The organism is Pseudomonas putida group bacterium ESBL64, from assembly GCF_045277175.1.
GTDB lineage: Bacteria > Pseudomonadota > Gammaproteobacteria > Pseudomonadales > Pseudomonadaceae > Aquipseudomonas > Aquipseudomonas alloputida.
The window spans coordinates 2,597,501-2,654,027 of record NZ_CP145799.1 but is presented as its reverse complement, the minus strand read 5'-3'; the positions used below and the strand labels follow the sequence as shown (position 1 = coordinate 2,654,027).

The 56,527-nt window shown below is 62.1% G+C and carries 50 protein-coding genes and 1 rRNA gene (2 of these 51 cut by a window edge); 25 read left to right on the top strand and 26 right to left on the bottom strand.

All coding sequences use genetic code 11. From position 1 onward, the window contains the following. The 7 genes from pdeM to V6093_RS12090 all read right to left on the bottom strand — a co-directional run. Window positions 1–247, bottom strand: partial view of a ligase-associated DNA damage response endonuclease PdeM gene (pdeM, locus tag V6093_RS12120; RefSeq protein ID WP_047605037.1) — the 5' end (the start) only. 404 nt of this gene lie to the left of the window's left edge; the window shows 247 of its 651 coding nt (coding positions 1–247); its start codon is at window positions 245–247; the stop codon falls past the left edge of the window. Next, on the bottom strand, window positions 244–2,694 hold the full coding sequence (locus V6093_RS12115) for a ligase-associated DNA damage response DEXH box helicase (RefSeq protein WP_265979778.1): 2,451 nt from the start codon (window positions 2,692–2,694) through the stop codon (window positions 244–246). The genes pdeM and V6093_RS12115 overlap by 4 nt, the downstream gene beginning before the upstream one ends. 67 nt (window positions 2,695–2,761) lie before the next feature. Beyond that, window positions 2,762–3,877 (bottom strand): succinylglutamate desuccinylase/aspartoacylase family protein, encoded by a 1,116-nt coding sequence (locus tag V6093_RS12110; RefSeq protein ID WP_003254913.1) that lies wholly within the window; start codon window positions 3,875–3,877, stop codon window positions 2,762–2,764. 113 nt (window positions 3,878–3,990) lie between these two features. Beyond that, the gene (locus V6093_RS12105) at window positions 3,991–5,649 is read right to left on the bottom strand and encodes an ATP-dependent DNA ligase (RefSeq protein ID WP_014860067.1); all 1,659 of its coding nucleotides are present in this window, start codon (window positions 5,647–5,649) and stop codon (window positions 3,991–3,993) included. Then, window positions 5,646–6,662, bottom strand: a complete 1,017-nt coding sequence (locus V6093_RS12100) for a ligase-associated DNA damage response exonuclease (protein WP_012051409.1) — start codon at window positions 6,660–6,662, stop codon at window positions 5,646–5,648. Before V6093_RS12100 ends, V6093_RS12105 begins: the two co-directional genes overlap by 4 nt. A gap of 126 nt (window positions 6,663–6,788) precedes the next feature. Continuing rightward, entirely contained in the window at window positions 6,789–9,230 is a 2,442-nt protein-coding gene (locus tag V6093_RS12095; protein ID WP_014860068.1) for a penicillin acylase family protein, read from the bottom strand. 103 nt (window positions 9,231–9,333) lie between these two features. Continuing rightward, window positions 9,334–10,674 carry a PLP-dependent aminotransferase family protein gene (locus tag V6093_RS12090; protein ID WP_012051411.1) on the bottom strand — a complete coding sequence of 447 codons (1,341 nt, stop codon included), beginning with the start codon at window positions 10,672–10,674 and terminating at the stop codon, window positions 9,334–9,336. Between the two features lie 172 nt (window positions 10,675–10,846). Here V6093_RS12090 and V6093_RS12085 point away from each other — a divergent pair, with 172 nt between their 5' ends. Genes V6093_RS12085 through V6093_RS12070 form a run of 4 tightly spaced genes read left to right on the top strand, consistent with a single transcriptional unit; the run spans window position 10,847 to window position 14,452 of the window. After that, window positions 10,847–11,560: a serine O-acetyltransferase gene (locus tag V6093_RS12085; RefSeq protein ID WP_003254905.1), complete on the top strand. Its 714-nt coding sequence runs from the start codon at window positions 10,847–10,849 to the stop codon at window positions 11,558–11,560. After that, entirely contained in the window at window positions 11,557–12,345 is a 789-nt protein-coding gene (locus V6093_RS12080; RefSeq protein ID WP_004576216.1) for an alanyl-tRNA editing protein, read from the top strand. Before V6093_RS12085 ends, V6093_RS12080 begins: the two co-directional genes overlap by 4 nt. After that, complete coding sequence (locus tag V6093_RS12075) at window positions 12,342–13,553, top strand: MFS transporter (RefSeq protein ID WP_019750615.1); 1,212 nt, start codon at window positions 12,342–12,344, stop codon at window positions 13,551–13,553. Before V6093_RS12080 ends, V6093_RS12075 begins: the two co-directional genes overlap by 4 nt. Beyond that, window positions 13,550–14,452, top strand: a complete 903-nt coding sequence (locus V6093_RS12070) for a pyridoxal-phosphate dependent enzyme (RefSeq protein WP_003254902.1) — start codon at window positions 13,550–13,552, stop codon at window positions 14,450–14,452. The genes V6093_RS12075 and V6093_RS12070 overlap by 4 nt, the downstream gene beginning before the upstream one ends. Window positions 14,453–14,618: 166 nt before the next feature. On the opposite strand, the gene V6093_RS12065 is transcribed toward V6093_RS12070, so the two are convergent. The 4 genes from V6093_RS12065 to V6093_RS12050 are packed head-to-tail and all read right to left on the bottom strand — an operon-like array spanning window position 14,619 to window position 16,273. After that, window positions 14,619–14,816, bottom strand: coding sequence for an SEC-C metal-binding domain-containing protein (locus V6093_RS12065; protein WP_003254900.1), 198 nt, complete (start codon window positions 14,814–14,816; stop codon window positions 14,619–14,621). Window positions 14,817–14,823: 7 nt separating this feature from the next. After that, complete coding sequence (locus V6093_RS12060; RefSeq protein WP_047605041.1) at window positions 14,824–15,297, bottom strand: LEA type 2 family protein; 474 nt, start codon at window positions 15,295–15,297, stop codon at window positions 14,824–14,826. 2 nt (window positions 15,298–15,299) lie between these two features. Then, entirely contained in the window at window positions 15,300–15,776 is a 477-nt protein-coding gene (locus V6093_RS12055) for a YchJ family protein (protein ID WP_265979785.1), read from the bottom strand. Window positions 15,777–15,778: 2 nt separating this feature from the next. Beyond that, the gene (locus V6093_RS12050) at window positions 15,779–16,273 is read right to left on the bottom strand and encodes a DUF6231 family protein (protein WP_004576211.1); all 495 of its coding nucleotides are present in this window, start codon (window positions 16,271–16,273) and stop codon (window positions 15,779–15,781) included. A gap of 159 nt (window positions 16,274–16,432) precedes the next feature. Between V6093_RS12050 and V6093_RS12045 the strand changes: the two genes are divergently transcribed. The 3 genes from V6093_RS12045 to V6093_RS12035 all read left to right on the top strand — a co-directional run bounded on the left by V6093_RS12045 (window position 16,433) and on the right by V6093_RS12035 (window position 18,308). Continuing rightward, window positions 16,433–17,125: an OmpA family protein gene (locus V6093_RS12045; protein WP_010952284.1), complete on the top strand. Its 693-nt coding sequence runs from the start codon at window positions 16,433–16,435 to the stop codon at window positions 17,123–17,125. An 89-nt stretch (window positions 17,126–17,214) separates the two neighbouring features. Beyond that, entirely contained in the window at window positions 17,215–17,934 is a 720-nt protein-coding gene (locus V6093_RS12040) for an OmpA family protein (protein WP_047605042.1), read from the top strand. 98 nt (window positions 17,935–18,032) lie between these two features. Next, on the top strand, window positions 18,033–18,308 hold the full coding sequence (locus tag V6093_RS12035) for a DUF1145 domain-containing protein (protein ID WP_003254892.1): 276 nt from the start codon (window positions 18,033–18,035) through the stop codon (window positions 18,306–18,308). A gap of 122 nt (window positions 18,309–18,430) precedes the next feature. On the opposite strand, the gene V6093_RS12030 is transcribed toward V6093_RS12035, so the two are convergent. Continuing rightward, window positions 18,431–18,895: a CopD family protein gene (locus tag V6093_RS12030; protein WP_010952286.1), complete on the bottom strand. Its 465-nt coding sequence runs from the start codon at window positions 18,893–18,895 to the stop codon at window positions 18,431–18,433. Window positions 18,896–18,993: 98 nt separating this feature from the next. On the opposite strand from V6093_RS12030, the gene dinG reads away from it, so the two are divergent. The 5 genes from dinG (at window position 18,994) to pdxH (ending at window position 26,476) form a co-directional block, all read left to right on the top strand. Further along, complete coding sequence (gene dinG / locus V6093_RS12025; protein WP_003254889.1) at window positions 18,994–21,138, top strand: ATP-dependent DNA helicase DinG; 2,145 nt, start codon at window positions 18,994–18,996, stop codon at window positions 21,136–21,138. Between the two features lie 79 nt (window positions 21,139–21,217). Then, window positions 21,218–23,452 (top strand): beta-galactosidase, encoded by a 2,235-nt coding sequence (locus V6093_RS12020; RefSeq protein WP_047605043.1) that lies wholly within the window; start codon window positions 21,218–21,220, stop codon window positions 23,450–23,452. A gap of 134 nt (window positions 23,453–23,586) precedes the next feature. After that, entirely contained in the window at window positions 23,587–24,732 is a 1,146-nt protein-coding gene (locus V6093_RS12015) for a serine hydrolase domain-containing protein (protein ID WP_406669805.1), read from the top strand. A 99-nt stretch (window positions 24,733–24,831) separates the two neighbouring features. Then, complete coding sequence (locus V6093_RS12010; RefSeq protein WP_003254886.1) at window positions 24,832–25,809, top strand: OmpA family protein; 978 nt, start codon at window positions 24,832–24,834, stop codon at window positions 25,807–25,809. A 19-nt stretch (window positions 25,810–25,828) separates the two neighbouring features. Further along, window positions 25,829–26,476 carry a pyridoxamine 5'-phosphate oxidase gene (gene pdxH / locus V6093_RS12005; RefSeq protein ID WP_003254885.1) on the top strand — a complete coding sequence of 216 codons (648 nt, stop codon included), beginning with the start codon at window positions 25,829–25,831 and terminating at the stop codon, window positions 26,474–26,476. Window positions 26,477–26,515: 39 nt separating this feature from the next. On the opposite strand, the gene V6093_RS12000 is transcribed toward pdxH, so the two are convergent. Then, entirely contained in the window at window positions 26,516–26,749 is a 234-nt protein-coding gene (locus V6093_RS12000; protein ID WP_003254884.1) for a hypothetical protein, read from the bottom strand. Between the two features lie 148 nt (window positions 26,750–26,897). On the opposite strand from V6093_RS12000, the gene V6093_RS11995 reads away from it, so the two are divergent. Next, window positions 26,898–27,362 (top strand): glycine zipper 2TM domain-containing protein, encoded by a 465-nt coding sequence (locus V6093_RS11995; RefSeq protein ID WP_003254883.1) that lies wholly within the window; start codon window positions 26,898–26,900, stop codon window positions 27,360–27,362. A 69-nt stretch (window positions 27,363–27,431) separates the two neighbouring features. On the opposite strand, the gene nhaA is transcribed toward V6093_RS11995, so the two are convergent. The 3 genes from nhaA to V6093_RS11980 all read right to left on the bottom strand — a co-directional run bounded on the left by nhaA (window position 27,432) and on the right by V6093_RS11980 (window position 31,305). Then, the gene (gene nhaA / locus V6093_RS11990) at window positions 27,432–28,625 is read right to left on the bottom strand and encodes a Na+/H+ antiporter NhaA (protein ID WP_179052744.1); all 1,194 of its coding nucleotides are present in this window, start codon (window positions 28,623–28,625) and stop codon (window positions 27,432–27,434) included. A gap of 294 nt (window positions 28,626–28,919) precedes the next feature. Beyond that, complete coding sequence (locus tag V6093_RS11985; protein WP_003254881.1) at window positions 28,920–30,527, bottom strand: NAD(P)/FAD-dependent oxidoreductase; 1,608 nt, start codon at window positions 30,525–30,527, stop codon at window positions 28,920–28,922. Between the two features lie 103 nt (window positions 30,528–30,630). Next, entirely contained in the window at window positions 30,631–31,305 is a 675-nt protein-coding gene (locus V6093_RS11980; protein WP_267828476.1) for a COG3650 family protein, read from the bottom strand. Between the two features lie 296 nt (window positions 31,306–31,601). On the opposite strand from V6093_RS11980, the gene V6093_RS11975 reads away from it, so the two are divergent. Continuing rightward, window positions 31,602–32,903 (top strand): hypothetical protein, encoded by a 1,302-nt coding sequence (locus tag V6093_RS11975; protein ID WP_047605046.1) that lies wholly within the window; start codon window positions 31,602–31,604, stop codon window positions 32,901–32,903. A 121-nt stretch (window positions 32,904–33,024) separates the two neighbouring features. Here V6093_RS11975 and V6093_RS11970 read toward each other — a convergent pair whose 3' ends face one another. From V6093_RS11970 to V6093_RS11950, 5 genes are all read right to left on the bottom strand, one after another. Further along, window positions 33,025–33,726 (bottom strand): ABC transporter ATP-binding protein, encoded by a 702-nt coding sequence (locus V6093_RS11970; protein WP_047605047.1) that lies wholly within the window; start codon window positions 33,724–33,726, stop codon window positions 33,025–33,027. Beyond that, window positions 33,727–34,494, bottom strand: coding sequence for a high-affinity branched-chain amino acid ABC transporter ATP-binding protein LivG (livG, locus tag V6093_RS11965; RefSeq protein WP_047605048.1), 768 nt, complete (start codon window positions 34,492–34,494; stop codon window positions 33,727–33,729). Then, window positions 34,491–35,747: a high-affinity branched-chain amino acid ABC transporter permease LivM gene (locus V6093_RS11960; RefSeq protein ID WP_003254877.1), complete on the bottom strand. Its 1,257-nt coding sequence runs from the start codon at window positions 35,745–35,747 to the stop codon at window positions 34,491–34,493. The genes livG and V6093_RS11960 overlap by 4 nt, the downstream gene beginning before the upstream one ends. Beyond that, window positions 35,744–36,667, bottom strand: a complete 924-nt coding sequence (gene livH, locus V6093_RS11955) for a high-affinity branched-chain amino acid ABC transporter permease LivH (RefSeq protein ID WP_008097482.1) — start codon at window positions 36,665–36,667, stop codon at window positions 35,744–35,746. Before livH ends, V6093_RS11960 begins: the two co-directional genes overlap by 4 nt. Before the next feature lie 185 nt (window positions 36,668–36,852). Beyond that, on the bottom strand, window positions 36,853–37,968 hold the full coding sequence (locus tag V6093_RS11950; RefSeq protein ID WP_012051426.1) for a branched-chain amino acid ABC transporter substrate-binding protein: 1,116 nt from the start codon (window positions 37,966–37,968) through the stop codon (window positions 36,853–36,855). Window positions 37,969–38,328: 360 nt separating this feature from the next. On the opposite strand from V6093_RS11950, the gene V6093_RS11945 reads away from it, so the two are divergent. Further along, the gene (locus V6093_RS11945; RefSeq protein ID WP_004576203.1) at window positions 38,329–38,640 is read left to right on the top strand and encodes a DUF2288 domain-containing protein; all 312 of its coding nucleotides are present in this window, start codon (window positions 38,329–38,331) and stop codon (window positions 38,638–38,640) included. A gap of 192 nt (window positions 38,641–38,832) precedes the next feature. Then, window positions 38,833–39,720: an NAD(P)-dependent oxidoreductase gene (locus tag V6093_RS11940; RefSeq protein WP_003254870.1), complete on the top strand. Its 888-nt coding sequence runs from the start codon at window positions 38,833–38,835 to the stop codon at window positions 39,718–39,720. Here the strand turns inward: V6093_RS11940 and V6093_RS11935 are convergent. Then, window positions 39,620–41,884: a bifunctional diguanylate cyclase/phosphodiesterase gene (locus V6093_RS11935; RefSeq protein WP_108079281.1), complete on the bottom strand. Its 2,265-nt coding sequence runs from the start codon at window positions 41,882–41,884 to the stop codon at window positions 39,620–39,622. The two genes, V6093_RS11940 and V6093_RS11935, sit on opposite strands and share 101 nt — an antisense overlap. Before the next feature lie 276 nt (window positions 41,885–42,160). Further along, window positions 42,161–45,007 (bottom strand): RNA polymerase-associated protein RapA, encoded by a 2,847-nt coding sequence (gene rapA, locus V6093_RS11930; protein ID WP_047605050.1) that lies wholly within the window; start codon window positions 45,005–45,007, stop codon window positions 42,161–42,163. A 150-nt stretch (window positions 45,008–45,157) separates the two neighbouring features. On the opposite strand from rapA, the gene V6093_RS11925 reads away from it, so the two are divergent. The 8 genes from V6093_RS11925 to V6093_RS11890 all read left to right on the top strand — a co-directional run bounded on the left by V6093_RS11925 (window position 45,158) and on the right by V6093_RS11890 (window position 50,556). Continuing rightward, window positions 45,158–45,853, top strand: coding sequence for a M949_RS01915 family surface polysaccharide biosynthesis protein (locus tag V6093_RS11925; RefSeq protein WP_267828466.1), 696 nt, complete (start codon window positions 45,158–45,160; stop codon window positions 45,851–45,853). A 63-nt stretch (window positions 45,854–45,916) separates the two neighbouring features. After that, entirely contained in the window at window positions 45,917–46,246 is a 330-nt protein-coding gene (locus V6093_RS11920) for a hypothetical protein (protein WP_003254865.1), read from the top strand. A 67-nt stretch (window positions 46,247–46,313) separates the two neighbouring features. Continuing rightward, the gene (locus V6093_RS11915) at window positions 46,314–46,475 is read left to right on the top strand and encodes a hypothetical protein (protein WP_003254864.1); all 162 of its coding nucleotides are present in this window, start codon (window positions 46,314–46,316) and stop codon (window positions 46,473–46,475) included. Window positions 46,476–46,610: 135 nt separating this feature from the next. Continuing rightward, window positions 46,611–46,727: a cytochrome c oxidase subunit CcoM gene (gene ccoM / locus V6093_RS11910; protein ID WP_003254862.1), complete on the top strand. Its 117-nt coding sequence runs from the start codon at window positions 46,611–46,613 to the stop codon at window positions 46,725–46,727. A gap of 204 nt (window positions 46,728–46,931) precedes the next feature. Then, entirely contained in the window at window positions 46,932–48,920 is a 1,989-nt protein-coding gene (locus V6093_RS11905) for an FUSC family protein (RefSeq protein ID WP_004576200.1), read from the top strand. Next, a complete protein-coding gene (locus V6093_RS11900) occupies window positions 48,907–49,113 on the top strand; it encodes a DUF1656 domain-containing protein (protein ID WP_003254859.1) in 207 nt (68 codons plus the stop codon). The genes V6093_RS11905 and V6093_RS11900 overlap by 14 nt, the downstream gene beginning before the upstream one ends. Window positions 49,114–49,125: 12 nt before the next feature. Further along, window positions 49,126–49,995 carry an HlyD family secretion protein gene (locus V6093_RS11895; RefSeq protein ID WP_003254857.1) on the top strand — a complete coding sequence of 290 codons (870 nt, stop codon included), beginning with the start codon at window positions 49,126–49,128 and terminating at the stop codon, window positions 49,993–49,995. A gap of 222 nt (window positions 49,996–50,217) precedes the next feature. After that, entirely contained in the window at window positions 50,218–50,556 is a 339-nt protein-coding gene (locus V6093_RS11890) for a DUF2025 family protein (protein ID WP_406669804.1), read from the top strand. A gap of 14 nt (window positions 50,557–50,570) precedes the next feature. Here the strand turns inward: V6093_RS11890 and V6093_RS11885 are convergent, their stop codons facing one another. From V6093_RS11885 to V6093_RS11875, 3 genes are all read right to left on the bottom strand, one after another. Next, a complete protein-coding gene (locus tag V6093_RS11885) occupies window positions 50,571–53,156 on the bottom strand; it encodes an EAL domain-containing protein (protein ID WP_047605052.1) in 2,586 nt (861 codons plus the stop codon). A 51-nt stretch (window positions 53,157–53,207) separates the two neighbouring features. Then, window positions 53,208–54,281 (bottom strand): diguanylate cyclase, encoded by a 1,074-nt coding sequence (locus tag V6093_RS11880; protein WP_121782955.1) that lies wholly within the window; start codon window positions 54,279–54,281, stop codon window positions 53,208–53,210. Between the two features lie 281 nt (window positions 54,282–54,562). Beyond that, the gene (locus V6093_RS11875; protein ID WP_014860086.1) at window positions 54,563–55,459 is read right to left on the bottom strand and encodes a formate/nitrite transporter family protein; all 897 of its coding nucleotides are present in this window, start codon (window positions 55,457–55,459) and stop codon (window positions 54,563–54,565) included. A 457-nt stretch (window positions 55,460–55,916) separates the two neighbouring features. Here V6093_RS11875 and V6093_RS11870 point away from each other — a divergent pair. Then, a 16S ribosomal RNA gene (locus V6093_RS11870) occupies window positions 55,917–56,527 on the top strand (it continues 926 nt past the right edge of the window).

The window sequence follows — 56,527 nt, the reverse complement described above, 5'->3', positions numbered from 1 at the left end:
GGGCATGCAGAAAGTCGCCCAGGATGATCAGTTGCTCACAGTCCTGTGCGGCCAGCAGGCGATCGAGCCTGGCGAGTGTCGCCTCAGTCGTTCCACGTGGCACCGGTTGATGCAGGGCGCGGTAGCTGGCGGCCTTTCCGATGTGCACGTCAGCCACCAGCAAGGCGCGGCGGGCGGGCCAGTAGATGGCTTTGTCGGCAAGCAGCCAGAGCGCCTGCCCCCGGTGTTCGATGGGTTGGTAATTCATCCCGCGTTCGCCGCTTGTTCCAGTTCCGCCACCATCCGCGCAATGCGGTCTGCCAGCTTCTCGGTGCTCAATGTCTCGCGCATGCCTTCCACCAACAAGGCAAACGCCAGTGGCCCTGGCCGCTTCAACGCCCGCAGGTCCAGTTGCAACTCACTCATTTTTAGCAGTTGCCGATGCAGCCGTTCGATTTCCAGCTCTTCGCTCAATACTTCATCCCGCGCCTGGCCAAGCAGCAAATTCCCCGCGTCGTGCTTGCGAAACACCTCATAGAACAGCCCGCTGGAGGCCTGGATTTGCCGCGTGCTCTTCTGCGCGGCGGGATAACCACCAAACACCAGGCCGGCAATCTGGGCAATTTCACGAAAACGCCGCAGTGCCATTTCCCCGGCATTCAGGCTGGCCAGCACATCTTCCAGCAGGTCCGTGGTGCCGAGCGCTTGTGGCAAGTGCCTGGCCCAGTCCACCTGGGCAGGGCTGAGGAGTTCGAATCCGTAGTCATTGACAGCAATCGACACCGACAGCGGTTGTGCGCGGCTAACCCGCCAGGCAATCAGATTGGCCAAGCCCAGGTTGGCCATGCGCCCGGCAAAGGGATACAGGAGCAGGTGCCAGCCCTGGCGTGACTTGAAGGTTTCGGCCAGCAGCGTGCCTGTGGTGGGTAAGGCTGACCACTGTGCCTGGAGCGCAAGCAGCGGGCGTACTGCGCGCATTTCCGGCCCGTCAAAGCGTTCATGGGCGGCAGCGTCGAGCTGCTCGACCAGCGCCTCGGCCAGTTCGCTCGAGAGCGGCATGCGCCCGCCGTTCCAGCGCGCTACCGCAGCCTTTCGCGCCGTGCTGCGACGCACATAGGCCGTCATGTTTTCCACGCGTACCAGCTCCAGTACCCGCCCGGCAAATACCAGCGTATCGCCGGGGCGCAGGCGGGCGATGAACGCTTCTTCAACACTGCCCAGCGTTTTCCCGCCGCCGCCCTTGCTCCAGTATTTCAGTTGCAGGTTGGCATCGCTGACGATGGTCCCGATGCCCATGCGGTGGCGCCGCGCCAGGCGTTCGCTGGTAACCCGGTAAACACCGTCGGCCTGGCGCTCGACGCGCTGGTAGTCCGGGTAGGCGGTCAGTGAGCTGCCGCCGTGGCAGACGAAGTCCAGCGCCCATTGCCATTGGCTGTCGGGCAACTGGCGAAAGGCCCAGGTGCTGCGCACTTCGGCGAGCAGTTGCTCCGGGCGAAAGCCGCTGCCCAAGGCCATGCTGACCAGATGCTGTACCAGCACGTCCATGCACAGGCGCGGTGAAAAGCGGGCTTCGATGTGGCCGGCTATCAGCGCCTGCCGGGCCGCCGCCGCTTCCACCAGTTCCAGGCTATGGGTGGGCACCAGGGTGACCCTGGAGCGTCGCCCAGGCGCGTGTCCTGAGCGACCCGCCCGCTGCATCAGGCGGGCGATGCCCTTGGCCGAGCCGATTTGCAGCACCCGTTCCACGGGCAGAAAGTCCACGCCCAGGTCCAGGCTGGAGGTGCAGATCACCGCCTTGAGGCTGCCTTGCTTGAGGCTGCGCTCGACCCAATCGCGGGTATCGCGGGCCAGCGAGGCGTGGTGCAGGGCGATCAGCCCGGCCCAGTCCGGGCGGGCCTCAAGCAGGGCCTGATACCAGATTTCTGCCTGGGCGCGGGTGTTAGTGAACACCAGGCTACTGGCACTGGCATCGATCTCGTGACAGACCTGGTCGAGCATCTTCAGGCCCATGTGTCCAGCCCAAGGGAAGCGCTCGATCGCTGTTGGCAGCAGGGTGTCGACTTGCAGTGCCTTGTCTTGCCGGCCTTGCACCAGCAGGCCGCCCTGGGGCAGCAAGACATCCCGTGCGTGTTGCAGATTGCCGAGCGTTGCCGACAAGCCCCAGGTCGGTAGGCCTGGGTGCCAATGCCGCAGGCGCGCCAAGGCCAGCTGCAGTTGTACCCCGCGCTTGTTGCCAAGCAGCTCGTGCCATTCATCCACTACCACCAGTTGCAGCGTGGCGAAATCCTCATGTGCCTGTGCCCGGGTCAGCAGCAGGGTCAGGCTTTCGGGGGTGGTGATCAGCACACTGGGTAGCCGCCGGGCCTGTCGGGCGCGCTCGGCACTGTTGGTGTCGCCGCTGCGCACCCCTACGCTCCAAGGCAGCTGGAGCTCATCAAGCGGCGCTTGCAACGCACGTGCGGTGTCGGCGGCCAGGGCACGCATGGGCGTCACCCACACCACCTGTATGGGGGCCAACTGGCGGCTTTGGGGCCTGGGCTTGAACGCACGTAGTGCAGCGAGCCAGACCGCATAGGTCTTGCCGGCACCGGTACTGGCATGCAGCAAACCGGACTCGCCCCGTTCGACGGCAGCCCATACGCGCCGTTGGAAAGCGAAGGGCTTCCAGCCGCGCTTGGCAAACCAGGCATTGGCGAGGTCGGTAGCAGCAGGCATGAGGCAGGTGGCCCTCCGAAGGCTGTGCTTCTACAGACCACTTGCCGGCTGCAATGGTTTTACCGGATCAATTGGCCAACAGGTAGCCGCTGCGGCATACCTGTTCGCCGGCCACATGGGCGATGACCATGCCAGCCGTGGCCATGCGCCGTACGCTACGCGCATACAGCAGGCCTGGCTGGCTGTTGCGCAGGGCGGTGACTCGGTCACTGAGCGGGTCGATGACTTCGGCAATCAGTTGGCCGGCCTCCAGGTGCTGGCCCGGTTTGGCGTGGTAAACCAGCAACCCACCCAGTGGCGTTGCCACGGGTTCCACCGCGGCCAACGGCGTGGCGTGGCGTAACAGCGCGGGCAGAGCGGCGCTGGTGCCTTCGATGACACCCGCATGGGTCAGGAAGTCAAGGATCGCCTGGCAGTCCTTGCTGGCCAGATCATGGCTGACATCCGCCTGGCCACGCAGCTCGACGGTGACCGAGCAGCAGCCCAGCGGAATCGGGAAGCGTTTGCCGAAACGTTGCTGCAATTGCCACCAGACCAGGCTGAAACATTCATCGAACGACTGCCCGCCCGAGTCCGTTGCCAGCAGGCTGGCCTGGGCGCCCAGGTAACGGGCCAAGGGTTCGATCTGGGGCCAGGCATCGGGTGTGGTGTACAGGTGCTCGACTGCTTCGAAGTCGCAGTGCAGGTCCAGCACCATATCGGCATCGCAGGCCAGGCGCTGCAGTATCAGGCGCTGGGCCTGCAGGGGGGTGCGGGCCGGGTGTGCGTCCAGGCCGCGGCGCAGGTATTCGCGGATCAGTGCAAGGTTGTGCGTCGGGTCCTGGGTGAGGTGTTCTTCGATCAGGTCGCCGATGCTGTCCGACAGGTCGACGAAGTTGCGATTGAAGTTCTCGCCGCTTTGCAGTTCAAAACGCCCCAATGGCGCATCCAGCAGCACTTGCTCCAGGCCCACCGGGTTGGCCACCGGCACCAGAATGATCTCGCGCTGCAGTCGGCCTTGCTGTTCCAGCTCGACCAGACGGCGCTTGAGGTGCCAGGCTACCAGCATGCCCGGTAGCTCGTCGGCGTGCAGTGAGGCCTGTATATAGACTTTGCCACCACTGCGAGGGCCGAAGTGGAAACTGTGCAGTTGGCGGGTGATGCCCGGTACGGGGGAGAGCAGGTCATGGGTTGAATGGTGCATGTTGGTCCTGGCTGCGTGGCGAAAACGGTCTGCGACACGGGTCGGCTCAAAAATAGAAGCATAGTTTCAGCGAATGCGCCTCATCCTGCAGCAGTCGGGCATCGCAAACTTTTTCAGGCCAGTAGCGCCTGCAAGGTGGCCAGGTCATCTGCCTCCTCCACCGGCTTGTCCAGCCGCCAGCGCAGCATGCGCGGAAAGCGCACGGCGATACCGCTTTTGTGGCGCCGGGACAGGGCGATGCCTTCGAAGCCCAGCTCGAACACCAACGTTGGGGTCACACTGCGCACCGGCCCGAACGTTTCCACCGTGGTCTTGCGGATGATGGCGTCGACCTTGCGCATTTCTTCGTCACTGAGCCCTGAATAGGCCTTGGCAAAGGGCACCAACGCCCGACCAGGGGTACCTGCCGGTGCATCCCATACGGCAAAGGTGTAGTCGCTGTACAGACTGGCCCTGCGGCCGTGGCCCCGTTGGGCATAGATCAGCACCGCATCGACGCTGAACGGGTCGATCTTCCACTTCCACCAAATGCCCATGTCCTTGGTGCGCCCCACGCCGTACAGGGCCTCGCGCTGCTTCAGCATCAGCCCTTCCACGCCCAGGCTGCGTGACTGTTCGCGCTGGCGGGCAAGGTCGGCCCAGTCCGGGCCTTGCAGCAAAGGCGACAACAGCACGGGGGCAAGTGGGTGTTCATCCACCAGGCGTTCCAGCTGGCTTCGGCGTTCGTGCTGCGGTCGGCTGCGCCAGTCATCGCCCTGCCACTCCAACAGGTCGTAGGCCTGCAACACCACCGGCGCATCGTTCAGCAGCTTTTTGCCCAGCGTTTTGCGACCGATGCGCTGTTGCAGCAAGGCGAAAGGCTGCACGGCCAGTTCCGTCTCGGTTTCACCGGGTTTCCAAACCAGGATCTCGCCATCGAGCACCACGCCATCAGGCAACGTCTGTGCCAGGCCATGCAGTTCGGGGAAACGCTCGGTAACCAGTTCTTCGCCGCGTGACCACACCCACAGCTGGCCATCGCGCTTCACCACTTGCGCCCGAATGCCGTCCCACTTCCATTCGATTTGCCAATCGCTTGGTGGTCCGAGCAGGGTATCGAATTGATCGCTGGACACTTGCAGCGGATGGGCCAGGAAGAAGGGGTAGGGCTGGCCGCCACGCTGGTTGTGTTCATCGGCGGACTCTGGGGCGATCAGCCTCTGGTAACTGGCTGCAGTGGGGCGATGGCCTATATCGGTGTAGCCGACCAGGCGCTGGGCCACGCGTTTGGCGTCCAGCCCGGCCAGTTGCGCCAGGGCGCGGGTGACCAACAGCTTTGACACGCCCACGCGAAAGCTGCCAGTGATCAGCTTCAGGCATAGCATCAGGCTGGCGCGGTCCAACCGTGCCCAGAGCGGCGGCAGGCGCTGGCGGACTTGCTCAGGCGCTAGCCCGCGCAGGGGCAGCAAGTGCTGTTCCACCCAGGTGGCCAGGCCTTCATCGTTGCCATCGGCGTGCAGCGGCAGCAGCAGCGAAATGGTCTCGGCCAGGTCGCCCACGGCCTGATAGCTTTCTTCGAAAAGCCAGTCGGGCAGGCCAGCCAGTGCCGTTGCCAGTTCGCGTAGAAGGCGGGTGGGCACCAGTTGGCGTGGGCGCCCGCCGGCCAGGAAATACACCGCCCAGGCAGCATCGTCGGCGGGCGCCATGTCAAAGTAGTCGCGCAGTGCCTCGAGCTTGGCATTGCTGGAGGTGGTCGCGTCCAGGCGCAGGAACAGCGTAGCGAAGGCTTTCATGGCGAGGGGGCGGTGTTGGGCACATCGTCTTCGTCGCCATACTCGGTGACAAAGGCGCGGGCATCCAGGCCTTGTTCGGTGAGGTAGCGCACCAGTACCTCGACCGAGCCGTGAGTGACCATCACCCGTTGGGCACCGGTCTGGCCAATGGCCCAGAGCAGGCCGGGCCAGTCGGCGTGGTCGGACAGCACAAAGCCCCGGTCCACGCCGCGCCGTCGGCGGGCGCCGCGTAGCAGCATCCAGCCGCTGGCGAAGGCATCACTGTAATCGCCAAAACGGCGCATCCAGCTACTCCCGCCGGCTGATGGGGGCGCCAGGACCAGTGCCTGGCGCAGCAGAGGATCGTTGCGCGGTATATCGCCTGCGTAGCGGGTTTCCGGCAGGCGGATACCGGCATCCCGATACACCCGGTTGAGCGGCTCCATGGCGCCATGCACGAGGATCGGGCCGATGCTGGCATCCAGCCCATGCAGAATCCGCTGGGCCTTTCCGAAGGCATAGCAGAACAGCACGCTGGCCTTGCCCTGTTCACGGTTGGCCCGCCACCAGGCATTGATGCTGGCGAAGATCTCACTTTGGCTTGGCCAGCGGTAGATCGGCAGGCCGAAGGTCGACTCGGTGATGAAGGTGTGGCACGCCACCGGTTCGAAGGGTGTACAGGTGCCATCGGGTTCTACCTTGTAGTCACCGGATGCAACCCAGACTTCACCTCGATACTCCAGGCGCACCTGTGCCGAACCCAGCACGTGCCCGGCCGGGTGCAGGCTCAACGTCACGCCTTGGTGCAGCAGGCGCTCACCGTAGGGCAGGGTCTGCAAATGGATGTCCTGGCCCAGGCGGCTGCGCAGAATGCCGGCACCGGGGCTGGCGGTCAGATAATGGCCATTGCCGCTGCGTGCGTGGTCGCCGTGGCCGTGGGTAATGACAGCCCGGTCCACGGGCCGCCAGGGGTCGATGTAGAAATCTCCGGGCGGGCAGTACAGGCCTTCGGGGCGGGCGATGACAAGGTCCATGGCACGGGCACTGGTTCTGGGGTTACCCGTTAAGAGGCATGGTGCCAGACGTTAGTTCGGATGGATTTGGGAGGGCGCTGCTGAAAAACTTCATCAAGCCCCCTCATGCACCCCTGAAGAATGCCGTTACCGCCCCGGTACCAATGTAAGCCGCTGGTTGCCATACGCCCTGCCGAAGTTCTGCTGTTGCAGTGGCAGGCTCATGAAGCGCCCTTTGAACCAGGCATCCAGCCCGTCGCGGTAATGCGCGCTGGCCGGGTTGCCGGACTGGCCGCTGCTGGTCAGTATCTGCAACGGTTCGGCCTGGCCGAAGTCGACGATCATCCGTGCCGAGGCTGGCAGATGCGTGTCGAAGTCGCTGCCCCAGGCGAATGGTGTGAGGGCCAGGGTAGTGAAGTCGCCGCCTGCGGCAAGCGGCGCACGGCTGATCGCATCACCCAGGCCATGGTAGGCCGGTGCCGGCCAGCGGTACTGGTGCAGCTGGCCCCACTGCCAGGTGCGTCGGTCGGCACCCAGCTGCGCGATCCCGGCCTCCATTGCGCCCGCCAGGCTGCGGGCGAGGATGGCGGGCTTGTCTTCTTTTTGCGGCGTGTTGCGGTCATCCCAGAAGGGGCTGTCATCGCGGCCCAGCAGATGATCGGCCTGCGCCGAGAACGACAAACGTGCATTGCTGACGAATGCCTGCCACGCCGGGCCGGCCTCCGGGCCCAGGTCATCGAGGAAGGTCTGGCGAGCGACCTCCTGCAAGAACAACTCGTACAGCGCGGCATCGGCCGACACCGGGCTCAGGCGGCCATCGAAGGCCTTGAGCCGGGCCAGCGTGTCGCGGGCCTTGTCGCGCTGCCCGGCGGGGAGGGCGTCGATCGCCTGCTTCAGTGGCTGGGCCATGCCGGGTGCGTCGAACATCTGCTTGAGCTTGTTGGCCAGCAGGGTCACTTGGTCGTTCTGCAGGGCCATCAGGCTGCGACTGTCGTGGCGACCGTTGCCGGCCAGCTGTGCCAGGCGTTCGGCACGTTCGGGGTAGTACCAGGTGCTGGACAGCTGCATGCCATAGCCGCGCGGCAGGCTGCGCTGGTTGGCGTGGCCGATCCAGCCTGCGGGCGGGTCCTGGTCGTACGGGTGCAGCATCGGGTCGGCATAGCCGTCCCAGTCGTAACGCCCGTCCCAGCCCGGCGAGGGCAGCAGGCCCTGGCCTTCGCGGCGATTGGGGTAGCGGCCACTGACTTGCCAGCCGATGTGCTCAGGCTCGGCGAAAACAAAGTTGACGGCAGCAGCCGTCACTTCACGTGTGCTGTCGAAGGCCCGCTCCACGTTCTTGGCCCGCGTCAGGTCGAACAGAGCATCCAGGCTGCGATCACCTTTGAACTGGGGCAGGTTCAGCGCCAGGCCCAGGCTGGCGTTTTCTGGCTGGGCCAGCAGGGTGCCGTGGCGGGTGTCGTACATCACTTCGCGCACGGGTCGCTGGCCACGTACAAAGTAGGTTTCGCTGCGGGCGCGGGCCGGCAGCCATTTACCATCGGCCAGGTAGCTCAGCTGATTGCCTTGGCGGCGCAGCTGCTCGAGGAACAGGTCCTGATTGTCGGCCATGACCGCGCTGCTGCTCCAGGCCAGCTTGCCATTGTAGCCGGCCAGCACAATTGGCAGGCCCGGCAAGGACAGGCCGGCAACCTGGTACTTGCTGGTATTGATTTGTACCGGGCTCAAGGCCCAGGCGGCGCGGCTGTCGCTGGCCAGCAGGCTCTTGCCGCTGCGGCTGCGCTGCGGGCCCAGGGCCAGGTTGGCCGACCCCGGGCTACCGAGCAGGTCGAGGTCGGCGAGCTTCTGGCTGGCAGCTGCCAGGGCTGGCAGCCCCGGCAACTGGCTGGCCAGGTTCAGGCCCTTGAGCTTGTCCACTTCCATTTCGGCCAGCGGCTCGTCCGGGGCCCCGGGCAGCAACCAGGCCAGCTTGTCGCTACCGGCTTTCTGCGCCAGGGTCAGGGCGCTGAGTTCCTCTTGCAGGTTGACCGACTGGCTGAACGCGTACAGGCAGAAGATCAGCGCCGAGTCTTCAGGCTTCCAGTATTCGGGGCGATAGCCACTACTGGCCAGGCCTGCTGGTAGCTTGTCGCGGTAGCGGAACAGGTAGGCGTTGACCCCGCGCGCGTACACTTCGAAGAAGCGCTTGAGCCGTGGCGATGCGTCGGCGTATTGCTGGGCGGCACTTTGCTTGAGGTTGGCGGCGCGCATGAGGCGGTCGATATCCAGCGCCTCGCTGCCGGCCAGTTCGGCCAGACGGCCTTGGGCGAGCAGGCGCATGGCGACCATCTGTTCGATGCGGTCGCCGGCGTGCACATAGCCCAGGCTGAACAGCGCATCATGGAAGCTGCTGCTTTCGATCAGCGGCGCGCCCATGGCATTGCGCCGTACCGAAACATTCTGTGCCAGGCCTTTGAGCGGCTGCACGCCGCTGGTCGGTGGCACGCTATCCTGGTAGCCGCCCGTCTGGCAGCCGGCCAGCCCGAGCATGCCGAGCAGGGTGGCAGCGGTTGCGAACCGCAGGCGGAAGGGAGGAAAGGCGGGGGCGGCCATGGCAAGGGCTCCTGCAAGGCGAGGCTGGTTTGGAAAGGCGCTAAGGTAGTAAGCGCGCAGGCGCCATGCAAGGTCCCAGGTCGGTTTATTTGATCGCGCCGGGTCAAACCTCGAAGTGCTCGGCCAAGGCGTCGGAAAAATGCGTGCAATTGATGCGCGTGTAGCGTTGGTAGTCACGGCTCACCGCGAATGCAGAGCCCGGCATCAGCAGGATCTTGTGTTGCTCCAGTTTACGCATGAAAGGTTGCAGGTCGGGCAGGTCCGGGTGGTAGACCCAAAGGAACATACCCCCTTGCGGCGCTATATCGAACTGCCAGCCGCGCTCGAGCAGCAAGCGTTGGGTTTGCACTTGCTGGCGGATCAGGCGCTGCTGCACGTCTTTCATGTGCCGGGCATACGTGCCATCCGACAATATGGTGTTGACGAAGCGTTCGCAAAACGCAGGGACGGCGACGCAGGTCAGCAGTTTAAGGCGTGTGAGCGGTTCGATCAGGTCTTGCGAGCAGGCAATGAACCCCACGCGCAGCGAGGCCGACAGGCATTTGGAGAAGCTGCCGATGTAGATAACCCGGTCAAGGTTGTCCAGCTCGGCAAAGGTCTGGCGCACAGCAGGGCTGAAGTCCCCATAGACATCGTCCTCGACCACGAAGAACTCGTGCTCCACCGCCAGGCGCAGGACGCTGAAGGCGTTGTGCGGGCTGATGTTGCTGCCGGTCGGGTTGTGGAAGGTGCTGTTGCAGAAAAACGCCTTGACCTTGTGCCTGGCCAGGTGGCTTCTCATTTCTTCCACATCTGGCCCGTCCTGGGTCCGCCGAATGCCGACGACGTGCCCGCCAGCCAGTTGGATCAGCTTGATCAGGTTGCCGTTGCCCGGCTCGTCGACGAAAACGTGGTCGCCCGGTTTGATCAGCAACCGTGCAACCAGGTCCAGGCCTTGCGTGGCACCCAGTGTGGTCAGCAACTGGTTGGGCCGGGCTTCGACACGGGTCAGCCGTTTCATGTGCACGCACAGCTGTTTGCGCATGGGCAGGTACCCCTGGATGTCGCCGTACTCTGCCAGCGAGCTTTGCTCCAGCCGCGCCGTGCGACGAATTGCCTTGGCCAGCAGTTCGGTGTCGCGCCACGCGGGGGGCAGCCAGCCGCTGCCCAGCTTGGTGAAGTGCTGGCCGCCCTGCAGCAGCCGGAACAGGGGGTCGCCGGCCATGCATTCGGGTTCGTGGATCACGCTGGTCTGCCTGGCGCGGTTTGCCACGAAGTAGCCTCGCCCAGGTGATGCCGTCAATACCCCTTCGCTGACCAGCTGGGCATAGGCCGACACGACGTCGTGGTAACTGAAGTCCACTGCAGCGGTCAGCTTGCGGATGGAGGGCATGCGTTGCCCGGGCAACCACTCGCCTGCATCCAGGCGTTGTTTCAAAAGGTGATGAAGGCTGCAGGGGATCATGGCAGGTCCGAAACCGTTAGAAAAAAAAGCCTAACAGTTAACGGAAATGCTTGTCGACTGTTCGTTTGCAAATGGCCAGCACATGCCAATATCCCCGTGTCGGAACTTTCGGCTGCCAACAAAGGCGGCACTTTTAGCGTCTGTGCAGACCAGACAACTGGATATCAAGCCCATGCACCCTATGGACATGCAATCAGCCGTCATTGCCAGGCTTCCTGTCCCTGACGAACTGGAGTCATTCAAAGTTGTAAAGAATCTTGTGACCTCGGCGTTATTGGAGTGTTGTTCAATCGTCGAGTTCGAAGCACTGAAAGAAACACCGGTCATTGAACGTGTGACTGAACAGGCACATGCCGATTTACAGGCATTTGCCATGAAAGATCCGGCTGCCGGCCGCGACCTGGTCTTCATTGCAAAAACCTACACCTCTTATTCTGCGGTTTTGCATTATCGGCTGGCCCATTGGATCTACAACAATAGCGCCGCGACCTACGGCGCCGGCGGTCAATGCCTGGCTGCCATGATCTCCAGGCGCGGAAAAATGCTTTCGGGGGCGGAGATCCATTTCCGCAGCCGCATTGGTGCGCGCTTCATCATCGATCACGGCATGGGCACCGTCATTGGTGAAACGTCGACCATTGGTGACGATTGCTACGTGCTTGGCGGCGTAACACTGGGCGCCCGCGGTATCAGTGACAACCCCTCGAGCCCCAGGCACCCGACGTTGGGTAACCGGGTGCAGATCGGCGCTTTCGCCAGTGTGCTGGGCGCAATTCATGTCGGTGACGGTGCGTTTATCGGGCCGGGCTGCATTGTGACCAAAGACGTCCCGGCCGCTGCCCGGGTACAGGTTAAAACATCATTGCAGGTGGTATTGGAATCATGAACGCTCTGAACTATGAAGTTTTAAGAAATACCGAAAAACTGTATTACAAAGACCAGTACCTGGCGGGCGCGAATACGCAAGTAGCGCGGGTGCACAGTGACGGCATCGAGTTGCTGAGTACGGTGGCCTATCCAGAAGGGGGCGGCCAGGAAGCGGACTTCGGCACCATTGAATTACCGGTGGGTACCGTGCGATTCGTCTGGGTTAAAAAACTCTACGGTAGCCCTATTCGCCTGGACGGTTTCAAAGGCGGAAAACTGGGCGGCATTATTATTCACAGCCTGCACCCGGATGATTTACACCTGTTGGATGAAGTCACCGTAGGCATGCCGGCCCGCGTCACTATCGATATTGAACGGCGCGAACGGCTGACGTTGTCTCACAGTGCCAGCCACTTCCTGTATGCCGCCGCCATCGGGCTGCGTGAAGAACTGAAGCAATGGACGATCGGCTGCCATATCAAGGAGGACACGGCCCGTTTCGACTTCCTGGTCGAGGACGCTTTCACGGCTGAAGACGTACTTGAAATAGAACGACGGGCGAATGAACTGATTGGCTGCGATGCGCCGATCGAGCACTACGCGGTTCAAGGCCTGGAAGACGCGCGTTTGTGGACCTACGACGGCATCGAAATCCCGTGCGGTGGTACGCACCTCGATTCGCCTCGGCGCATCGGGCGCCTTAGCGTCAAGCGCAAACGCCTGGGTAAAGGCAAGGAACGGCTGATCTGCGTGTTCCCCGAGGCCGAAATCGACTTGTCCACTTATCACGAGCACGCACTATGAACAGCACGTTACCGCGGCGCACGTACCTGTACTTCACCGCACAGTCGATCAACCTGACGACTGCCGTGATGTCGGTGACGATGGCCGCCATTGTCGGGGCTGCGCTGGCGCCTGATGCCGCATGGTCCACGGTGCCGTACGGGTTCCAGTTTCTGTGCCTGATGTTGGCAACTTATCCGGTCTCCAGGCTGATGAGCCGCATCGGCCGTAAAAAGGCGTTCATGCTGGGCGCGATTCCCCTGGCGCTGTCTGGCGTCAGCGGCTTTCTGGCGGTGGAGCACCAGCATTTTCCAACGCTGGTCCTCAGCCACTCTGCATTGGGTGTGTACATCGCGTTCGCCAACTTCAACCGGTTCGCGGCAACCGACAATCTTTCCCAGGCCTTGAAGCCCAAGGCGCTTTCGCTGGTCGTGGCGGGCGGGGTCATCGCGGCTGTCGTCGGGCCGACGCTTACCGAGTGGCTGCGTGACGTGGGTGGCTACCCACTGTTTTCGCTGTGTTATGCCGCGTTTGTCGGCCTGGCGTTGCTTTCATTGTTGATTGCGCTTTGCCTGCCCAACGATGCCGGTATGGCCAGCGCGGTCAACAGCGCAGCAAAGCCGGCCAGTGTCCGTGCCGAGCCGGCAGGCCCGAGCGTGGTTGTGGCAATGGCTGTCGCTGCGTTGGGCTACGGGATCATGAACCTGCTGATGATCCAGGCCTCGATGCACATGAAACACATGCACGAGGACTTCACTGACGTCCGCCTGGCGATCCAGTGGCATGTGATTGCCATGTTTGCCCCGTCGTTCTTCACCGGCGCCATCATCCAGCGGCTGGGTATCAAGACCACCATTTGCGCGGGCCTGGCCCTGTTGATCGGTTGCTCGGCGATGAATATCTGGTCGCACAGCTACGCCATGATGACCCTGGCACTGATTGCCCTCGGGCTGGGCTGGAACCTCACTTACGTAGGCGGAGGCGCCTTGCTGGCCCAGTCACTGCAGAACAGCCCGGCAGCGATGCAGATGCAGGGCAAGAACGACTTGGCCATTGCCATTTTTGCCACCCTCGGCGCATTCAGCCCTTCGCTGTTGCTGAGCTCGGTCGGCTGGGACGGTACCAACGCCATCTGCATGGTCCTCTGCCTGGGGCTGCTGGTTGCCACCGCCAGCCTGCTGCAGAACAAGGCCTGCCTGCAAACGTCAATGGAAGGTAGCCGCAAATGAGCGAGCTCATCAGTGTCAGCGATCGTATCTACACCAAGCTGGAAATGAACAACCCGGGCGGTAGCCACAAATACCGGGCGGCGCGGCGGATCATCGAACATGCCGTGCGCAAGGGTGACATCATTCCCGGGGTGACGACCGTCATCGAAAAAACCGGTGGCAGCTTCGGCTTTGGCTTGCTGGCGGCCTGCCACAAGTACCAGGTCGCCGTAGAGCTGGCGGTCGGGCTGAGTTTCAGCCAGACGAAGCGGGATCTGCTGGAGTGTTTCGGTGCTCGGCTGATCGGCAAGGAAATGCTGATGGCCGGTGCCACACCCAAGGACGTGGTGATGCATCACCTGGATAACCAGGCCGCGTTGGGTAAGTCATACTTCTACACCGACCAGTTCAACAACCCGGTGGGCATCGAGGCCCATCGTTATCAGACCGCCAGTGAACTGGCCGTGCAACTGACCAACGCCGGGGCAGGGCGGCAGATCCTGTTCGTGGGCTGTGCGGGTACTGGCGCCAGTTTCACGGGTATCACCCTGGGGCTGAAAGACCATGGCTTCGATGTGTCGACGGTGCTGGTCGACCCCAATGGCTGTGATTCGAGGGCTGGCGTGTTCGCCGATCATCGTTTTGAAGGCATGGCCGTGGGCGTTTGCCCGCCGTTCATGGACTGGTCGCTGGTGGACGAGCGGGCTCAGGTGCAACATGCAGAAATGCTCGCCGCACAGCGCTGGTTCTACATGCAGAGTGGCATTTTCGTCGGTAATACAGCCGCTGCCTGCCTGGCGGTTGCCCAGCGCATGGCCCAGCACCCGCGGTATGTCGAGACCACCCTGGTGACCATCGCCTATGATGCCGGCCTCTGGTACCAGGATCTGCTGGGGGCTAACCGGCGAAAGGCCGCGTAGCCTCCTGTGTCAGGCTCATGATCCAGAGGCTGGCACGCTACCTGGGGAGCGGGCAAGCACGCGAAGCATGCGACGCGGTGTATGGCACGGGCTTCGCCCGTGTTCGCGGGCGCGCCCGCTCCCACAGTGTTCGAGCCATCTCTCAGATTTTTATGGCGTCAGTCGATCAGGCGCCGTGGCACTTCTTGTACTTCTTTTCGCTACCGCACGGGCACGGGTCGTTACGGCCAACGTCCTTCAGGGCGTTGCGCACCGGCTCCTGGTGGCCGTGGTTGCAGTGCGGGCCGTGTACATGGCCGTGGTCGTGGTGGTGATCATGGTCATGGTTGCAGTCAGGGCCATGAACGTGGGGTTGTTGGGACATTGCAGGGTTACTCCGGTATGTGATCGCCGGGGATTATCTCACCACTGCGCGAGATGTGCAGGTCCCGATGGATGAGCAACCCGGTCGCCAGTTCGCCCTGCAGGGTGTAATGCAGCGGCTGCTTGCTTCTGAGCAGCTTGGCCAGTGGCTTCAGGTGCTGCCACAGGTTGGTTCGTGCGGTGATCTTGAAAGTGCGCCCTGCATGCCTGCCCACGCTGCGCCATACGCTGGCTTCATCCTGCACCAGTAGCAGGTCATTGAGGCGTATTGCATACGACACGTTACGAATGAACAGGCGGCTGTCATTGGGGTTGTCGACCCGCAGGTGCAACACGAACTCCTGTTCCAGCAACCTGGCCTTGACCGTTTCGACCTCGACCAGATGCACTTCGGGTTCGCGCCAGTCCTCACCCCAACTGGCACAGCCCGTCAGCCATGCCAGTAGCGCACCGAGCAGTAGCAGACGGGTGCGCTTGATCATGTTCAGTTCCCTACGTAGCTGGCGCAGCATTTCTTGAATTTGTGCCCGCTGGCGCAGGGGCAGGGGTCGTTGCGCCCGGCCTTCAACCCGACCGTTGGGTCGATGAAGTACCAGCGGCCGGCATGCTGGACGAACGCCGAGCGTTCGCGGTGCTGATGATCGCCTTCTTGGTCGTGCCAGCGTGCGGTGAAGGTGACGAAGCTGTGCTCGGGTTGGCCGCCCAGCACTTCTGCGCTTTCCACCTCCAGGCCCAGCCAGGTGCTCTGTGCACTCCAGTCGGCCATGGCAGCACGGTCCAGGCCGGCTTGCTGGGCCGGTAGGGTGGTGGCTACCAGGTAGTCGACCAGGCCCAGCACGTAGGCACTGTAGCGTGAGCGCATCAGGGCCTGGGCATCCGGTGCCGGGGTACCGGCATGGTAATGCCCGCAGCAGGCGTCAAGCAGGTTGCCACTGCCACAAGGGCAGACCGAGACACTCATCATCACCACCAGTACTTGCCGAAGTTTTCAGGGTTGGCCCAGAACCTGGCATTGAGCCAGTCCGGGACCTGCTTATAGTCATGTAGATCATAGGTGAACAGGTTCAAAACCTGTTGCTCACGGCAGAATTTCTCGCTGGCCGACATGGCCAGGGCGAAAAAGTCGGTGTCCTGCCAGCCGCAGGCAGCCAGGTCGGCCAGCACTGCAACCCGGCTGGCATTGAGGTTGCGAATGCCGCCGAGCAGCTCCAGGCCGGTGCGCTTGGGCAAGTGCTCCAGGCAGTCCACCAGTACCGCCAGGTCAAAGCGCTTGGCGGCCAGTTCAGCCGGCAGCGGCCCGGGGGCGGCGGTGTCGATGGTTACCTGGGGGTGTGCCTGGGCGAAAGCGTCCAGCGCTGGGAAGCGCGTACCCACCAGCAGCAGCCGTTGTGGAGTGAAGCGCTCGAGCAGGGCTGCCAGGGCCTGTTGCGGGGTGCGTTTGGAGAAACCTTCGGTCATTGCCATTCCTCGTTCAAGTCATCCAAGACTAGCGGGCTGCGGCGTGCGGGCAAAGGGGCATGTGACCGTGTCGTAGCTTATTGCTGGCAGGGTTGGAATGCGCGGTCTTTACTCCCAGAGATCGGCCTTATGCCGATTCCCCCTAGGAGAAGCAATGAAATGAGCATAGTACGCACAGCGTTACCCCTGGTACTGCTCACCAGTGTGTTGACTGGTTGTGCAGGTTTGCAAAAAACCGACTGGCCGAAATGTGCCGCCGTCGGGGGTGTAGGCGGCGCCGCCCTGGGCGCCATCGAAAGCTCCAGCTGGGCTGGCTGGGGCGCGTTGCTGGGCGGTGGCCTGGCGGCGGGCTATTGCTGGGCCCATGGCGATGGCGACGAGGATGGCGACGGCGTGCCCGACAGCCGTGACAAGTGCCCTGGCACCCCGCGTGGTGTGCAGGTCGATGCCAACGGATGCCCGCCTGAGCCGGTTGCGGTGGTCGAAGAAGTGGTGGTGCAGAAGGAAGAAGTCATTGTCATCCGCGATGTGCACTTCGAGTTCGATTCTGCGCGCCTGACGGCCAGTGACAAAGAGCGCCTCAATACCATTGCCACGCGCCTGAAACAGGAAGCGCCCTCTGCCCGCCTTAGCGTCAGCGGCCATACCGACAGCGTCGGTTCCGACAGCTACAACCAGAAACTGTCCGAGCGACGTGCCCATTCGGTGACCGATTACCTGGTCGAGAGCGGTGTACCGCGCAGCAGCTTCGTTTCGGTGGTCGGCGCGGGTGAAACCCAGCCGGTGGCAGACAACGCCACGGCCGAAGGGCGTGCCATGAACCGTCGTACCGAGATCAAGATCCAGCGGTAAGACGGCGGGCGCCCGTGCCTCGAGCAGTGGCACGGGCGCGTCTTCATGCCGGCCAGCCGTTTGTGGCCAATGACACAGGAGCATTCAGCATGAGTGTGACGTCGAAGGCGGCATTGCCGCTGTTGGTGGCTGCCAGCCTGCTCGCGGGCTGCGCTACGCACAGCGATGGCAGCGCGCCCCTCAATCAAAGGACCTGGCCCATCTGCAGCCTGCTGGGCGGCTTGGTCGGTGGTGGCCTTGGTGCCATCGAGAGTTCTTCCTGGGCTGCCGGTGGTGGCGCCTTGGGCGCCATCGCCGGCGGGCTGATTTGTTACGCCCAGGACGGTGACGAAGATGGTGACGGCATTTTCGACCGGCGCGATCACTGCCCCGAGACCCCGGCCAACACGGCGGTCGATCACATGGGCTGCCCACTGAAACAGTACCCGGCCGCGCCACCTGCCAGTGCACCCGAACCCTCGCCAGAGGTGATCACCCTCGATGACAACGGCGCGGTGATGTTCGCCTTCGACTCCGCCGAACTGACGCCGGCGGCCCAGCAACGCCTGCAAGGCCTGGTGGAGAAGCTCAATTCACCGACGGTGGCCAAGGTTCGTGTGATCGGGCACACCGACGGTGTGGGCTCCGACAGCTACAACCAGGCACTTTCCGAACGCCGCGCCAGTAGCGTTGCCGAGTACCTGATCGGCCAGGGCTTGGAGATGGGCAAGGTCACCAGCCAGGGCCGTGGGGAAAGCGAACCGGTTACCGACAACGAAACCGAGGAGGGCCGCGCGCGCAACCGACGGGTGGAGCTGCACCTCAACTGAGTGGTGCTGGTGCCTGTCTTGGCATTGCCGTTAATGTTGTTCGCACGGTTTGCTCGATCAGGCCACCTCGACATGACAACTCTCTATAGGGGCGTGGTATGAAGTTCATCCTGGGCCTGGGCAAGGTCCTGACGGTCGCTTTCTGGGGGGTGGTGCTGTTCAATCAGCTGATGCCACAACCCTTGCCCTTCAATCTGCTGATCAATGCCGCAGGCATCGTCTTGTTTGGCCTGCACCTGCTTGAAGTGCTGTTTTTCAATCGCAGCCTGCGCGGGCGCAGTCACCGTTGGTTTGACCGTTTGCAAATCCTGTTGACGGGAATCTTCCATGTCATGTCCATTCCCCGTCCGCGGGAGGCGCCGCGGGTGAACTGATCTTGCAGCGCCTCTGATGCTCACTGCGACCCCTTGCCGGAGCGGGCTTGCCCACGAACACCGGCAACGCCGGTGCCATGCACCGTGGCACCGGCTTCGCTGCAGGTTGCACGCAGCGCCTGTCAGATGACCAGTCGCGAACTGGCCACCGCCACCACTGCCAGCCCCAGCAGCAGATTGACCCCCACCATCCGCCGAATGCGCCCCAGTACCGCCGCACCCGTCGGCCAGTCCTCGGCCTGCACCGCTGCCTTCAATTCCGGCAGCAGCAACGCCTGAATGCGCATGAACAAGGCAAACATGGCGATCCCGCCACCGATCATCACGTGCACGTACCGGGGCGCCGTCTCGAAACCGCTGAAGCGCATGTGCAACATGCCGATACCACTTATCGCCAAAATCGCCACCGCCAGCCAGACCCAGCCGAAGAAGCGTCGGAAAACTTCCACCCACAAGCGCAGGCGGGCAGGCCCTTCAAGGGCTGCAACCGTTGCCGGGCGCAGCACCAGCCAGGCGAAGAACATGCCGCCGACCCATACGAGTGCGGCCAGAACATGCAGGGTGTAGGGCAGGGCAAAGGCGAGCATTCGGATCTCCATGCGGCAGAAAGGGCAATAGCGGGGTATGATAGCCGCCCCATGCGAAACACTGAAAATATATCCAGCCCTCCGGGCGCCTGCAGACCATGATCAGCAACGAACTCAAAGCCACTATCCAGGGCGCCTATTCGCGTTTTCTCGAAGCCAAGAGCCTCAAGCCGCGCTATGGCCAGCGCCTGATGATCGCCGAAGTGGCCAAGGTGCTTGGCGACATTGCCTGCGACGATGAAGGCCGCCGCGCTGGCGAGCCTGCCGTGGTGGCCGTGGAAGCGGGCACCGGTACCGGCAAGACGGTAGCCTACAGCCTGGCAGCCATCCCGGCGGCCAAGGCCGCCGGCAAACGCCTGGTGATCGCCACGGCCACCGTGGCCCTGCAGGAACAGATCGTCTTCAAGGACCTGCCCGACCTGATGCGCAGCAGCGGCCTCAACTTCAGTTTCGCCCTGGCCAAGGGCCGTGGCCGCTATCTGTGCCTGTCCAAGCTCGACATCCTGTTGCAGGAAGGCCACGCCCAGTCAGCCACGGCTCAGTTGTTCGAGGAAGAAGGCTTCCGCATCGAAGTCGACGAGCGCAGCCAGAAGCTGTTCAACAGCATGATCGAGAAGCTTGCCGGCAACCGCTGGGACGGTGACCGTGACAGCTGGCCAGAGGCCCTGGAAGACCAGGACTGGGCACGGCTGACCACCGACCACAGCCAGTGCACCGGCCGCCACTGCCCCAACTTCCAGCAGTGCGTGTTTTACAAGGCCCGCGAAGGCATGGGCAAGGTCGATGTGATCGTCACCAACCACGACATGGTCCTGGCCGACCTGGCCCTGGGTGGCGGAGCGGTGTTACCCGACCCGCGCGATACCATGTACGTGTTCGACGAAGGCCATCATCTGCCAGACAAGGCCATCGGCCATTTCGCCCATTATTCGCGGCTGCGTTCCACCGCCGACTGGCTGGAACAGACCGCCAAGAACCTGACCAAATTGCTGGCCCAGCATCCGCTGCCCGGCGATCTGGGCAAGTACATCGAGCAGGTGCCGGAGCTGGCGCGAGAAGTACGCACCCAGCAGCAGTTCATGTTCACCCTTTGTGAACAGGTGGCTGACTTCCGTCCCAGCGAGGACACCGAAGGCCGTGAGCGCCCGCGTTACCGTTTCGAGGGTGGGGTGGTGCCGGAGCAGATTCGTGAAGTGGGCATCGAACTGAAAAAGGGCTTTGCCCGCCTCAACGATCTGTTCACCCGCCTGGCTGACCTGCTCAAGGAAGGCATGGACGGCGAGGTCAATATCGGCATCGCCAGCCACCAGGCCGAAGAGTGGTATCCGCTGTTCGGCAGCCTGGTCACCCGTGCCCAGGGTAACTGGGAGCTGTGGACGGCCTTCACCGCCGAAGACCCGGAAGACAGCCCGCCCATGGCGCGCTGGCTGACGTTGGCCGAAAGTGGCGCGCTGTTCGACATCGAAGTCAACGCCAGCCCCATCCTCGCCGCCGATATGCTGCGGCGTAGCCTGTGGAGCGTGGCCCACGGCGCGCTGGTGACCTCGGCGACATTGACCGCGCTGGGCAAGTTCGACCGTTTCCGCATGCGTTCGGGGTTGCCGCGCGACGCAGTCACCTGCGTGGTGCCCAGCCCGTTCGTGCATGGCGATGCCGGCCTGTTGCGGGTCCCCGACCTGCAGGCCGACCCACGCGATGCAGCAGCGCACACCGCGGCGATCATCCGCGAACTGCCGAACATCGTCGAAGATGCCCGTGGCGCGCTGGTGTTGTTCTCGTCACGCAAGCAGATGCAGGATGTGTTTGACGGTCTGGACCGTGACTGGCGCAAGCTGGTGCTCATCCAGGGCAACCTTTCAAAGCAGGAAACACTGAACAAGCACAAGGCGCGGGTCGACGATGGCCAGCACAGCGTGCTGTTTGGCCTGGCCAGCTTTGCCGAAGGTGTCGACCTGCCGGGTGCGTATTGCGAGCACGTGGTCATCGCCAAAATTCCCTTTGCTGTGCCCGACGACCCGGTCGAAGCTGCGCTGGCCGAGTGGATCGAGGCACGTGGCGGCAACCCGTTCATGGAAATTGCCGTGCCTGACGCCTCGTTGAAGCTGATCCAGGCCTGCGGCCGCCTTCTGCGTACCGAGCAGGATCGCGGCGTTATCACCTTGCTTGACCGGCGCTTGGTCACGCAGCGCTACGGCAAGGCTATTCTCAATGCGCTGCCGCCGTTCCGGCGGGAAATTTCCTGACCGCCGGAGCACTTGCGCCGGCGCATTGTCCATCACCCGTCTTGGGCCCATCAGGGCCCTGAAGGAGAGCCCCAGCCTTATGATCCGCCGCACCCTGCCCGCCGTATTCGCCTTGTTGTGCAGTTCGCCCTTGCTGGCCGGGCAGCAGACGCTGTTCAGCTTCGTGCGCCCGGCTTCGGTGGTTAATGTGGCGACGGTGGATGCCGGCATGCCGCAGTACAACGCGGAACAAACGGCCGAGGGCGAGGTGTTGCGGCGTGTGGTGTTCAACCCGGCCCAGCAGCCGACCCTACGCCTGAGCCCGCAGAGTGGGGTGTGGGACTGGTCCGCTGGGCAGTTCCTGACCTTGCGCCTGCAAAGTGCCATGGACTGGGCATTGACCGTGGATGTCACCGTGCAAGGCAGTGATGGCCGCGCCTTGACCAGCCGTATCGACCTGCCCGCGGGGCCCGCGCAAACCGTGCTGGTGCCCCTCACGGCCAGTTCGCCGTTGGACCAGGGCATGCGCGCCGGCCCGCCGATGCCCTGGAACCATGGTGGTCAGCGCCTCCTTTTGACCAGCAGTGCCGGTGCAGTCGACCTCAAGCAGGTGACCTCGGTCAGCCTGAGCATCCCCAGCCCCAAGGTGGCGCAGAGCCTGCTGATCGAGCGTGTCGGTATCCAGGATGACGACCAGGCGTACAGGGCGGCCTACCACGAGCTGATTGATGCTTATGGCCAGTCGACTCGCGGTAACTGGCCCGAGAAGGTATCCAGTGACGAGCAGCTCAAGGCGGCCGATACCCGTGAACAGCAACAGCTCAAGGGCTGGTTGGCAGAGCGCGGCAAGCAGCAGCTGGACGCTTACGGTGGCCTGGTGGGCGGTCCGGCCTTTGCAGCCAAGGGCTTCTTTCGCACTGAAAAGCGTGATGGCCGCTGGTACCTGGTAACGCCGGATGGGCACCCGTTCTATTCCCTGGGTGTGAACGCCGTGGCGGCAGACGGCGGGCGTACGTATGTCGCCGGGCGCGAAGGCATGTTCAAGGCCTTGCCCGCTGAGGGCGATGCACTGGCCGCGTTCTATGGCGAAAGCAACAACGACGATGGCAATGCCTCGTCGCAAGGGCGCAATTTCAAGCAGGGGCGCTGGTTCGACTTCTACGCCGCCAACCTGCAGCGTACCTATGGCAAACCCTGTCCGCCCGCAGTGGAGGGCCAGCCAGCCGATTGCGCGCCGCCGGTGCTGGATGCCGACCGCTGGCAGGCGCATGCGCTTGATCGCCTTCAGGCCTGGGGGTTCAACACTGTTGGCAACTGGAGCGAGCCGACGCTTGGCCAAGCCAGACGCATGCCGTATACCTTGCCGCTGTCGATCGTAGGCGACTACGCCAGCATCAGCACTGGCATGGACTGGTGGGGCCGCATGCCCGACCCGTTCGACCCGCGTTTTGCCATGGCCACCGAACGTGCCGTGGCCATCGCCGCGCGTGATCACCGTGACGACCCTTGGCTCATCGGCTACTTCGCCGATAACGAACTGGCCTGGGCCGCTCCTGGAAGCGACCCCAAGAGCCGTTATGGCCTGGCCTACGGCACCTTGCGCCTGACCACCGACGTGCCAGCCAAACGCGCATTCCTCAAGCAGTTGCGCGACAAGTATCGCAACCAGGAAGGGTTGTCCAAGGCCTGGGGCATCGAACTGACCGCCTGGGAACTCATGGAAGATCCTGGCTTCGAGGCGCCGTTGCCTGACCCGGAGCACCCGGAAATCGAACGGGACTACCAGCACTTCCAGCGGGTATTTGCCGAGACCTACTTCAAGACCATTTCCGATTCGTTGAAATGGCATGCGCCCAATCACATGCTCCTGGGTGGCCGCTATGCGGTCAGTACACCGGAGGCGGTCAAGGCCTGTGCCGAGTTCTGCGATGTTCTGAGCTTCAACTTCTATACCCTCAAGCCACAGGACGGCTACGACTTTGCCCGCCTGGCGGAGCTGGACAAGCCGGTGCTGGTGTCCGAGTTCCAGTTCGGCTCGCGTGATCGCGGGCCGTTCTGGCCGGGGCCATTGGAGCTGGCGCGGGAAGAGGATCGCGGCCCGGCCTATGCAAACTTCCTCAAGGCCGCCATGGCGCAGCCGATGATCGTTGGCGCGCACTGGTTCCAGTACCTCGACCAACCGGCCAGCGGTCGCCTGCTCGATGGTGAGAACGGCCACCTCGGGTTGGTGGCGATTACCGATATGCCCTATCCAGGGTTTGTCGATGCCGTGCGCAAAAGCAATCTGCAAACCATGAACCAACTGCGTGCCGAGCTGGAAAAACCGGCCCCTTGAGATCAGGCAGATGCAGTCAACCCAGGTGAGAGCGGCCTTGTGTCGCGACCACTTGGCCCAAGCCTGTTTGCAAAACACCCAACTACTGAAACAATGCACACCTTTTTGGATAATGGTCGTACGGAGAGCAGCGGGTGCAGATCCAGGGTCACTATGAGCTGAAGTTCGAAGCTGTGCGCGAAGCTTTTGCCGCACTGTTCGATGATCCCCAGGAGCGTGGCGCCGCGCTGTGCATCCAGGTGGGTGGCGAAACCGTCGTTGACCTGTGGGCCGGCAGTGCCGACAAGGACGGCCAGCAGGCCTGGCACAGCGATACCATCGCCAACCTGTTCTCCTGCACCAAGACCTTTGCGGCCGTTACCGCCCTGCAGCTGGTCGGCGAGGGCAAGCTGGCCCTCGATGCCCCGGTGGCCAACTACTGGCCCGAGTTCGCCCAGGCGGGTAAGCAGTCGATCACCTTGCGTCAGCTACTCAGCCACCGTGCCGGCTTGCCGGCCATTCGTGAGCTGCTGCCGGCTGACGCCTTGTATGACTGGCAGATCATGGTCGATGCCCTGGCAGCCGAGACACCGTGGTGGACGCCAGGCACAGAACACGGCTATGCCGCCATCACCTTTGGCTGGCTGATCGGCGAGCTGATTCGCCGTGCCGACGGCCGTGGCCCTGGCGACTCGATCGTGGCCCGCACCGCCCGCCCATTGGGCCTGGATTTCCATGTTGGCCTGGCCGACGAGGAGTTCCACCGCGTGGCGCATATCGCCCGTGGCAAGGGCAATGCTGGAGACAGTGCAGCGCAACGCTTGCTGCAGGTGACCATGCGCGAGCCTGAGGCACTGTCGACCCGTGCCTTTACCAATCCGCCCGCGATACTGACCAGCACCAACAAACCGGAATGGCGGCGCATGCAGCAGCCAGCGGCCAATGGCCATGGCAACGCACGCAGCCTGGCAGGGTTCTATGCCGGGCTGCTGGACGGCAGCCTGCTTGAATCCGAACTGCTCGATGAGCTGACCCGCGAGCATAGCCTTGGCCAGGACCGTACCTTGCTCACCCAGACCCGTTTCGGCCTGGGCTGCATGCTCGACCAGCCCGATGTGGCCAATGCCACCTTTGGTCTCGGCGCCCGCGCCTTTGGCCACCCCGGTGCCGGTGGTTCGGTCGGTTTTGCCGACCCGGAGTACGATGTGGCCTTCGGTTTTGTGGTCAATACCCTCGGCCCTTACGTGCTGATGGACCCACGCGCCCAGAAACTGGTACGCGTCCTTGCCAGTTGCCTTTGATCGGGTAATGCGGGTATTGCCACACCCCTTTGACTATTCTCAATGCCAACGCCTGAAGTTCGTAGGCAAAATATCTTTCTATTTCATGGTGTATCGCTGATGTCTTCACATAAAACCTTAGCACTCGCCCTGTGCCTGACCGCCGTTACCGGCTGCGCCAGCCACTCCCCGGACGGCTCCAAGGAAGGTGGTTCCAGCTGGTGGCCTTTCGGTTCGGACAAGGTTGCCGAGCAGGAAGTGAAGTCAGCCGTCACTGAAAACGTGGCCAAAGCCGATGCCAAATCCGAAAGCTCCAGCCGCTGGTGGTGGCCGTTTGGCGGTGACGACAAGCAAGCCAAGGGGCCGGTGGTACCGAAGATCGATCAGAAGGCCACGCAGGCCTGGCTGGACGAATACGAGCCCAAGCTGCGCGAAGCGATCAAGGACAGCAAGCTGGAGCTGGAGCGTCGTGACAATGTGCTGGCGGTAACCCTGCCGGTGGACAGCTCGTACAATCCCGATCGCCCGAACATGTTGCTGCCCATGTCCCTGGGCCCGATTACCCGCGTCGCCAAGACTGTCGAAGGCGACCCCAAGACTGCCGTGCTGGTACTGGGCCATGCCGACAGCAGCGGTGCCGCCGTTGCCAACCAGAAGCTCAGCCTGGAGCGCGCCGCTTCGGTATCGGCCATCTTCCGCCTCAGCGGCCTGCAGCGTGACCGCCTGACCCTCAAGGGCATGGGTTCGGTGATGCCGCGCGCTGCCAACGACAGCGCCGAGGGGCGCGCCCTGAACCGCCGCGTGGAAATGTTGCTGACCCCGCAAAACACCATGGTCGCGCTGCTGGCCAAATACCAGCAGGCCGCCCCGGCACCCGTCCCGGCCTCGATGGTGGCGGTGCAGGATGCCAAGGCACCAGCCGCCAAGGCCGCTGGCAGCAAACCGGCCGTCAAGGCTGCGGCGAAGAAACCTGTAGCCAAGGCCAAAACGCCTGCGAAGACTGCAGCCAAGAAAAAAGCTGCGCCGGCCAAGCCTGCCGCCAAGAAAGCTGCCGTTGACAAGAAAGTAGCTGCCAACAGCCCTGCGAAGACCAACTGATCGTCAAGGAACCGCAGTAATGACCCAATCCCTGGCCGATATGCGCCGCGACTACACCCGTGATGGCCTGGCCGAAGCCCAGGCACCAGGGGAGCCGTTCGCCCTGTTCCACCAGTGGTTCGCCGATGCGGTGAAAACCGAGCAGGTACCGGTAGAAGCCAACGCCATGACCTTGGCCACGGTGGACGGCGAAGGTCGCCCGCATTGCCGTGTTTTGCTGTTGAAGGGGCTCGACGAGCAGGGTTTCACCTTCTTCACCAACTATGACAGCGCCAAGGGCCAGCAACTGCAAGCCAACCCCTTTGCGGCAATGACCTTCTTCTGGCCGGCCCTGGAACGTCAGGTGCGCATTGAGGGCCGGGTGCAGAAGGTCACGGCGCAGGAGTCGGATGCCTACTACCAGGTACGCCCGCTGGGCAGTCGCCTAGGGGCTTGGGCTTCGCCACAGAGCCGCGTGATTGCCGGGCGTGAAGAGCTGGAGGGCCTGGTTAAGGCCACCGAAGCGCGTTTCTCCGACACCCAGCCGCACTGCCCTGAGCATTGGGGGGGATACCGTTTGTTGCCCGAGCGCATCGAGTTCTGGCAGGGGCGGGCAAGCCGCCTGCATGATCGTTTGAACTATCGGCTGGTGGATGGGCAGTGGCTGCGAGAGCGGCTGGCGCCCTGAGCAACTGGGGCCGCCAAGCGGCCCCAGCCATTGATCAAGCTACCCCGGATAACCTGCCGCCTCGCGCTCCAACCACCCCGCCAGTTGCTTACGCCCCACCTTCTCCTGGCGCGCCTGCGCCAACCTTTCCAGCATGAACGCGCGTTTTTCAGGATCGGCCCCTGCCAGCGACAACGCCAGGTCGCGGTCCATCCAGCGGCGCATGCGCACATACAACCACCAGTGGAAATACAGCCCCGTAACGGTGGTGACCACGACGATGAAGTAATCCATGGCTATTCTTGGTCTCACTTGAAAGGCCTTTCGACACAGCCCGGCAGGCTGTACCCCGGCTGAATGAAAACAATTTTATTACGTTTGTACCGTGACAGCCGTCAATGTGCAGCGTCTAATGAGCACCTGACTTATGGAGACTTTACCCATGCGTAAATCCGCTTTGCTGGTGGCGACCTTTACCACCATGTCGCTGCTGCTGGGGGGCTGTGCCTCGAGCTTGACCGGTGACAGCTACTCTCGTGACGAAGCCCGCCGCGTGCAAACCGTGCGTATGGGTACCATCGAATCCCTGCGCCCGGTCAAGATCGAGGGCACCAAGACCCCGATTGGCGGCGGTGCCGGTGCCATCGTGGGTGGTGTAGCCGGCAGCGCCGTGGGCGGTGGCCGTGGCAGCATCGTGGCTGCCGTGATCGGTGCCGTGGCCGGTGGCTTGGCGGGTTCCGCAGCAGAAGAAGGCCTGACCCGTACCCAAGGTGTCGAAATTACCGTTCGTGAAGATGATGGCAGCATGCGCGCCTATGTACAGGCCGTGCAGGAGAACGAAGTCTTCCGCGTTGGCGAGCGCGTGCGCATCATGACAGTTGACGGTACCAGCCGCGTTTCGCACTGACCGTAGCGCAGTAAAACAAAACCCCGACATGGCTGCTGCCAGTCGGGGTTTTTTCATGCTTCAGCCAAGTCAGGCAACGCTGGTTTTGCGGCTGGCCATTGCGGTGACGGCGTAGCCGATCACCGCGGCAAAGAACGAACCAGTAAGAATACCCATGCGGTCCATGCCGGCATACTCACTGCTACCCGGGGCGAAGGCGAGCGAGCCTACGAACAGGCTCATGGTGAAGCCAATGCCGCAGAGTATCGCCACCCCCAGAATTTGCCCCCAACCCGCACCCGCAGGCAGCGCGGCCAGGCGCAGCTTGACCGCCACCCAGGTCAGGCCGAAAACCCCCACGGTCTTGCCCAGCAACAGGCCGACCGTGATGCCCATCGGCACGGGGTGGGTGAAGCTGTCTACGGTCATGCCTGCCAGCGAAACGCCGGCATTGGCGAAGGCGAAAATTGGCAGGATGGCATAGGCCACCCAAGGGTGCAGGGCGTGTTCCAGCGCCAAAAGAGGTGACGATTCAGCGTTGCGTGTACGCAGCGGGATGCAAAGGGCCAGGGCGACACCGGCCAGAGTGGCGTGCACGCCACTTTTGAGCACGCAGACCCACAGGATCAGGCCAACGATCATGTAGGGCCCGAGCTTGACGACGCCAAGCCGGTTCATCGCCACCAGCACCACCAGACAGGCCGCAGCCAGCAGCAGCGACACACTCGACAGGGTGCCGGAGTAGAACAGGGCGATGACAATGATCGCACCCAGGTCGTCGATGATCGCCAGGGTCATCAGGAACAACTTCAGTGACACCGGTACGCGCTTGCCGAGCAGGGCCAGGACGCCGAGGGCGAAGGCGATGTCGGTGGCGGTAGGGATCGCCCAGCCTGCCACGGCTGCAGGGTTGTCACGGTTGATGAACCAGTAGATCAGCGCTGGCACCACCATGCCGCCCACGGCTGCGGTGGCAGGCAGAATCACTTGTGAGGGCTTGGACAGGTGACCGTCGACCACCTCGCGTTTGACCTCCAGGCCGATGAGCAGGAAGAACAGGGCCATCAGGCCGTCGTTGATCCACAGTAGCAATGGCTTGGCGATGTTCAGCGCGCCGACCTGGACGGCGACGGGTACGTCGAGCAAGCCGCCGTACAGGTAGGACAGTGGCGAGTTGTTGATGATCAGGGCCAGAACGGCGGCGGCGATCAGCAGCAGGCCGCTGGCAGCTTCGAGCTGGAAGAAACGGGTAAACAGGCTACGCACGGGCTGTAGGCCCTCCATGAGCAGTTTACGAAGGGTGCGGGCGTACACCCTAGCCTGTAGAGATATGCTTTCAAACAAAAGACATATTCGTTTTTGTTATATGTTGTTGCTGACAGGCCTGGGGCAAGCCTAGATGGATTTGGGGAAGGATGGGGGGAAGTCTGGAGTAGGTGCTGGAATAGCTGGAGTAGGTGCTGGAATAGACTGATGCCGGACCGGGCCCTTTCGCGGGTAAACCCGCTCCTACAGGGGACCATTGTTCCGTGTAGGAGCGGGTTTACCCGCGAAGAGGCCCTGTCAGTCGCTAAAGAGTCAGAGGCCGAGCATATCCCGCGCCACCGCCTCTGCGATGCGAATGCCATCCACACCGGCTGACAAGATCCCGCCCGCGTACCCGGCCCCTTCACCCGCCGGGAACAGCCCTTTGAGGTTCAGGCTCTGGTAATCCTCACCGCGGGTAATCCGCAGTGGCGACGAGGTACGCGTCTCGATCCCGGTCAACACCGCATCATGCAGGTTATAGCCCTTGATCTGCCGGTCGAACGCCGGCAGTGCCTCCCGAATCGCCTCGATGGCGAAGTCCGGCAGGCTCGGCGCCAGGTCACCCAAGGTCACGCCCGGCTTGTAGGACGGCTCGACACTGCCCAGTGCGGTCGAGGGCCGGCCGGCGACAAAATCACCCACCAGCTGCGCCGGGGCCTGGTAGTTGCTGCCGCCCATTACATAGGCGTGCGCCTCCAGGCGCTCCTGCAGTTCGATACCGGCCAACGGGCCACCCGGGTAGTCGCGCTCGGGGTCGATGCCGACGACGATGCCGGAGTTGGCGTTGCGCTCGTTACGCGAATACTGGCTCATGCCGTTGGTGACGACCCGCCCAGGCTCGCTGGTGGCCGCGACCACGGTGCCACCCGGACACATGCAGAAGCTGTATACCGAGCGGCCATTCTTGGCGTGGTAAACCAGCTTGTAGTCGGCGGCACCCAGTTTCGGGTGGCCGGCGTACTTGCCCAGACGTGCCTTGTCGATCAGCGTTTGCGGGTGCTCGATACGGAAGCCCACCGAGAACGGCTTGGCTTCCATGTAGACACCTTTTGCGTGCAGCATGCGGAAGGTGTCGCGGGCGCTGTGGCCCAGGGCTAATACCACATGGCGAGAGTGCAACTGCTCGCCGCTTTCGAGCACTACACCGGTCAGTTGGCCATCTTCGATCAACAGGTCGGTGACCTTCTCCTGGAAGCGCACGTCGGCCCCCAGGGCGATCATGTCCTGGCGCATCTGTTCGACCATGCCGGTGAGGCGGAAGGTGCCGATGTGCGGCTTGTTGATGTACAGGATTTCGTCTGGCGCACCGGCCTTGACGAATTCTTCCAGCACTTTGCGGCCGTGGTGTTGCGGGTCCTTGATCTGGCTGTACAGCTTGCCGTCCGAGAAGGTACCGGCGCCGCCTTCACCGAACTGCACGTTGGACTCAGGGTTGAGCACGCTTTTACGCCACAGGCCCCAGGTGTCCTTGGTGCGCTGGCGCACTTCCTTGCCGCGTTCGAGGATGATCGGCTTGAAGCCCATTTGTGCCAGCAACAGGCCGGCAAAGATGCCGCACGGGCCGAAACCGACCACGATCGGGCGCTCCTGCAGGCCTGCCGGGGCCTGGCCGACAAACTTGTAGGTGACGTCTGGGGCTGGGCCGATGTTGCGATCATCGGCGAACTTGCTGAGCAGCTCGGCCTCGTTGCTGGCTTCCAGGTCGATGGTGTAGATGAACAGCAGTTCGCTGTTCTTCTTGCGCGCATCGTAGCTGCGCTTGAACAGGTTGAAGCTGAGCAGTTGCTCGTCGCGGATGCCCAGGCGCTGGACGATGGCTTCGCGTAGCGCTTCGTCGGGATGGTCCAGGGGCAGCTTCAGTTCGGTGATTCGTAGCATGGCAGGGTCCAGTATCCCGGCCATGGGCGGCCGGCGGCTTTACACAAACCGCCAAGTATAAGCTGTTAGACGCCCTGACTGGCAGGATAAAAGCGCCCGGCGATCAGTTGTCGCGCGCACCACCGTAGTAACCGCAGCCGCGCAGGGTCTGGCCGTCGATGCGCAGTTCGGCGCGCAGGTGACGCACGGCGCCGGTGGCGCTGTCGACGCAGCGTTGCGGGGCGACCCACAGTTCCACATGCTGGCCGTTGGCTTCGCTGGTCAGGGTCAGGCCGCCGCCGGGCACTTCTTCTTCGAGAAATGGCAGTGGCAGCGGGTCTTTGCCGATGCGGTTGAGCACCATGCCCTTGCCGCTGGCCTTGATGTCCCAACCCGGTTCGTGGCCATTGGCGCGCAGGGTCAGCTGTTTGAAGTTGGGGTCCTCGCAGGCGCGGGTGGAAGGTTCCAGGCGGTACAGATGGCGTACTTCCAGTTGGCCGTCGTTGGTGGCCTGCTTGCTGCCGGTAAGGCGCCCTCGGACATCGGCAAACAGCTTGTCGTTGGCATCCTTGGCCAGGTTGGCGGCCTCTTGCAGGATGCCGGTGGCGGCGACGTCGTTGATCACGAAGGTGCGGTTTTCGCTGCACGGCTTGAACAGCAACTGGCCACCGGCGGCACGCAGTTCGCCCTGCATGCGCGTGGTGCCGATGTTCGGGTCGTTGGGGGCGTCAGCCATGAGCTGGCAACCGCCGAACAGGGGCAGCAGGGTGGTCAGCAGCAGGGTAGGGGTTAGGCGCATGGGCGAACTCCGGGGAATCTTTGCCAAAGAGCTGGCCACGTTACTGAGACCGGACGCACTCCACAAGTGACATTATCTCCATTGAGACCCTATGAAAACGACGCGCGAGTCGGAGCAGGAATGCCCGCATACTTGATGAAGTGATAGCCCTGGGCCATTAGTTATATTTGTCAGTAGTCAAGCTGTTTGTGATTGGCAAGAATTATGTACCCGCTGCTTTCTGCTTCAGGGATGATCGTTTGCCTCTGCATCTGCATAGTTGCGGGCTTTATTAATTGTTTTAGAGGATATAAAGCATGGGCCAGAATAAGCAAGCAGCGGGATTTGATATTGAATATCGAGTGCCTTTTCCGATTCCCGAGGCCACCAATAAAAATACGCTGGTTCTCCCCGTTGGAGGTAAGCGTTATTTGCTGGATGGCCTTGGTAAAACGATTATGGTAGGGCGTGTAAAGCATGATGGTACAGCGGATTTGACGTTTGGTTTGAGAGGTTTCAGCTCCCATAATATTTCTGAGTTTACGGATGATTTTCCGCGCGCTGCAGGGTTGATTCCTCAACCTGACGGAGGCGTAATCGCTGGTTTGTATAATGCATCGGAGCTGGGCTTGGCCCGCTTCAAGCTCAATGGCGAGGTCGATATGTCGTTTGGGCAGGCCGGCACGGTCTTCCACAAAGTTGAAAAGATGAGTGCAAGTTCAGCGGGGCGTGGAAGAAACAATGACGGTCGTCAGGATTCTGTTTTTTCATCGGCAGTGCTGGCCGCATTGGCACCCGCCAAGGACGGCAAATTTTACGGGGTTCTGGGTAACCGCCTTGCAGGTGATTTCTCGTTGCTGCGCTGTTTAGCAAACGGAGCGCTGGATGCCGAGTTCAATGGCACTGGCATTGTTAGCGTTAAGCATCCGACTTTGGACACAAATGCCCCCGCCGTTATCGCTTCTGCAGACGGAGGCGCTGTGGTGGTTGGCACACTGGGCGACCTGTCGGTTGGGATGCGCGGATTTTTCTGTCGGTACAAGGCCGATGGCTCGCTGGACAAGACGTTCGGTGAGGAAGGTTATTCGATTTTCGATTCTGTATCCGCGGGTATCCCTCATCCAGAGCTGAGTCAAATGGAGCTTGCTCACGTGGCGATCATGGCGGACGGCGGATACGTCGCATGTGGTTACCTTACAGCACGTGATCCCTGGCGCTTCTATGGGATGGTGGTACGCATAGATGCAACCGGCCGGCCGGAGCAGTCTTTCAACGGCGGTAAACCGTTGCTCTTTGAACTGCCTGATGGCGTTGAGGTCGACTTCCTTGAGGGCGGGATTGCTGAAATGGCCGATGGCAAGGTAGCCGTGGCGGGAGGCGCAGTGACGCGGAATGCAGGTTATCAGCGGCAGGTGCTGTTGGTTCGATATGATGCCAAAGGGGTACTGGATCCTACATTTGGCGAGCAGGGCTGGAGGATACTCGCGCCTTTTGGAGATGCGGTCACTAATCTACGGGGCCTGCAGGTCGATTTAGAGCAAAAAGTCTTGGTTTCTGGCGATAGTGGTCCTGATAACAATCCCAGTTCCATGAAGGGCTTTGCAGCGCAGCTTGACTAGCGTGGAACCGAGACCGACGACCTCAATGCTTGGTAGCATCGGCTACAGAGCATTGAGGTGTCGGGCAACGTGACAGGCGCAATGGAGAGCCTGTCGGTTGTCTCCTTTCTACGTTAAATACCTATCCTCCCAGATACGCTTCGCGTACCTTCGAGTCGGTCAACAGGGCTTCACCGGTACCCTGCATCACCACCCGGCCGTTTTCCAGCACGTACGCCCGGTCAGCGATCTTCAGCGCCTGGTTGGCGTTCTGCTCCACCAGGAACACCGTCACGCCATCACGGCGCAGTTGCTCGATGATGTCGAAGATCTGCTGGATGATGATCGGCGCCAGGCCCAGCGAAGGCTCGTCGAGCAGCAACAGCTTTGGCTTGCTCATCAGTGCCCGGCCAATGGCGAGCATCTGTTGCTCGCCACCGGACATGGTACCGCCACGCTGCATATAGCGCTCCTTCAGGCGCGGGAATAGCTGTAACACCTTGTCCAGCTGCTCCTGGTAATCGCGCTTGTCGGTGAAGAAGCCCCCCATCGCCAGATTCTCCTCGACGGTCAGGCGGGAGAACACACGGCGACCTTCCGGCACCACCGCGATGCTCTTGCGCATGATGTGCGAGGACGGCTGGCCGACCAGTTCTTCCCCCAGATACTTGATGCTGCCGCTGTGCGCCTGCGGCGAACCGCACAGGGTCATCAGCAAGGTCGACTTGCCGGCACCGTTGGCGCCGATCAGGGTGACGATCTCGCCTTGGTTGATCTCCACGTTGACGCTGTGCAACGCCTGGATCTTGCCGTAGAAAGTGGAAACGTTTTCGAACTTCAGCATTTACGCTTCCCCCAGGTAGGCTTTGATCACGTCAGGGTTGTCGCGGATCTCCTCCGGCGTGCCATGGGCCAGGGGGGTACCCTGGTTGATCACCACGATATGGTCGGAAATGCTCATCACCAGCTTCATGTCGTGCTCGATCAGCAGCACGGTGACGTTGTGCGACTCACGCAGGTAGGCGATCAGAGCCTTGAGGTCTTCGGTTTCCTTCGGGTTCAGGCCGGCTGCCGGTTCATCGAGCATGATGATGCGTGGCTGGGTCATCATGCAGCGGGCGATTTCCAGGCGGCGTTGCTGCCCGTAGGCGAGGGTACCGGCGGTACGGTTGGCGAACTCGGTCAGGTTGACCTTCTCCAGCCAGTACTGCGCACGCTCCAAGGCTTCCTTCTCGCTGCGGCGGAAACTCGGGGTCTTGAACAGGCCGGCGAAGAAGTTGGTGTTGAGGTGGCGGTGCTGGGCAATCAGCAGGTTTTCCAGCGCGGTCATTTCCTTGAACAGGCGCACGTTCTGGAAGGTCCGCACCACGCCTTTGCGGGCGATCTGGTGGCCGGCCAGGCCCTGGATCGGCTGGCCATCGAGCAGGATGGTGCCGTCGCTGGGCTTGTAGAAGCCGGTCAGGCAGTTGAACACGGTGGTCTTGCCGGCGCCGTTCGGGCCGATCAGCGCCACTACCTGTTTCTCCTTGACGGTCAGGCCCACGCCGTTGACCGCCAACAAGCCGCCAAAGCGCATGCTCAGGCCGCTGACTTGCAGAATTTCGCGGCTCATCGACGCAGCTCCATGTGTGGACGTTGCATAGGCAGCAGGCCTTGCGGACGCCAGATCATCATCAACACCATCAGCGCACCGAACATCAGCATGCGGTATTCGCTGAACTCACGCATCAGCTCAGGCAGCAGGATCATCACGATGGCCGCGAGAATCACGCCCAGTTGTGAACCCATGCCACCCAGCACGACGATGGCGAGGATGATCGCCGACTCGATGAAGGTGAACGACTCCGGCGTCACCAGGCCTTGGCGCGCGGCGAAGAAGCTGCCGGCGAAACCGGCGAAGCAGGCACCCAGGGTGAATGCCGAGAGCTTGATCACGGTCGGGTTCAGGCCCAGAGCACGGCAGGCGATCTCGTCTTCACGCAGGGCTTCCCAGGCACGGCCGATCGGCATGCGCAGCAGGCGGTTGATCACGAACAACGCCAGCAGGGCCAGCAGCAGGGCCACCAGGTACAGGAAGATGACCTTGTTGATCGAGTTGTATTGCAGCCCGAAGAACTCGTGGAAGGTCTGCATGCCCTCGGCCGCACGGCGTTCGAAGGTCAGGCCGAAGAACTCCGGCTTGGGGATGTTGCTGATGCCGTTGGGGCCGCCGGTCCAATCGGTGAGGTTACGCAGGAACAGGCGGATGATCTCACCGAAACCGAGGGTCACGATCGCCAGGTAGTCACCACGCAGGCGCAGCACCGGGAAGCCGAGCAGGAAGCCGAAGGTGGCAGCCATCAGGCCGGCAATCGGCAGGCACACCCAGAAGCTCCAGCCCAGGTAATGCGAGAGCATGGCGTAGCTGTAGGCACCGACGGCATAGAAGCCTACGTAGCCGAGGTCGAGCAGGCCCGCCAGGCCGACCACGATGTTCAGGCCCAGGCCCAGCAACACGTAGATCAGGATCAGCGTGGCGATGTCGACCGCACCGCGAGAGCCGAAGAACGGCCATACCAGTGCCATCACGATCAACCCGATGATGACGTAGCGCTGGGTCTTGGGCAGGGTGAGGTAGTTGCTGACTGCCGGGGGGATCAGCTTGCGATCCGATCGGCGGCCCATCACCGAACTCCACTGCTTGTCGAACAGCACGCGCAGGAACATCAGCACCGAACACACGGCGATGATGCTGATGGTGAACGAGCCCTGACTGTGCACGACCAGGCTGATGCCGTCGATGCTCAGTTTCAGGCCCAGTACCGGGAAGGCCACGGCCCAGACCAGCAAGGCGCTGAAGAACGCCTGTTTGAGATTTCTGTTCATACTTTTTCAACCTCCGGGCGGCCCAGGATGCCGGTCGGCCGGAATAGCAGGACAAGAACCAACAAGCCGAATGCCACCACGTCCTTGTACTGGTCGCCGAAGATATCGGCACCGAACGCTTCGGCCACGCCCAGCACCAGCCCGCCGAGCATGGCGCCCGGGATGCTGCCGATGCCACCCAGTACCGCCGCGGTGAAAGCCTTCAGGCCCACCAGGAAACCGGCGTTGGGGTTGATCACCCCGTACTGCATGCTCAGCAGCACGGCCGCCACGGCAGCCAGGGCGGCACCGATGACGAAGGTGAGGGCGATGATGTTGTTGGTGTTGATGCCCAGCAGGTTGGCCATCTTGATGTCCTCGGCACAGGCGCGGCAGGCGCGGCCCAGGCGGGAACGAGAGATGAACAGGGTGAGCAGGGTCATGGCCACCAGGGTGACAACGAACACCAGGATTTGCATGTAGCTGATCAGTACTTCTTCAGCACCGCCTGGCCCGAAGGAGAAGCTCCCGGGGATCAGGTTGGGGATGGACTTGTCCTTGGAGTCCTGCGAAAGCAAGACCGTGTTCTGCAGGAAAATCGACATGCCGATGGCGGAAATCAGCGGGATCAGACGGTTGCTGTTGCGCAGGGGGCGGTAGGCAACCCGTTCGATGCTGTAGCCATAGGCACTGGTGACGAAGATCGTCGCGACGAAGGCGACGGTCATCAGGATCGGCAGCGAATGGATACCCATCATGGCCAGGCCCGCCAGGGCGATGAAGGCCACGTAGGAACCGATCATGTACACCTCGCCGTGGGCGAAGTTGATCATGCCAATGATGCCGTACACCATCGTGTAGCCGATGGCGATCAAGGCATAGGTGCTGCCGATGGTCAATCCATTAACCAGTTGTTGGAAGAAATGGTAGATCTCAGGCATTACAGCGCTCCTAAAAACCTGATTTGCATTTCACTGGCAGGGGTACGGCCAGGAAACCGCGGGTGACGGTTTTAAGATTTTCAGGTGAGCCTGCCCCCGGATCGCGGGGATCGGGCCCATGAACCTCATAAAACGAAGCCCACTGCTCGCACAGTGGGCTCGTAGGTCAGCTATTAGTCACGCAGTTACTGAGGGGAGACTTCGGTCTTCGGCTTGCCGAAGTGCCATTCGTAGACCACGAACTTGAAGTCTTTCAGGTCGCCTTTGTCGTCGAACGACAGTTCGCCGGTCGGGGTCTTGAAGGTGCCTTTGTGGATGGCCTCGGCCACCTTGTCGGTATCATCGGAACCGGCTTTCTTGATGCCTTGAGCGATCAGCTCGACAGCCGAGTAGGCAGGGAATACGAACGGGCCACTTGGGTCCTTGCCGTCAGCCTTGATGGCGTCGACGATCTTCTTGTTCGCCGGGTCTGCGTCGAACGACTTCGGCAGGGTGACCAGCAGGCCTTCGGAGGCGTTCTGGGCGATCTGCGAAATGGAGTCGTTACCCACGCCTTCCGGACCCATGAACTTGGCTTTCAGGCCTTTTTCCTGAGCCTGGCGCAGGATCAGGCCCAGCTCTGGGTGATAGCCGCCGTAGTAGACGAAGTCGACGTTGTTCTGCTTGAGCTTCTGGATGATCGAGGAGAAGTCCTTGTCACCGGCATTCAGGCCTTCAAAGACGGCAACCTTGGTGCCTTTCTTCTCAAGGGTTTGCTTGACGGCGGTGGCGATGCCTTCACCGTACTGCTGCTTGTCGTGCAGAACGGCAACGACCTTCGGCTTGACGTGGTCGGCGATGTAGTTGCCGGCGGCCGGGCCCTGGGCGCTGTCCAGGCCGATGGTGCGGAAGATCAGCTTGTAGCCACGGGCGGTGATTTCCGGCGAAGTGGCGGCCGGGGTGATCATGATCACGCCTTCGTCTTCGTAGATGTCGGACGCAGGCTGGGTGGAGCTGGAGCACAGGTGGCCGACCACGAACTTGACGCCGTCGTTGACCACTTTGTTGGCGACTGCCACGGCCTGTTTAGGGTCGCAGGCGTCGTCGTATTCCTTGGCTTCGAGCATCTTGCCATCCACGCCGCCCGCGGCGTTGATATCCTTGATGGCTTGCTTGGCGCCGATGAACTGCATGTCGCCGTACTGGGTCACAGGACCCGTCTTGGGACCGGCGATGCCGATCTTGATGGTATCGGCGGCAAACGAATGGCTGGCTACCCCGGCCAGTACCATTGCGGCGAACAGCTTGGAAATCTTGATCATAGTGCTCCACTCATTCTGTTGTAATTCTTATAGTCCTGGCGGCCAGGGCTACAGACCGGGCGGGATTTGCGGCGTGGCCATGCCAACGCGCTAGCCCACCTTCCCCCGGAACATGTCCCGGAACTGTACCGGTACAGTGTAGAGCGCTGTTCGAGCGCTTGAAAAGCGGTCGAAAAGTGCGTCTTTCCTGCGTTGTCGCTTGATCGACAGAAAGATACAGAAAGGCGCCATCAAACTGCCTGCATCTGCGATCCCGCCCCACAACTTCGGGGTCAATCGACCAAATTACATATTTGAAACCGGGTTTTTCTGCAAAAATGCCGGCCTTTTTTATTGACCGATTTTTTGCGGATACCACCCATGACTGATCAAACAAGCACCCTCTATGCCAAATTGCTTGGCGAGACGGCAATCATCGAGTGGAAAGCGCTGGAGCGTTTTTGGGCCAAGGGTGACCTGATTTGGGTCGACCCCTGCCTTGACCTGATCGCCGTTGCTGAGGCGATGGCCGAGAATCGCAGCGAGATCTTCGCCAAGTGGCGTAGTGATGGCACTGTTGGGCCGGTATCGGCCGAGCAGGCATTGGACCTGCAAAGCCGCGACCCAGAGATCTGGGCGGTGGTGGTTTCGCCGTTCATCGTGATACAGGTGAAGGGCCAGGAAGAAGCGTGATCTTTTTTGGTGCGCAAAAATACGCATCAGCTCCGTTTTGGTGCTTGAAAGCGATCAAGGCGGGTAGAGGGAAGTAACAATTCGGCGTGGCGGTAACAGTTTACGGGATGCGTAATGTGGCCGCCGTTCTGCCAGGCGCCAACGGAATCGTAGCCCGCCTGGGAAATGTTCGAATCAGTCAGGAGTTTATCGATGAGCACTGCACTACCTTCGCTTGGATTCGCCGGCATCGGCCTGATGGGCCTGCCCATGTGCCGCCGCCTGTTGGCAGCGGGTTATCCGCTGACGGTATGGAACCGCAGCCCGGACAAGTGCGCCGCACTGGTCGCTGCTGGCGCGCGCCTGGCCAGCAGCCCGGCCGAATTGTGCCGTGACAGCGACATGGTACTACTGTGCCTGGCCGACACGGCGGTGGTGCGTGAGGTGGTGTTTGGCGAGCAAGGCATTGCCCAGGGCGGGCGCAGCGGCCAGTTGCTGATCGATTTCTCTAGCCTGGAACCCACCGCCACCCGTGAAATGGCTGCCGAACTGGCAGCACTGTGCGGCATGGCCTGGCTGGATGCACCTGTCTCTGGCGGTACGCCCGGTGCCGAAGCGGGCACGCTGGCGATCATGGTGGGCGGTGAAGCGGCCGATCTGCAGCGTGCACGCCCGGTGCTGGAGGTGCTTGGTCAGCGCGTGACGCATATGGGCGCGGTAGGCACGGGGCAGGTGACCAAGGCTTGCAACCAGATGATCGTAGCGTGCAATGCCCTGGTAATTGCAGAAGTGGTGGCATTGGCCGAACAGTCGGGCGTGGACGCGACGCTGATCGCTGAAGCGCTGGCGGGTGGCTTTGCCGATTCCAAGCCATTGCAGATTCTTGCGCCGCAAATGGCCGAGAGCCGCTTCGAGCCAATCAAGTGGCACGTACGCACGCTGCTCAAGGACCTCGATGGTGCGGTCAAGTTTTCCCGCGAGCAAGGCTCGGCGACGCCGCTCAGTGGCCTTGCCGCGCAACTGATGCGCTTGCACGGTAGCCAGGGTTACCTGCAAAAAGATCCGGCGACCCTGGTTGAGCTGTACCGCAACAAGGTGTGATCCGGCTGCTCTGGCGCTGCAACCGCTCCAGCAGTGGGCGCAACTCGGCCAGCGGTACGGGGTGCCCCAACAGGTATCCCTGCAGGTAGTCGCAGCCATGGCTTTCGAGGAACGCCCGCTGTTCGGCAGTTTCCACGCCCTCGCTGACTACCCGCAGGTGCAGCGTATGCGCCATGGCGATGATCGCCTGGACAATCTCGCGGTCTTTCTGGCTGCCCGGTACATCCTGTAGAAAGGTGCGGTCGATCTTCAGCACATCCAATGGCAGGCGCTTGAGGTAGGCCAGTGACGAGTAGCCGGTACCAAAGTCATCGATCGAAAGTGCCACCCCCAAGGCTCGGACGCGTTTGAGCAGGCTGACCGTGCGCTGGATATCGCCCACCAAGGCGTTTTCGGTCACCTCCAGCTCCAGGTGGCGCGGCGCAAGGGCGGCGTGGAACAGCGCCTTTTCTACTTCCTTAGGCAGTTCGTCGTGGCTGAGGGTGACTGCCGAGCAATTGACCGTGACCTGGACCTCGCCGTAGCCGTGGCGCTGCAAGTGGGCCAGGTCGGCACAGGCATGGCGCAGCACCCACAGGTCAAGGTCGATGATCAGGCCGTTGGCTTCGGCAATGCCGACAAAACGGTCGGGCCCGAGCAGGCCGTGTTGAGGATGCTGCCAGCGTACCAGCGCTTCCAGTTTGGCCACTTGCCCGCTGCGCAGGTCGAAGATCGGCTGGTAGTGCACACACAGCCCGCGCTCCTCGAGCAGGGCCAGGCGCAGCTCTTCTTCCAGTTGCAAGGCGATCGACGCGCGAGCCTTCAGGCTGTCATTGAAGAAATTCAGGCTGTTGCGCCCGTTGTCCTTGGATTGGTAGAGGGCCAGGTCGGCATGCTTGAGCAGCTCTTCGGCTGTGCTGCCATCGTCCGGGAAGATACTTATACCAATGCTGGTGGTCATGACCATGCGCCGCCCGCCCAGGTCGATGGGTTCTTTCATCCGTTGCATGATGCGCTGGGCCAGGTGGCGGGCTTCGTCGCGGCTGTTCAGGCTGGTGACCACACAGAACTCGTCGCCACCAAAGCGCGCAACCAGGTCGTGGTTGCGGGTAGCGGCCTTGATGTGGTGGGCGATCACCTTGAGCAGCTCGTCACCGGCATCGTGGCCAAGGCTGTCGTTGATACGCTTGAAATGGTCGATGTCGAGAAACATCACGGCCAGGCGGTTTTCGCTGGCCTGAGTTTCGACCAGGCGCTCGGCGAACACCTGGTTGAATCCGCGGCGGTTGAGCAGGTTGGTCAGGGCATCATAGTGCGCCGCCTGCTGCAGCGAAGCGCGGGCCTGGTCCAGTTGGCTGAGCAGTACGCTGACCCGGCGCAGGTCGTGCTCCTTGCTTTGCAGCTTCTTGTCGGCCAGTGCGGCGCTGATGCTGGCGCCACTGATCAGCAGGGTGATGAAGCCGATGCCCAGTCCCAGCTGCAGGCTGTTGTCGCCAGACGGCAGGCGCAGTGCGGTATCGGCAGGGATGATCAAGGTCATGGCCGACATCGCGGTGAAATGAGTGGCGACGATGCCGCCCGCCATCAGCAGGCTGGCGCCGTACTTCATGGCCTGGTACAGGGTGCCGCTGCCATTGCGCAAGTAGCGGGCCAGGTACAGCGAGGTCAGGGCGGTGAGCAGGGCAATAGCGGCAGAGGCAAGTAGCAAGCCGGTTTGGTAGTACTGGCGGGCACCCGTTTCCATCGCGGCCATGCCGACAAAATGCATGAGGATGATGCCCAGGCCGATCAGCCCTGCGCTCAGCACGAAGTGGTGCGCGCGCATCTTGCTGCGTTCGAGGCTGTGCATGGCCAGCCAGGCCACGCCCAGTGCGATGAGCAGCGAAAGAATGGTCAGGGATACGTCGTAGTGCACGTCCACCGGGGCCCGAAAGGCCAGCATGCTGATGAAGTGCATGGCCCATATGCCGCCTGCCAGGCAGCAAGCTCCAAGCATGTTCCATTGCCGGTGGGCGGTGGGGTCGTCGCTGTGGGACTGGCGCTCGGCCATGTCGAGGGTGGCGAAACAGGCCGCGCAAGCAACGAAATAGGCGAGCAGAACCAAGAGCGGTTCATGACGGCAGTCGATGACGATGCGCCCGGTTGCGGGAAGATCGGCGAACAGTTGCAGCCCCAGCCATTCCATGGAATGCCTCTTGATCGAGTTTTCACTCGTCTGCGCTACAACCCTGTGCAGACTGTCCAGAGGCAGTATAGGAAGGAGTGCTTAAGCCTTCCTGACTAATGGCACAATGATTTCTACGATTTGGTTATAACTCCAATCGCAGTGAGGAATAAATTTGGGGCCCTGATGCCTTCCTGTGGGAGCGGGCGAGCCCGCGAAGCATCCACTGCGGTGGATGCCACCGGCTTCGCCGGTGTTCGCGGGCGTGCCCGCTCCCACAAGGGCGCGGGGACTGCGTTAGCCAGCCACCAGCACGCGAATGGCTTCCAGGCGCAGGGCGGCCTTCTCCAGCATTGCCAGGCCATCTTCGCGCCGCTTGCGCAGGGCGTCGATTTCGCTGTCACGCACACTTGGGTTGACCGCTTGCAATGCCACCAGGCGCGCCAGCTCTTCGTCGGCCTCGGCTGTCAGGCGGCGCTGGGCTTCGGCCACGCGCTCGTTGTGGGCCGGCAGGATCTTCTCCTCGCCGCCACTGATACGCTTGGCCAGCACATCGCGCTGGGCCTGGACGAACTTGTTGGCGCTGGCGCGCGGTACGCTCTCGAGCTGGTCGTTGAGGGTTTCGAAGGCCACGCGTGACGCCAGGTCGTTGCCATTGGCGTCGAGCAGGCAGCGCAGTGCCGCCGGCGGCAGGTAGCGGCCCAGTTGCAGGCTGCGGGGTGCCACCACCTCGCTGACGAACAGCAGTTCAAGCAGTACGGTGCCTGGTTTGAGCGCTTTGTTCTTGATCAACGCCACGGCGGTGTTGCCCATCGAGCCTGACAGCACCAGATCCATGCCACCCTGCACCATCGGGTGCTCCCAGGTGAGGAACTGCATGTCCTCGCGTGACAGCGCCTGGCCACGGTCATAGGTGATGGTCACGCCTTCATCGTCGCCCAGCGGGAAGCTGGCATCGAGCATCTTCTCGCTCGGCTTGAGGATCAGTGCGTTCTCGGAATGGTCTTCGCTGTCGATGCCGAAAGCGTCGAACAGGGTTTCCATGTAGATCGGCAGGGCGAACTGGTCGTCCTGTTCGAGAATGGCCTCGACCAGCGCCTGACCTTCGCCGGCGCCGCCGGAATTGAGCTCCAGCAGGCGGTCACGGCCAGTGTGCAGTTCGGCTTCCAGGCGCTCGCGCTCGCTGCGGGCGTCGGCCACCAGGGTATCCCAGGCCTTGTGTTCGCCGGCTTCTAGCAGCGGCAGCAGGCGTGGGCCGAACTGGTGCTGCAGGGCATTGCCGGTGGGGCAGGTGTTGAGGAAGGCGTTGAGCCCTTCGTGGTACCACTGGAACAGGCGCTCTTGCGGGCTGTCCTGCAGGTACGGGATGTGCAACTGGATAGTGTGCTTCTGGCCGATCCGGTCAAGGCGGCCGATGCGCTGTTCGAGCAGGTCGGGGTGCGCTGGCAGGTCGAACATCACCAGGTGATGAGCGAACTGGAAGTTGCGGCCTTCGCTGCCGATTTCCGAGCAGATCAGCACCTGGGCGCCAAACTCTTCATCGGCAAAGTAGGCAGCGGCGCGGTCGCGCTCGAGGATGCTCATGCCTTCATGGAACACCGAGGCCGGGATGCCGGAGCGCACGCGCAGGGCGTCCTCCAGGTCCATGGCGGTTTCGGCGTGGGCGCAGATCACCAGCACTTTGGTGCGCTTGAGCATCTTCAGGGTGTCGATCAGCCAGTCGACACGTGGGTCGAAACGCCACCAGCGCTCGTCATCGGCCACTTCACCCTGGGCCTGGAAGGCAACTTCCGGGTACAGCTCGGCGTGCTCGCCGGTTGGCAGGTCGCGGTATTGCTCGGGCGTGGGCAGCGGGTAGGGGTGCAACTGGCGCTCGGGGAAGCCCTGGATCGCCGCACGGGTGTTACGGAACAGCACGCGGCCGGTGCCGTGGCGATCCAGCAGCTCGCGAATCAGCCGCGCGCTGGCCTGGGTGTCGCCGTCGCTGACTGCAGCCAGCAGGGCTTCGCCTTCGGCACCCAGGAAGCCCAGGATGGTGGCGTGGGCCTTGGGCGACAGGCGGCCCTCGTCGAGCAGTTCCTGCACCGCCTCTGCTACCGGGCGGTAGTGCTCGCTTTCTGCGCGGAAAGCGGCCAGGTCGTGAAAACGGTTGGGGTCGAGCAGGCGCAGGCGGGCGAAGTGGCTGTCCTGGCCCAGCTGCTCGGGGGTGGCGGTGAGCAGCAGTACGCCCGGAATCACTTGGGCCAGTTGCTCGACCAGGCCGTATTCGGCGCTGACCTGGTCTTCGTGCCAGACCAGGTGGTGGGCTTCGTCGACGACCATCAGGTCCCAGCCAGCGGCAAACAGTGCGTCCTGGGCCTTTTCGTCGTCGACCAGCCACTCCAGGGCAACCAACGCCAGTTGGGCATCCTCGAACGGGTTGCTGGCGTCGCTTTCGATGAAGCGCTCGGCGTCGAACAGCGCCACTTGCAGATTGAAGCGCCGGCGCATTTCCACCAGCCACTGGTGCTGGAGGTTTTCCGGCACCAGGATCAGTACGCGGCTGGCGCGACCCGACAGCAGCTGGCGGTGAATGACCAGGCCGGCTTCGATGGTTTTGCCCAGGCCCACTTCGTCGGCCAGCAGAACGCGTGGGGCGCTGCGGTCGGCGACTTCGCGGGCAATGTGCAGTTGGTGGGCGATGGGCTGTGCGCGGCAGCCGCCCAACCCCCACAGTGCCGACTGCATCTGCTTGCTGGTGTGCTGCAGGGTGTTGTAGCGCAGGCTGAACCACGACAGTGGGTCTATCTGCCCGGCGAACAGGCGGTCGCTGGCCAGGCGGAACTGAATGAAGTTCGACAACTGGGTTTCGGGCAGGGTGCGAGGCTGGTTCTGCCCGTCCAGGCCGTGGTAGACCATCAGCCCGTCGATGTCCTCGACTTCGCGTACGGTCAGCTTCCAGCCTTCGAAGTGGGTGATCTGGTCACCTGGCGAGAAGCGCACGCGGGTCAGCGGCGCATTGCGCAGGGAATACTGGCGGGTGTCGCCAGTGGCCGGGTAGAGCACGGTCAACAGGCGGCCATCCTGCGCCAGGATGGTACCCAGGCCGAGCTCTGCTTCGCTGTCGCTGATCCAGCGTTGCCCCGGTTGATACTGCTGCGCCATACTGCCTGAACTCCCGCGATGAAAAAGCCGATTATGTTAACGGATCGGCCGGTCAGACCAAAGTGCCGAGAGCACCGAAAGGTATCGAAAGGCATAGTCTAGTCGTTTCATCGCCCTGCACAGCGCCGCCGATGAGGGCCCCGGATCAACATGTCTGCCAAGCACCGCTGGATCAGCGCTTCGATGGCCGTGGGCAGCCTGGTGCTGCTGAGCGCCTGCGAGCAGAAAAACTTTGAGACATTGCCCCCCATTCCGATGGAGCAGCTTGAGGTACTGGGCGTGCAGACGCCGATAAAGAGCGTGCACTTTCGTGACGGTGACGGCGAAGGGCTGTTGGTCCTGAGCCGCAGCGATGGCCAGGCCAGCGACCTGGAAAGCGAACAGGAAGTGGACAAGGTGGTGCTCAAGGCCACCTTGTACGGGCGCACGGCCGAGAACGACACCTTCAAGGCGCGTTGGCAGGTCGAGCAGGAAACGACCTGCCCGGGGCTGGACCTGGACGTGGACTTCTATAATGACGTCAGTGATGTGAGCGACCTGAACAAGAATGGGGTGGCCGAGATAACGGTGGCCAGCCATGCGTTCTGCGGCGGCGGTATCGACCCGCATGACATCGCCATCGAGATGCGTGAAGGGCAGGCCAGTTACACCATTACCGGCCAGTCGCTGATCACCCCGGCGGGCGAGGAACCGATCGGTGGTGAGCGCGAGGACAGCGCTTCGCTGAAAGCCGCGCCGCCGGTGTTACGCGATCATATGGATGCGGTTTGGCAACAGGTGTACAAGCGGCCCTGGAGCGAGGCCAGTCCGCCAGTCGACGACGAGCCGGGTGACGAAGCCGAGTAAATGTTGTCCATGACATCAAGGTAAAGCTGCGCCTGCCGATACAGGGGGCATAGGAGAACGTCCATGCTGCCGCCGATCATTCCGCTCAGTGCCGCCCCGGTCACCTCGCAACAGGACCCGGTCAAGCCAACCCCCGATATCAAGCCGGTGGTGCCGACGCAGCCTGCGTCCGGCGAAAGTGCCATTGACCTCAAGCGCCAGCGCGACCCGCAGGAGCAGGTATTGTTGCTGCGCGATGAACAGCGCCGCCAGCAGCAACGCCGCAATAAGGGCGAGCAGGAACGCTACGATGCCGTCCCGGGTGACGAGGTCAATGCCGACAATACCGTGCCGGTAGCGCCATTGATGGGCGAGCATGTACGCCAAGGACTGCTGGTGGACATCGAAGTCTGATACGGGGCTGGTCAGCGCCTGCGCCTGGCTTCATCATGCATTTCTCTGTTGATCGTCGAGCCCACCCATGAGCCAAGACAACCTCATCGATTTCGATGCCGAACGTGCCAAGCGCGTCCACGACCTCAAGGAAAAGCGGCTGAACGAAATGCGCAATGCTTTCGAGCAGGCCCTGCCTTTGAGTACCAGCAAGAAAAAGAAGCCCAAGGGCAAACCTAAGAAGCGTTGAAACTTGACGCAGGTCAACCCTGCGCCCCCCTCGCGTGCCCGGCCTCGGGCACCATTGACACTGATCAATTTTCCCCGCCGCCACATTGGTTAACGTGTACCCATCGGACAACGGCAAACGAATGGGGAGGCCAGCATGTTCTTCGACAACGTGGTTATCGCCGGTGTGGTAACGGTCGGGCTGATGGTCGCCTTCTTTGCCGGTCTGGGCATTTTCATCTGGAAGGACTCGAACAAGCGCAAGCCGCGCTGACCTTCCGGGTACACGAGCACGCAAGGCATTTAGGGCGACTTCGGTCGCCCATTTTTTTGCCTGCATTTTTTATTGCCTGAGCTGTCCCTCTCGGTGCAGGCCAATCGCATATACATGATTAGCTAGCTAATTAATCGTTTCCGCTTTATTCTGCTCATCATTGTCTATCTTTTCAGCAAGACTTTTCCCCGCAAGGTCCGCCTCGTGCCCATCACCTTTCAGGCCCTGTTCGCGCCCAACAGCCTCGCCCTCAAGTTTGCCATCAAGACCCTGCTCGGTGGCGGCCTGGCGTTGTGGCTGGCGATGCGCTGGGGGCTGGAGCAACCCTCCTGGGCATTGATGACTGCTTTCATCGTCGCCCAGCCGCTATCGGGCATGGTGGTGCAGAAAGGCTTGGCGCGGTTAGCCGGCACGTTGGTCGGCACAGTCATGTCAGTGCTGTTCATCGGCCTGTTCGCCCAGACCCCCGGGCTGTTCCTGCTTGCCTTGGCGCTGTGGCTGGCCCTGTGTACCGCCGCGTCCACCCAGTTGCGCAGCGCCTGGGCCTATGCTTTCGTGCTGGCCGGCTACACCGCAGCGATCATTGCCTTGCCGGCCATTGACCACCCCCTGCAGGTATTCGACCAGGCCGTGGCGCGCTGTACCGAGATCTGCCTGGGTATTTTCTGTGCAACAGCCAGCAGTGCCTTGCTCTGGCCCATGCGGGTCGAGCAGCAACTGGGCGGGCAGGCACGGCAGGCCTGGCAGAACGGCCTGCAGGCCGCCAGAGCCATGCTGGGCGGAGAGGACGAGGCGCGCAAGGGCCTGCTGGAAAGCCTGGGACGCATCGTTGCCATCGACAGCCAACGTGAACATGCCTGGTTCGAGGGCAATCGCGGGCGCCAACGTGCCCGTGCCATTCGTGGCCTTAGCCAGAAACTGCTGGTGCTGTTGCGTATTTCCCGTTCGGTGCGCCGCCAGTGGCGGCAACTGGATGAGTGTGAGGTCGAGCACCTGACGCCTTGGTTGCAGGAAGTGCGTACGCTGCTCGACCAACCCGACCAGCCCAGCCTGTTGTTGTTGCGTCAGCGTATCTGGGATGCCGCACACGACGAGCAGATCAGTTCGGCGGAGCACTTCTGCCTGGCGCGCATGGCCCTGCTATTGGACTATGCCATGGCCGCCAGCCAGGCACTTGAGGATGTGGAGGCGGGCAGGGCGCCCAAGGACGTGTCCCAGGGGCTGGCCGTGCACCGAGACTGGTCGCTGGCCTTGCTGTTCGGCTCGCGCAGTGCGCTGGCCTTCCTGGTAATGAGTGGTTTCTGGCTGGCCACGGCCTGGCCTTCGGCACCGGGTGGCCTGGTGCTGACCTGCGTGGTCTGCAGCCTGTTCGCCAGTCGCGAGAACGGCGCACAGATCGGCCTGAGTTTTCTGCGCGGGATATTCCTGGCGATACCGGCGGCGTTTCTGGTCGGGCAGATCATGCTGCCGCAATGGAGCAGTTTCGCCATGCTCTGCCTGGGCATGGGCGTGCCACTGTTTCTTGGTGCACTGGGCATGGCCCATCCGCGGACCGGGGCTACGGCCACTTCCTATTGCCTGCACTTCATTGTGCTGGTGTCGCCGCTCAACGCCATGCAGTTCGGCGTGGCGACCATGTTGAACAGTGCCTTGGCCATGCTGGTGGGGGTGTCGGCAGCGGTCATGGCCTTCCGCTTGCTGGTGTTCCGCCACCCGGCCTGGCTGGGCCGGCGCTTGCGTGCTGCAACGCAGAACGACTTGGTGCGCCTGACCCGGCGCGACCTGCGCGGGGCTGACAGCTGGTTTGGCGGGCGCATGGCCGACCGGCTGATGCAACTGGCGCGGCATGCCAGTGAATTACCGGAAGGCGAACGCAAACGCTGGGATGACGGCCTGCACGGGCTGGATATCGGCGACGAACTGGTGCACCTGCGCATGTGCCTGGCGGTCGCCCAGGCCCCTTTGGGGCGGGCCGAGCGCGAGTACCTGCAACACGTGGAGGCAGTGCTGGCCAAAGGGCCGGCTGCCGGGCGTGGGCAGCGGCTGGATGCTGCCAGTGAGCAGTTCATTGCAGCCTTGCGTCGGCTGCCAGCCAGCGACCCGCTTCGCCTGGCCGAGGGGGCGGTGCTGCAATTGCAGAAAAGCTGGGGCAAATGGTGCCGCTGGCAGGAGGACACCCATGGGTTTGCGTGAGTGGGAAGTGGGCGGTGTGCTGCTCAGCCCGTTTCTGCTTTATGTGTTGTTGGCGCTGCTGCTCACCGGCCTGCTGCGCCTGGTGGTGCAGGCCACACCGTTGGGGCGCTGGATCTGGCATGAAGCGCTGTTCGACGCAGCGCTGTTCGTCTGTGTGTTGTTCCTGGTGGTACGCCTGCTGGGAACTTTATAAAGGAGTGTTTCGATGCGTGCGGCCGTACGTATTCTGGTGACCCTGTGTGTGGTGGCCCTGGCCGTGTTGGCCGGCTACCAGCTGTGGCAGTACTACATGCTCACCCCATGGACGCGCGATGCCCGTGTGCGCGCTGATGTGGTGGTGATTGCGCCTGACGTGTCTGGCTGGGTTCGCGAACTCAAAGTCCATGACAACCAGCAGGTCAAGGCTGGCGACCTGTTGATGAGCATTGACCGCGAGCGCTTCCAGGCCGCGTTCGATCAGGCCAGCGCGGTGACCGAGACCCGCGCCCAGCAATTGCGCTTGCGCGAGCGTGAAGCAGCCCGGCGTACTGCCTTGGGGCCAGAGGCGATCAGTGCCGAGTTGCGTGAAAACGCCCAGATCAATGCCGCCATCGCGCGTGGCGAGTTGCATGAGGCCGAGGCGCAGTTGCAGGTGGCCAGGATCAACCTGGCGCGCAGTGAGGTGCGGGCACCGCGCAGCGGGCATATCACCAATCTGCGTCTGGCCGAAGGCAATTATGTGAACACCGGGGAATCGGTGATGGCGCTGGTGGATGATTCGACGTTCTACATCCAGGCCTATTTCGAGGAAACCAAGCTGCCGCGCATTCGCGTTGGGGACACTGTGAAGGTGTGGCTGATGGGCACGGGTGAACCGATGCAGGGGCACGTGGAGAGCATCAGCCGCGGCATCACCGACCGCAACAGCAACCCGGACAGCCAGTTGCTGCCGGAGGTAGAGCCGACCTTCAACTGGGTACGACTGGCCCAGCGCATACCCGTGAGGATTCGCCTGGATCAGGTGCCGGAAGGGCTGACCTTGAGTGCGGGTATGACGGCGAGTGTGCAAGTGCATGAGGACCGCGACCCGCAGTGATGGTGCTGCCCAATAGACAGAGATGTAACGGTCGAAGCGGTACAGCCGGGGCGTGTGGTGAAGGCAGTACAGCTTGAGTTCGTCGACGACGTTGGGCAGGCACGAAAAAATTTGGCGAACGGCCCGCCAGTTGCGTTAGGCTGCCGCTGTGAGTTGCCCGACAGAGGCAACCCTTCTTCCGCCAGGCGTGCGTATCTTCCGATTTCATTGCGAGGTTACGTCATGGCCATCACTTCCCAGGATATCTGCAACGCCGCCGATCAGCTAAAGGGCTTTGTCGGTTTTCACGGCAAGCGCGGTGTTCATATCGTGCGTTTCTCCGAGGACGCGTTCGGCATGGACGTGGCCGACGCCAGTATCACCCCCTGCAGCAAGTTTGTCTGGCGGCCCGAGCAAGGGCAGCGCATGGCGTTGTGCCGCGAACGGCTGTCGCTGTTGCTGGATCAGCATGTGGATGACCGCTTGAACATTGGTGAACCGCTGCGCGCCTACCTGCGCCGCTGTGATCTGCCCGAAATCGTGGCGCAGCGCAGCCTGCAGCAGCACACCCAGTCTGTTTAGGAGCAAGGCCGCGTCTACAAGGGTTGTGCAGTGCTTTGGGAGGTTTGGTGCAACAACGCCGCCAATCCGGCGCTGTCCAGGGGCATGCTCAGGTAATAGCCTTGCACTTCATGGCAGCGATCGTTTTCCAGCGCCTTGAGTTGATGTTCGCTTTCCACGCCTTCGGCTGTCACTGTCAGCCCCATCGCCTCACCCAGGTTGATGATGGCCTGGACCACAGCGCGGTCGCTGCCGCCGTTGTTGTTCAGGCCGCTGATGAAGCGTTTGTCGATCTTGATGCTGTCGAACGGGTAAGTACGCAGGTAGCCCAACGACGAATAGCCGGTGCCGAAATCATCCATGTTCAGGCGCACGCCTAGCTCCTTGAGCGACAGCATGGTGCCTAGCGCGCCCTCGATGTCGTTGAGCATCACGTTCTCGGTAATCTCCAGTTCCAACCGCTGGGCGGGGAAGGCCGTGTCGAGCAAAATTTCGCGCACGTCGGCTACCACATCGCTGCGCAAGAACTGCGCAGGCGACAGGTTGACCGAAACCAGCACGTCGGCTGGCCAGTCATGGGCAGTGCGGCAAGCTTCGCGAAGCACCCAGCGGCCCAGCGCAACAATGATGTCGCTCTGCTCGGCCAACGGAATGAAGGTGTCCGGCCCCAGTAACCCTTCCTGTGGATGCCGCCAGCGCACCAAGGCCTCGACCGCGACGATACGCAGGTCGTCGAGGCGGTAGCGTGGCTGGTAATGCAACTCGAACTCCTCATTGCGCAGGGCCCGGCGCAGGTCGTTCTCCAGCTGGCGGCGGTACTGGATCTGCTGGTTCATTTCGGCAACGAAGTAGCGCCATGTGTTCTTACCATCGGCCTTGGCCTGGTACAGGGCGATGTCGGCGCAGCGGATCAGCTCACCTGCATCGAAGCCCTGGTTACGCGTCTGGGCAACGCCAATGCTGGCACCGATGTGCAGCGGCTGGCTTTCGAAGACGATGGGTTGCTGCAGCAGGCCGATCAGGCGCGCACAGAAGCGGTCGATCTCGCTGCTGTTGTCCATGCCGCTGAGTACCAGGATGAACTCGTCGCCGCCCAGACGCGCGACCAGGTCGCCATCGCGGGTGGTGTCGCGCAGGCGCGTTGCCACTTCTTGCAGCACGGCATCTCCGGCGGCATGACCGAGCGAGTCGTTGATCGGCTTGAAGTTGTCCAGGTCCAGCAGCAACAAGGTCAGCGGCGGCGAGTCACTGCCGCGCAACAAGGCCTGCTCCAAGTGCCGGGCGAGTTTGTTGCGGTTGGCCAGCCCGGTCAGTGGGTCGTGCAGCGAAAGATGCTGGATGCGCGCGTGGGCGTCGACTTCGTCGGTGATATCGCTGGCGGTACCCCGAAAACCGATGGCCTTGCCATCGCGCCAGATAGCGCGGGCGGATATCCGGCAGTAGCGGTTTTGGCCATTCTGGTCGCGGTAAGTGCAGCGCAGGTTGGCCAATTGCTGCGGGTCGGCGGTAGCCAGGGCGTCGAGCCAAGGTGACAACGGCGTGGTGTCGCAGGCCAGCAACTGGTTGAGCGGGTGGCCCAGCCAGCCGTCTACCGGGTAGCCGGTGACGTTGGCGAAGCGTTGCGACAGGTAGGTCAGGCGTTGATGCCGGTCGGTTTCCCAGATCCAGTCGGATGCCGATTCGGCCACCGCGCGGAAACGCTGCTCGCTGGCCTCCAGGGCCTGGTTGCTTTGTTGCAGATGCACGAGCGTGAGGCCGATTGCCCGGGAGCTGCGCAAGGCATGGCGGAACAGGTACAGCATCACCAGGCCAAGTATCAGTAGGGCGCACAACAGTGCTGGCAACACTGCCCGCAGCATCTGACGCCCCGGCAGTGGGCTGTTCCAGGTCAGATGGTAGCCGGTGTCGCCCAGGTCGATGCGCAGGTGGCTGTGATCCTGCATATCCTCCTTTTCCACGTGCATGCCCGTCAGGCCGGCGCCGTTGCCCAACTGCGCCAGTTTGCTTTCGGTGAGCTGGTCAATGAACAGCATCACCGGCGCCTGACTCACCTCGCTGTCGGTAACCTCCCGGTCCGGGCGCACGGCTGCTGCACTGAGTGCGGCCGGCCAGCCATTGAACAGCACGAAACGGGTGACCTGCTCGCGTGAAACCGCCGCCGCGCGGGCCTGTTCGATGATCGGCTGCAGGGGTGTGTCTATATAGCTGTCAGCGCCTGCCTGGCTGGGCTGGCCTTTGAACAAGGCATAGGTGGTGCGGTCGTTTTCCACTACGAACACCCCTTCGTAGCCGCTGGCGCTGTACAGCGACTCGCCTACGTTCTTTTCCTCGTAGGCCCATTGCCAGTCGGCTTGGCCCGACAGGTGCTCGAAGGCTGCATCCCATACGGCATAGCTGGACAGAAACTGGCGCGAGGCGAGCAGCCGTTGTTCCAGCGCCTGGTTCGCATGGAAGGCGCTACGCTGGCGCTCCTGTTGGTCGAGTGTGCTGGCGATATTGAACAGAGCGCCGAGAATGACCAGGCAAGCCAGGCCGAACACTGCGCTGAAACCGGCAATGAGGTGGCGCACCTGAAAGCGCGGTGTGGGGCTAGCGGGTAGAAGCTTGGCGGTCCTGGCCATGCGCGAGCGGCTCCTTCAGGCAACCTCCCGCCAGGCAGACAGGAAGGAGGTTCAATCAGGATAGGCCAGCCTGAGCGCGGCAGCTTCACCGCGGGCAAAATTGACCTGATCGCGGCCAGCGTGCTTGGCGATGTACAGCGCCTTGTCCGCCTGTTCGAGCCAGTGCTCGGGGGACTCGAGGTTGGCCTCGAAGGGTGACAGGCCGATACTCAGGCTGATGCGCAGGTGCGGTAACTGTGGGTTGCGGTAGCTGGAAACCCGCTCGCGCAGACGCTCCATGACTTGGCAGGCCTGGGCTTCACTGATTTCGGGCAGGATCACGCAGAATTCGTCGCCGCCGTAACGCCCGGCCTGGTCGCCCTCGCGCAAACTGCGCCGCAGCTCAGCGCTGAGCTGGCGCAGTACACAGTCGCCGACCACATGGCCAAAGGTGTCGTTGATGGTCTTGAAGTGATCGATGTCGATCAGGGCAATCACCGCGTGCTCCTGTCGCTGCTTGCACGCCTGGAACTTGAGCTGCAGCAGGTCCTTCCAGGCGCCGTGGTTGAACAGCCCGGTCAGGCTGTCGGTGAGGCTCAGGGCGCTCAGCCGGCGCTTGTGGTCGCCCAGCTTGATCGCAAGCTGGTAGCACACCCAGCCCAAGGCCAGTGGGTACAGCGCCAGCATGGGCAGGCACGCATAGACCTGCAGGGGCGTGGCGATCAATTGCAAGCCAGGGCCAAGCAGCAGGATGGCGGCGAGCATGCCAGCCAGTTGCGCCAGCGCTCCGCGAAAGACCATGCGCTTGCCGCCGGCGGCGACGTTGTTCATCGTCATCATCGACAGCACGGTCACGCTGGGTAGCGGGTTGAAGTGCATGGCGGCAGTCCAGAACCCGCCCATCAGCGAGTCCAGCAGAAGGTTGCGCTGTTCCGCCTGGTAAGGCGTTGTCGAGCGAGCAGCCCACTGGTAGGCCACGTGCGGCCACAGCAAACCATTGAACAGTACTAGCAGCCATGTCCAGGAGGGGGGCGACAGCGGCGCAATCGCCGCCATGACAGTGAACAGGCCGATTCCAAGGCCAATGACCCGCGGCAGGTAGATGCGCTTGACGAATGAAAGCCCTTTGCCGATGCGATTGTCCATAATGCTGATCTTCTTCTGCCGGTGTACCGTTCATCGCATAATTCGGATGAATATTGTTGAACAGTGTTACATCGGCGAGAAATGACCTTACAAGCCAATTCACGGTTGATTCGATCACTGTGGTGGGCCGTCGATAACCAGGCTCAGGTGCGACTGGGCGCGCCGCGGACGGGAGCGGGGTAACCTGGAGTCACCGCATGGCGGGCAGAACGGATGTGTAGCCCTGGCCCATGAGTAAGCAGGGCCAGGGGCATGAGCTCACCGTAGCGGCACGCTGATTATCATTTTGGCTCATGTCTGCTGCGCGCGGACTGGGGCTGGTCGTCGTTCAGAAGCCGCGAGGGTGGTTTGCCACTGTCACTGCGCACTTGCGCATGGCTGATCAAGGCGAAGATGAAACTGCCACCGATGATGTTGCCCGCCAGCGTCGGCAGTGCAAATTCCAGCCAGAAACGGCTCCAGGTTTCGTCGCCAGCCCACACCAGGTAGGACACTTCGACTGACCCCACCACTATATGAGTGAAATCGCCAAGGGCCATCAGGTAGGTGATCATCAGAATGATCCAGATCTTGGCGTGCTCCATTGAAGGGATCATCCAGACCATGGTGGCAATCATCCAGCCTGAGACTATGCCCTTGGCGAACATCTGGCTGATGTCGTTCTTCATTACCTTGCGACCGACCTCCAGGAATGCCACATCGGTCTTGCTGTCGAAGATCGGCAGTTCCAGCATCACCCAGGCTACCAGCAGGGTGCCTGCCAGGTTGCCAAACAACACCACGCCCCAGAGGCGTAGCAGTCGTCCGAAGTTGGCCAGCGTAGGGGCGGTCATGACGGGCAGCACGGCGGTGAGCGTATTTTCGGTGAACAGTTGCTGGCGTGCCAGGATCACGGCAAGAAAGCCCGCACTGTAGCCGATGCTGGCGACCACCTGGGCACCATCGCCTTCCGGCAGGCGGGCGTAGAATAGCCCCATGGCCATCAACGACAGCCCCATGGACAGGCCGGCGGCAAGTGCCGACCACCACAACGCGGCAAGTGTACGTTCCAGTTCCTGGTCGCCCTGGTAGCGAATGATTTCGTGCAGCACAGCCGCCCGCGGCGGTTGGCTGTGGCTGACCTCCTGCTCTTCATCTGCAGAGAGGCCGGGGGTTTTCTCGCTTTGCCCATTGCTCATGGCCGCTACGCTCCGTGGTGTGTTTCTTTACAGATCCACGGCGCTTTCATTAGTTGCCGGTTAGCGGCAAAACGTTGATGGAAAAGTTTTTCAGAACAAGGTGTTGACTCTGATTTCAAAGCGCGTATTATTCGCCTCCTCGCAGCGATGAACGCTTCGGGGCAAGCGGTAAGTTGTTGAAGTTGTTAGCTTTCGAAAGAAAGCGGTGGTAAAAAACTTCAAAATAAACGCTTGACAGGCTCTGAGGAAAGCGTAGAGTGCGCGCCTCGGTTGAGACGAAAAGCTCTTAACCAAACGCTCTTTAACAAATTGAATCAAGCAATTCGTGTGGGTGCTTGTGAGTATGGACTGATAGTCAAAAAGATTATCAGCATCACAAGTGGCCATGCGAGAAATCACATAGTCATTTGAGATTGCTGAGCCAAGTTTAGGGTTTCTTAAAAACCCAAGCAGTATTGAGCTGAAGAGTTTGATCATGGCTCAGATTGAACGCTGGCGGCAGGCCTAACACATGCAAGTCGAGCGGATGACGGGAGCTTGCTCCCTGATTCAGCGGCGGACGGGTGAGTAATGCCTAGGAATCTGCCTGGTAGTGGGGGACAACGTTTCGAAAGGAACGCTAATACCGCATACGTCCTACGGGAGAAAGCAGGGGACCTTCGGGCCTTGCGCTATCAGATGAGCCTAGGTCGGATTAGCTAGTTGGTGGGGTAATGGCTCACCAAGGCGACGATCCGTAACTGGTCTGAGAGGATGATCAGTCACACTGGAACTGAGACACGGTCCAGACTCCTACGGGAGGCAGCAGTGGGGAATATTGGACAATGGGCGAAAGCCTGATCCAGCCATGCCGCGTGTGTGAAGAAGGTCTTCGGATTGTAAAGCACTTTAAGTTGGGAGGAAGGGCAGTAAGCTAATACCTTGCTGTTTTGACGTTACCGACAGAATAAGCACCGGCTAACTCTGTGCCAGCAGCCGCGGTAATACAGAGGGTGCAAGCGTTAATCGGAATTACTGGGCGTAAAGCGCGCGTAGGTGGTTTGTTAAGTTGGATGTGAAAGCCCCGGG

Excerpts from the sequence above, each read along its gene's own strand:
- livG (WP_047605048.1), bottom strand. The coding sequence starts at position 34,494 with ATGAGCCGCGAAATTCTGCAAGTCAGCGGCCTGAGCATGCGCTTTGGC.
- V6093_RS12090 (WP_012051411.1), bottom strand. The coding sequence starts at position 10,674 with ATGATCCCCTGCAGCCTTCATCACCTTTTGAAACAACGCCTGGATGCA.
- V6093_RS12115 (WP_265979778.1), bottom strand. The coding sequence starts at position 2,694 with ATGCCTGCTGCTACCGACCTCGCCAATGCCTGGTTTGCCAAGCGCGGC.
- V6093_RS11960 (WP_003254877.1), bottom strand. The coding sequence starts at position 35,747 with ATGAACAGAAATCTCAAACAGGCGTTCTTCAGCGCCTTGCTGGTCTGG.
- livH (WP_008097482.1), bottom strand. The coding sequence starts at position 36,667 with ATGCCTGAGATCTACCATTTCTTCCAACAACTGGTTAATGGATTGACC.
- V6093_RS11995 (WP_003254883.1), top strand. The coding sequence starts at position 26,898 with ATGCGTAAATCCGCTTTGCTGGTGGCGACCTTTACCACCATGTCGCTG.
- V6093_RS12050 (WP_004576211.1), bottom strand. The coding sequence starts at position 16,273 with ATGACCGAAGGTTTCTCCAAACGCACCCCGCAACAGGCCCTGGCAGCC.
- V6093_RS11885 (WP_047605052.1), bottom strand. The coding sequence starts at position 53,156 with ATGGCCAGGACCGCCAAGCTTCTACCCGCTAGCCCCACACCGCGCTTT.
- V6093_RS12035 (WP_003254892.1), top strand. The coding sequence starts at position 18,033 with ATGAAGTTCATCCTGGGCCTGGGCAAGGTCCTGACGGTCGCTTTCTGG.
- V6093_RS12095 (WP_014860068.1), bottom strand. The coding sequence starts at position 9,230 with ATGGCCGCCCCCGCCTTTCCTCCCTTCCGCCTGCGGTTCGCAACCGCT.
- V6093_RS12080 (WP_004576216.1), top strand. The coding sequence starts at position 11,557 with ATGAACGCTCTGAACTATGAAGTTTTAAGAAATACCGAAAAACTGTAT.
- V6093_RS12085 (WP_003254905.1), top strand. The coding sequence starts at position 10,847 with ATGCACCCTATGGACATGCAATCAGCCGTCATTGCCAGGCTTCCTGTC.
- dinG (WP_003254889.1), top strand. The coding sequence starts at position 18,994 with ATGATCAGCAACGAACTCAAAGCCACTATCCAGGGCGCCTATTCGCGT.
- V6093_RS12030 (WP_010952286.1), bottom strand. The coding sequence starts at position 18,895 with ATGCTCGCCTTTGCCCTGCCCTACACCCTGCATGTTCTGGCCGCACTC.
- V6093_RS11875 (WP_014860086.1), bottom strand. The coding sequence starts at position 55,459 with ATGAGCAATGGGCAAAGCGAGAAAACCCCCGGCCTCTCTGCAGATGAA.
- V6093_RS12040 (WP_047605042.1), top strand. The coding sequence starts at position 17,215 with ATGAGTGTGACGTCGAAGGCGGCATTGCCGCTGTTGGTGGCTGCCAGC.
- V6093_RS11895 (WP_003254857.1), top strand. The coding sequence starts at position 49,126 with ATGCGTGCGGCCGTACGTATTCTGGTGACCCTGTGTGTGGTGGCCCTG.
- V6093_RS12020 (WP_047605043.1), top strand. The coding sequence starts at position 21,218 with ATGATCCGCCGCACCCTGCCCGCCGTATTCGCCTTGTTGTGCAGTTCG.
- V6093_RS12045 (WP_010952284.1), top strand. The coding sequence starts at position 16,433 with ATGAGCATAGTACGCACAGCGTTACCCCTGGTACTGCTCACCAGTGTG.
- V6093_RS11880 (WP_121782955.1), bottom strand. The coding sequence starts at position 54,281 with ATGGACAATCGCATCGGCAAAGGGCTTTCATTCGTCAAGCGCATCTAC.
- V6093_RS11985 (WP_003254881.1), bottom strand. The coding sequence starts at position 30,527 with ATGCTACGAATCACCGAACTGAAGCTGCCCCTGGACCATCCCGACGAA.
- V6093_RS12010 (WP_003254886.1), top strand. The coding sequence starts at position 24,832 with ATGTCTTCACATAAAACCTTAGCACTCGCCCTGTGCCTGACCGCCGTT.
- V6093_RS11975 (WP_047605046.1), top strand. The coding sequence starts at position 31,602 with ATGGGCCAGAATAAGCAAGCAGCGGGATTTGATATTGAATATCGAGTG.
- nhaA (WP_179052744.1), bottom strand. The coding sequence starts at position 28,625 with ATGGAGGGCCTACAGCCCGTGCGTAGCCTGTTTACCCGTTTCTTCCAG.
- V6093_RS11900 (WP_003254859.1), top strand. The coding sequence starts at position 48,907 with ATGGGTTTGCGTGAGTGGGAAGTGGGCGGTGTGCTGCTCAGCCCGTTT.
- V6093_RS12000 (WP_003254884.1), bottom strand. The coding sequence starts at position 26,749 with ATGGATTACTTCATCGTCGTGGTCACCACCGTTACGGGGCTGTATTTC.
- V6093_RS12055 (WP_265979785.1), bottom strand. The coding sequence starts at position 15,776 with ATGAGTGTCTCGGTCTGCCCTTGTGGCAGTGGCAACCTGCTTGACGCC.
- V6093_RS11970 (WP_047605047.1), bottom strand. The coding sequence starts at position 33,726 with ATGCTGAAGTTCGAAAACGTTTCCACTTTCTACGGCAAGATCCAGGCG.
- V6093_RS12065 (WP_003254900.1), bottom strand. The coding sequence starts at position 14,816 with ATGTCCCAACAACCCCACGTTCATGGCCCTGACTGCAACCATGACCAT.
- V6093_RS11980 (WP_267828476.1), bottom strand. The coding sequence starts at position 31,305 with ATGCGCCTAACCCCTACCCTGCTGCTGACCACCCTGCTGCCCCTGTTC.
- V6093_RS11920 (WP_003254865.1), top strand. The coding sequence starts at position 45,917 with ATGCTGCCGCCGATCATTCCGCTCAGTGCCGCCCCGGTCACCTCGCAA.
- V6093_RS11950 (WP_012051426.1), bottom strand. The coding sequence starts at position 37,968 with ATGATCAAGATTTCCAAGCTGTTCGCCGCAATGGTACTGGCCGGGGTA.
- V6093_RS11890 (WP_406669804.1), top strand. The coding sequence starts at position 50,218 with ATGGCCATCACTTCCCAGGATATCTGCAACGCCGCCGATCAGCTAAAG.
- V6093_RS11915 (WP_003254864.1), top strand. The coding sequence starts at position 46,314 with ATGAGCCAAGACAACCTCATCGATTTCGATGCCGAACGTGCCAAGCGC.
- V6093_RS12105 (WP_014860067.1), bottom strand. The coding sequence starts at position 5,649 with ATGAAAGCCTTCGCTACGCTGTTCCTGCGCCTGGACGCGACCACCTCC.
- V6093_RS11940 (WP_003254870.1), top strand. The coding sequence starts at position 38,833 with ATGAGCACTGCACTACCTTCGCTTGGATTCGCCGGCATCGGCCTGATG.
- pdxH (WP_003254885.1), top strand. The coding sequence starts at position 25,829 with ATGACCCAATCCCTGGCCGATATGCGCCGCGACTACACCCGTGATGGC.
- V6093_RS12070 (WP_003254902.1), top strand. The coding sequence starts at position 13,550 with ATGAGCGAGCTCATCAGTGTCAGCGATCGTATCTACACCAAGCTGGAA.
- V6093_RS12060 (WP_047605041.1), bottom strand. The coding sequence starts at position 15,297 with ATGATCAAGCGCACCCGTCTGCTACTGCTCGGTGCGCTACTGGCATGG.
- V6093_RS11945 (WP_004576203.1), top strand. The coding sequence starts at position 38,329 with ATGACTGATCAAACAAGCACCCTCTATGCCAAATTGCTTGGCGAGACG.
- ccoM (WP_003254862.1), top strand. The coding sequence starts at position 46,611 with ATGTTCTTCGACAACGTGGTTATCGCCGGTGTGGTAACGGTCGGGCTG.
- V6093_RS12075 (WP_019750615.1), top strand. The coding sequence starts at position 12,342 with ATGAACAGCACGTTACCGCGGCGCACGTACCTGTACTTCACCGCACAG.
- rapA (WP_047605050.1), bottom strand. The coding sequence starts at position 45,007 with ATGGCGCAGCAGTATCAACCGGGGCAACGCTGGATCAGCGACAGCGAA.
- V6093_RS11935 (WP_108079281.1), bottom strand. The coding sequence starts at position 41,884 with ATGGAATGGCTGGGGCTGCAACTGTTCGCCGATCTTCCCGCAACCGGG.
- V6093_RS12100 (WP_012051409.1), bottom strand. The coding sequence starts at position 6,662 with ATGGACCTTGTCATCGCCCGCCCCGAAGGCCTGTACTGCCCGCCCGGA.
- V6093_RS11925 (WP_267828466.1), top strand. The coding sequence starts at position 45,158 with ATGTCTGCCAAGCACCGCTGGATCAGCGCTTCGATGGCCGTGGGCAGC.
- V6093_RS12110 (WP_003254913.1), bottom strand. The coding sequence starts at position 3,877 with ATGCACCATTCAACCCATGACCTGCTCTCCCCCGTACCGGGCATCACC.